We start from the raw sequence: 56843 nt of genomic DNA on the forward strand, positions 1-56843 counted from the left end.
AATAGCATTTTGATGGGAAATGTCCTTGAAATCATCTACTAATAGATCTTCAAATCTAACATATATATTTTTGAATAAATCACGTCTTTGCTGCAACACTAACTCATCTGAAAACATTATGAACATTCGATTGAAAGTCATTATGTTATTTTTATGGATAGTCTCTTCAAATAATGGCCAGAATAAAGCCAAAGCCTTGGCGAAATAATACTCAATACCCTTTTCTCGAAAAAGCGTAATATTAGATATTGTCGTAACAACTTCTTTGCCAAGACTTTCAATAAAAGAGCCTTGGTCATATAAAAGTTCAAGTATATTTGTTGAGTTTAACTCACCATGCAACTTGATTGAAAAATTGCTAGGGGATTCGCCAGTTTTAAATGTTCTCAGAAAGTTATTTACTGAGTTTAGTTTGTCATTGCTATTTATAAATATAGAAATTCTATTATTGTATCCAGCAACTATTTTGTTTTTTATAGATATTGCAGTACTTAAAAGTACTTTTTTCTTGGGATCGGTTTCATGAGGATCAAAAGAGTCATTTCCATCAAATAATTTCTTACTCCCAATATTACCTGATAAAAAAACCGGCATTTTATTATGTTCAACATACCCATTAGCATAAAAAATATTTCCATTAACATGAAAGCACTTTACGGGACCAGCACAATTCCCTCTATAGGCCATTTCCCATCTTTAGACCATAGATCATTAATTTTTTTTGTTAGAGCAAGGTCTCTCTCTGCTGCATAATTAATTAACCAACTTCTTTGCTCTTTTTCATCGGATGAAGAGGATGATGTTATTGAAAAATCAACAAGCTTATCAATACAAATTTTGAATTCCTTGTTATTATTATATAACTCGGTGTAAACGCTTTTCAAAATGTCTATTTGCTCATTATTTTTTTTGCCTAACGATATTTCCAGGGCAGACTCATTCTCATTTTTATGTTCGCCTAAAAAATCTAAAACACTTATTCCTGGCATTGAGTTTAATGAAAACCTATATATAAGAGAGTGGAATGTGCTGACGAGTGAATTAACAGATTCTTTATCATACCCTTCATCCCAAAAAGTAAATACTTTATTTAACTTTTCACTTAACTCCTCACATGATTTTTTTGTAAATGATATTACTGTAATTTTATTTAATGGAATCTTTAAATAAAAATGCATAAACACTACGCGAAGAATTAGTGTTGTTGATTTACCTGAGCCAGCACCAGCAACAACGCAAGTCGCTGGATGATCTGAAAAAATCATTTCCCACTGAGAGGGGGAAGGTGAACTTATAATTCCAGCTTTAGTTGCAACTCTTACTTTTTCAATCATGAGTTGCTCTAATTCTCTCGTAACGCCAATATTTTCTGGTCCATAAATCGAGTTGTCAATAGCGGACATCGAGAACGTATCGATTTCGCGACGAATGTGATATTTTAACACACCATCATCATGACCTTTACGATAACCCTTATCTTTCCCCTGAGAATATCCTTTCTTGTACGAACGCTGAATTATTATTTTTATTTTTTTATAAAAGAACTTTACGAATATTCTGTCAGTTAATTTCATGTATATCCTTTATCTTAGTAAATATGTTTGAATATTTAGATAGAATAATATTTGTTGTGTGCAGTGTAAACGATTTTAAGTGTAAGAGGGCTTCAATGTTAGGCTATAATCATGGCAGGTAGAATTATTATATGTGAAAATGAAGCTCCTATCTTTATGGCAGGGGGCACTAACCCATTGCGATTTTACTAAGATCGTTTCAAAAAGTGCATACTTGATGAAAATTGACCTTGATACTTGGTTTGAACCTGGTGGATTATAGTAAACAGGTGCGCGTGATGGTATCAATGATGGTATCATACCCATTGTGGTAATTTTTAATGTCTTAAGATCATGAGGATAGTAGTGATGTGCGAGTCCGGCCTTCGCACTCATCCTCTAAACACCTCCCTCCGATGCCACTCCACAAACCTCTCATCTGGATAATTCCCTTTCACCACCGGCAGCGCAATTTGCTTCCCAGCAAAATCCCAGAACAACCGTCCAACGACCCCATTCCCATTCACCGCCTCGGACACCATCACCCGCATACTCTCATCCAGCCCAATCGATCCCTTATCAAACGCCTTATGATGAATTGCACACAGCGCCAGTCCGTTCGGGATCTCACAAGGTCCACCAAACTGCTTCCATTTGATATGCGCGGCTTCAAGTCCAACAGAGGCGTTATCGTGTCGCATGTTGAATCCACAAATAGCGCACTCGTAGTTATACGCACGCAGAACCTGCTGACGGAACAGCGGATCGCGAACCTTACGGATCTGTTGAATATCAAAACCCATCTCATCCGCGATCTCTTCCTGAATGCTTTCAGGAAAGTGCGCTTCAAGAATCTGCTGCGCCAGCGAGCCGATCAGATTTTTGTTCTTATTCAGCAGCGCAAAGTGTTCTTCATCAAACCCGCCTGCGACGTTATGTTCCACAAGTTCTTTAACAGGCGGTTGCTTACTGCCAGTGGTCGAACAGAACTCAGTATTCTTCAGATCCCAAAAACCGTCCCCTTTGAGCCGCCAGAAGGGCATATTTGGGTAATGCGCCTTCCTCTGTGGGCCAAAGCGTTCTAGCAGGCTAAGCAACTGTTCGTGGACCTCTGTACCGTAATCAAACAGTCGCGCATACCCTGCTGATAGTTCGCCAGCACGTACAGAAGCAATAAAGGCTTATGCGGCGCACGCTGTTCGCCTTTGCGCCAGATAGTGATGTCGGCAATTGCCTGTTCGAGAGTTTTGCTGGAAGCCATCGCGTTACGGAAGAAGGTAAATAATTGCGATGATGCTCGCAAAACCCAGACCAATCAACCCACAATCAACAAAAACATGACCTTACCGCACACAGCCCTATTTCCTGAATCCCCCTCGCAAATTCCAAATTTCCCCCACACCAAACCGCTGTATTTATATTCAGCCCTGTATAATAAGCACCAGAAATTACGCCGAACGGCGAAGGAAGTATCAAAGAATATTTAACGAGGAATTCGCGATATGAAGGTGCTGCAACACCCCCATACCGCTAACCACAACCAACTTGATAGGAGTTGTATATGGCTGCGACGAATTTTAAGCCAGAGTTTACTGTTTGCAAAACAGAATCAGACTCTTTCACCGGCATGATTGAAAACCGCGAGCTGGTACGCAAAAACAGCGCCCGCCGACTTCACGGCAACCAGCTCAACGCGGCGCCCGTCCATCCCCGCGCCGAAACGCCGCAGGACAGTGCAGCCTGCTGCGAACTCTATTCCCGCATAGATATGAAATACCTTCTTCTGGGCGGCGAGTGGTTAACCCGTGCGGGCTTTATCGACGGCATGCCGGTGAAAATCCGCGCCATGAAAGACTGCATTGTGATTACGCCACAACATACAAGAGAATTATGGGGATGCCTGGAAGGGATGAGCGTGGTGAATATAAATAAGCAGAAAGTCGCGCAGTGGCTGAAGACGTTTCCGGGAGCGCTAAATGATACCGGGGATATGCCCGTTGTGAAGCGGGGAATCGGGCAAGCGATGCCTGAGTAGTTCTGGCTTCCTGCCTTATATTCCTGGAGCAATAAAACGATACGGGCATGTCATCCCATGCCCGTTTTAAGTAAAAATCACTCGTGCTTTACCTGTTCTTTCACAGCCTTAACCAGCACAGCGTGAAGTTCGCCAACGGTTAAATCGCGTATCACAGGTTCGGGTATGCCACGCACCCAGCGCATAAACCTACAGATGCCAAAAAAATCTATACCCTCACCCGTAAACAGATACTCGTTCTCAGCAAGAGAGAACATTTTCATATAGCCATCTTCTTCCGTGGCAAGCTGAACGCCAAAAGCTTCTTCGCAGTCTTCCAGTAGGTCTTCGCCATCCATACCGCAAATATGCAAATCGGCCTCAATCCGGGTGTTGCTATCAATAGGTTTACGATGTATCCCAGATGACTCACGTACGACCTCAATAACTTGTGCGAGAGTAGGTTCCATTTACAAAATATTCCGTATTCGTTAGTTTCAATTGGCTTTCCGGAACTTAACAGTCACCCGCTATTCGATAAGGTGCGAAGTAGAGTACTGGTCCAGAAAGCATGATTATCTTTGCTATGGTTTGAAACCGGATTTACCATTTTCCCTACGCCACTCCTTTACTTCCTGAACTACACCTTCGGGGCTGTCTTCTCTATCTTCTCGTGGATAGTAAATAAGATCGGAACCATCAGGGTGCTCAGTCAATCGTTTGAATTCGAGGATATTTTTTATATCTTCAGCTTCAGTGGTGGCAGTGACATCAAACAATTTTCTTACGAAATTAAGGAACTCGTATTCTGTATAATCACTTATCGTTTTCAATTTATGCCCCTCGATGAATTTCAATATGACGTTTAGGGGTCACTATCCCCATATTATCAATGTTGTATACATCACCACCCTCAACTATAGGTTTTATGTGGTGAATCTCATATTTCACTTTACCGCCTACCTGCTCATTTTCTCGTGGTGACGGTGCTTTCCCTACCTTGATATTACCAATATTCCCTCGGTTGAATTGCTCAAGCAGTCCCGGATCCCTCGACACCTCCAGCCAAAACGCCTTACGAAACTGGTTAAAGTCCGTAAATGTCTGCCCACGTAACCGATCCGCTATCTGGCTCGGAATGGGAGACCCATTACCCGCATTCGCATCAAATAACCAAATGCCGCTAATTTTCTGCCCCTTGCCTGTGACTTGTCCGGGATTGTGGCGGATATAGACATAAATCGGCGGCACCCCGCCCACCGGCAGAATCAGAATATAATCCGCAAACGTCTTCTCTTCCGGTGTCGGGCTAGTCGTCACACCAATCGCCGTATCCTCCGGCAGCGGATCAACCACAACCGGGTTCGGTATCCGTACCGGGTTCTGATTGCCCGTATCCCACGGCTTATTCTCTCCGGTGCGGTCCGGTGTCCAGATAATGGTGATACCGGGGTCTTCTTCGGTGGTAAAGGTGTAAGCCTGGCGTCGGCTATCCCACTCCATCCTGCGAACGCGCACGCTGTCTTTGCCCGGCGGCGTATGCCAGCCGCGCGGTGTCGGGTTACCGCTGGCGTCGTTCTCCCAGGTGAAGCGAACGCGGGTAGGGGCTTCCCGCATCTGCTCGGCGCGCATCCTGTCGATAAAATCCTGCTCGCCGTCGTTCAGCTTGCCGGGATACATCCCTATCAGCAGCCCTGCGACAGGTGCACCAAGGCCTCCCGTGGCTATCTCGCCAAGTGTAGCGCCGCGCACGGCCCATGTGCCGGAAATGACAGTACGCCCGCTAACCAGTGCGAGTTCGCTGGCATCGGCTATCGCGTTCCGCGCGGTCCAAGCCTTTTCATCGGCTGCAACGGCAGCCTGATAGTCCATCTCCTCGTGATGCCCATTCCACCAGAGATAAAGCGCGCTGCGTTGCTTTGGTTTTGGGAGCGCCTTACGCTTTGCCGCCTGGGCGTGCTGCGGGGTGTCGGTGGGCATGGCCTGGTAAAATGCCATTTCAGCGAAGTTGGTGTGCGGCTCACTTCCGGTGCCTGCATCGTTACAGCCTTCACCGCGCAGGCAGGATTTCGCAAAGACCCGGTTGCGATCGCGTTCTTCTGCTTGTCGCTGCGCTTCGGCCTCTTGCTCTTTTCGGCGTGCTGCGAGCATGGCCTGATGCTTTTCCTGTGCGATCTGTTCAGGAGAGGGACCGGAGCCGAGCCACTCTCCCGATGTGGCGATCACGCGGTTGGTTCCGTGCGGGCAGCCACAAATGACGACAGAACCATCGACGGCTGAGGTTTGTCCCATCCAGTTAACGCGAGGTTCGCCGTCTGCAACAACGCCCTGTTTGCCGCATTTAGGGCATGCCGTAGTTTTATCGCCAACGCGGATAACGCCGCGCCCGTGCTCGGTGCAGTTGGGCAGGGTGCTACAGCATATTGCGCCGGTGGTCGTTCTATCGCCGTGCAGCGCCTGACCGCGGCCGTAGTTCGTGGATCGGTAGCCCATGGCCTATTCTCCGGGCCAGGTTAAGAAATCCTCTTGAGGTGGAATACCTTCGCGGGTGACCAGATAAGTACTGCCGAGCGGTGTGCTGATAATCTCGTCATCGTTATCAAGCAGGCTACCTACCAGGGCAACGCCGTGTCCTTTCCACGTAAATGCGGTTCCTGATGAGGTCATAATCGTGGCGAGCGTTCCATCCGGATAGGCCACACAGTCTCCTTCGACAATCGGGCTGGTGTAACTCCCATCGTCCATGAGCATTGTGGCTTCACGATCGACGGGAAGTACCATGCCGCCCATTCGGGTCTGGCTGCCAGCCGTGGCAATCTGCCAGATGGCGGTGACGGGATGTTGTCGATGAAAGGCTTCCTGTTCGGCAATAATGGCGCGCGCGTCCTCAGGCATGGCGGCCAGTTCTTCATCGGAAAAAGGCGAACGATCTATTTCCGCTTTCAACTCAGCGGTAAATTCATTGGTATAAAGCTGCATGACAATTCCTTGTAGGGGCAGAAGAGTAAATGCAGCAATGCTAGGTTTTAGACTGTATGGCGAATATACATAAAGTGGTTAATAAGTCGGGATAAAATCCGAAATAAATATCCATATTGATATTGGTCATCTTTTAAAGAAGGGATAGTAATGGTTCCTGTTAATTATAAATGTAATATTCGCTGAATTGCCGATAAATAATATTATGCAGCGCATGTAATATTTGAATACATACGCTGCATGACGTTATTTTAAAACACCGGCACCCCCAGCCCCACCTTCACCTCCCTCAACGTCGCCTGCGTCACCCCCTGCGCCCGTTCCGTTCCGCGCTTCAGCATCGCCATCAATTCCCCCTTGTCCTGCATATACATCGCCCTCCGCTCCCGCATCGGCGCAATCAGTTCCTGCAAACACGCCTCCAGCTCGTTCTTACATACCCGGTCACCCAGCCCGCCTGCCTGATAGTGCGCCTTCATCGCCGCCACTTTCTCCTTGTCCGGATGAAACGCGTCGAGGTACGTAAACACCACATTCCCCTCAATCTGCCCCGGGTCGCTCACCTTCAGGTGGTTCGGGTCGGTGTACATGGCGCTGACCGCACGGTGAATCGTCTCTTCGCTGGCCGAAAGGTGCAGCGTGTTGCCCAGCGATTTTGACATCTTGGCGCCGCCGTCGATGCCGGGCAGGCGGCTGGTGTCGCTCAGCATCGCCTTGCAGTGGCGCAGCACCGGGGCGGGCAGCAGGCTATTCATCTTGTGCACAATCTCGTTGGTCTGCTCAATCATCGGCAGCTGGTCGTCGCCGACGGGCACGCACTCGGCCTTGAACGCGGTGATGTCCGCCGCCTGGCTGATGGGGTAGGCCATAAACCCGACCGGCAGCGAGCGGGCGAAGCCTTTCTGCACAATCTCGTTTTTCACCGTCGGGTTACGCTCCACGCGGGCGACGGTGACGATGTTCATATACAGCATCGTCAGCTCGGCAAGGGCGGGCAGGGCGGATTGCAGGCAGATTGTGGTCAGGTTCGGGTCGATGCCCGCGGCGAGGTAGTCGGCCAGCACTTCGGGGATGTTGTCGCGAATTTTTTGCGGGTTGCTGCCGTTGTCGGTCAGCCCCTGAAGGTCAGCAATCAGCACAAACTGGTTGTGGGTGTGCTGGAGCGCCACGCGCTGGCGCAGCGATCCGACGAAATGACCGAGGTGCAGCGGGCCGGTTGGGCGATCGCCGGTGAGGATGGTGGGTGCGTTCATAAAGACTCCTTAATGTGCAGTAGCCGAAAGGGGTCTTAGAAATGTGAAAGCCGCCTTTCGGCGGCTATCTGAAAATGAGGAAAACTACTCCGTGCCGCCTTTAAGAAGGCAGCCACCAGCGGTTTACGGTGAGCACGGCGTGGTTTATGTTCATAGAACTACAGTATCATAATTATTGAACAATTCAATTGCATCCTGCTCTACTTTAAAATGGTTACGATAAGGTTTGCCAAACCCAAGCCTACAGCCACGATTATAACTAACCTTAACTGCTCTATCTTTTTACGCTGTGATATGGCTTCTACTTGCAATATTTTTATATAGTTTAATGCTGTATCAACATTTCCATTTTGAGTATTTGGTGTGACGTCGACCGTCTTAATATTCTCTGCATGGTTGGCGAGTACACCTCCTCCGGCTCCGGCACAAACAAAAAAAGCCATTTGAGTAAATATAGCAAGGTTCTCGTTGAAATCAGGCGTCATTAAGTCTTTATAGTTTTTTTGGAATAGTTCGGGAATTCCTAATCCCATGAATATCCCAAAGAAAATGAGCGAAACCCCTTTTTCAACGCGCGAAAGACGCTTGCTTTCCAGAAGTGATATAAATGCTAAAAAAAGCCCACCCAACAAAAAAAGCCATGCGGTTTCAAGGCTGGTATACCGCGTTATACTACAACCGATAATTATTAAGAAAAAAGAAATTATGAATGTCTGAAGATTACTTAAACGGTATTTTATGATTTTTTTCATTTGGTTATATGTCCGAGGTATATGATAGCGAGTATCATATAACAAGATCCTCTGCATCTACTGCTGTCAATTATGGGGGGGGCTAAATATGGAGTTCACTTAATGCAAATTACTCCGAAATGCTTTTGAAAAGGCTCTGTAGAGGTAAGATCAATTAACTAAATTTCAGTCATGCGGGGCACGTCATGCTGCAATCACTCAACCACCTGACCCTCGCGGTCAGCGACCTGCAAAAAAGCGTCACCTTCTGGCACGAGCTGCTGGGGCTTGCGCTGCACGCCCGCTGGAATACCGGGGCCTATCTCACCTGCGGCGACCTGTGGGTCTGTCTGTCGTACGACGAGGCGCGCCGGTACGTGCCGCCGCAGGAGAGCGACTATACCCACTACGCGTTTACCGTGGCGGAAGCGGATTTTGAACCGTTCTCGCAAAGGCTTGAGCAGGCGGGCGTCACCGTCTGGAAGCAGAACAAAAGCGAGGGGGCATCGTTTTACTTTCTCGACCCGGACGGGCACAAGCTGGAGCTGCACGTGGGTAGCCTCGCCGCGCGGCTGGCGGCGTGTCGCGAGAAGCCCTATACGGGCATGGTGTTTACCTCAGACAAGGCTTGAGGCGCGCACCTTCAGCCTGCCCGCCAGCATCACGTGCGTGGCGGCATCTTCCTGATTGCACAGGTACTCCACCGCCAGCCGTCCCAGCTCGCTGTAAGGCAACTGGATGCTGGTCAGCGGCGGGGTGAGCTGCTCGGAAATCTTCTGGTCGTCGTAGCCCGCCAGCAGCATGTCCTGCGGGATGCGCACGCCGTTCACCGCCAGCGCCTGATAGCAGCCAATCGCCAGCCAGTCGCTGGCGCAGAAGATAGCGTCCGGGCGCTCGGCCAGTTCCAGCAGAGACGTGGTGGCGGTAAAGGACTCGCTGAACTGCCAGTTGGTCTGGCGCACCAGGCCGTCGTCGCACGCCAGTCCGGCCTGCTGTAATGCCGCCTGGTAGCCCGCCAGACGCTGGCGCGAGGCCTCCATCCAGCTCTCGCCGGTGATGTGGGCGATGCGCGTGGCGCCGCAGGCGATGAGGTGTCTGGTAACCTGGAAAGCGTTGGCGTAGTCGTCCGGAATAAACGACGGCAGCAGCGGCGAGCCGGGGTCGCGCTGGTTGAGCAGCACCAGCGGGATGCGGGTGCAGTCCTGGAATGCCGTCATATCGACGACGTTCGTGACCGGAGAGGCAAGGATAATCCCGATGCAGTTGCGCTTGTCCAGCTGGCGGATGATGTTCAGGGCCAGCTCCACGTCGTCGCCGTAGTCGAAGACGGTGAGCAGGGTCTCGTTGCGCCACGCCGCTTCCCGCGCCTGGCTGATGGCGTCGATAAACGGGTCGAAGCTCTGCATGGAGCTGACCAGCAGGGCGATCTCCTCCTGGTTGCGCGGAGCGTGAACGGCGGGGAGGCGGTCATAGCCGAGTTCGGTGGCGACGTTGATCACCCGCTGACGGGTGTCGTCGCTGAGCTTGATGTTGCGGGACTGGTTAAGCACCAGCGATACCGTCGCCTGCGACACCCCTGCCGCCCGCGCAATATCGTTCATCGTCACTTTTGTTTTTCGCTTCATCCGTCCTCTCCCTTTCGCGATTTCGCATCATACCCTAACCGCGCGCTTCCGCGCCGTCGATCACGTTTCTCATCCATCGAAGCGTGAACTTTGTGAGAGGCGTCGCTTTTCTGAGCGCCACGATTTGCGCATTTATTCTGCAACTAATATTTATTAGCTAAATATTATCAGTAAGAGGATGCGTAATGAAAGAGCAATGGAGCAGGGAGCAGGCACAGGCGTGGTATCAGCAGAAAGGCTGGCTGTGCGGGTTTAACTATCTGCCGTCGACGGCGGTGAACTGGACCGATATCTGGCAGGAAGAGACCTTCGATGCCGACACCATCGACCGCGAGCTGGGCTGGGCGGCGGACGCGGGCTATAACACCCTGCGCATCAACCTGCCGTTCATCGTCTGGGAGCACGACCGCGACGGGCTGATGGCGCGCATCGACCGCTTTTTGACGATTGCCGACGGTCATGGGTTCAGCACCATGCTGACCCTGATGGACGACTGCGGGTTCTCCGGCGACGAGCCGTACCTCGGCCCGCAAAAGCCGCCCGTACCGGGCAAGCACAACAGCCAGGCGGCAGCGAGCCCGGGACGCGATAAGGTGTGCGATCGCGACTGCTGGCCACAGATTGAGCGCTATATCCGCGACGTTGTGCGCCAGTTCCGCGAGGATAAGCGCGTATTGCTCTGGGATCTGTATAACGAGCCGGGCAACCGCGGCATTTTCGCGACCGGCACGGAGGAGGTGTTGTACGACGAGAAGCTGGAAACCTGCGCGCACGAGTTGATGAAGCAGGCGTTCCGCTGGGTGCGTGAGGAAGACCCGACCCAGCCGCTCACCATCTGCGCGTGGCGTCTGCCGGCGGAAGAAGAGGGCGAGACGTTTTACCAGCACCCGCTGGACCAGACCGCGCTGGCGCTGTCGGATGTGGTGAGCTACCACGCCTATACCAATACCGGGCGCATGACGGCGATTATCCAGCAGCTTCAGGCGCTGGGCCGCCCAATCTTCTGCACCGAATGGCTGGCGCGTCACGTGGGCGGCACCATCGAAGAGCAGCTCCCGCTGATGTACATGGCGAAGGTCGCGCCGTATCAGTGGGGGCTGGTGCGCGGTAAAACCCAGACCTGGCTGCCGTGGCCGGTAGTGATGAAGGAGTCCACGGACTACTGCCGCCTGTGGTTCCACGACGTGTTCGAGGAGAACGGCATCCCGTTCTCACGCGCTGAAATCGCGCTGATGAAGAAGCTGCGCAAAATCGCCCCGAATCCGCAGGGCTAATAATAATGACCCGGCGCGCTGTCGCCGGGCAACCAGGTACGCACTATGGCAATGACAATGAAAATACCGTCTCGCGAGTTGTGGTCTTACTTTGGCTATGGTTTAGGTCAGTGTTTTAGCTTTGGTTTAGTGGGTTCGTTTATTAACTATTTTTACACCGACGTGCTGGGGATCTCGGCGCTGGCGGCAAGCACCATCTTCCTGATTGCCCGCGCGTGGGACGCGGTTCACGATCCGCTGTTTGCCAGCATTATGGACACCATTAACAGCCGGTTCGGCAAGTTTCGCCACTTTTTACTGATCGCCCCGCTGCTGATCACCGGGGTCACCCTGCTGGCGTTCTATAAAATCGAAGCGGACATGACCACCAAAATCCTCTACGCCGGGGTGACGTATATCCTGTGGGGGACGCTGTACGCCATCTCCGATATCCCGTTCTGGTCGATGTCATCGGTGATGACCAACGACTCCGGCCAGCGCACCCGCGCGGTGACGGCGGCGATGCTTGGAGTGAACGCCGGGATCGCCTGCGCCAACATCTTCTTCCCGAAGCTGGCGGCGTTCTTTGCCCAGTACAGCAACGATAAAGGCTACTTTATGGCGGCGCTGGTGATGATGCTGGTGGGCCTGCCGCTGATGCTCAACGGCTTTATGCAGATCAAAGAGCGCGTGCCGCCGAGCCCGGAAAAGGTGACGATGCGCGACACCTTCCACAACCTGCGCCAGAACAAGCCGCTGTTTATCGTCCTGCTGTCGTTTTTTTTCTGCGTGTTCCATAACGTGGCGGGCGGTCTCTATATCTACTTCTTTATCAACAATATGGGCGACGGCAGCCTGCAAATGGCAATTGGCGTGATGGGGATAGTGGCGGCGGTGCTGTGCCTGGTCGCCCCGCTGCTGACGCGCCGGATGCAGAAGCGGAAGCTGTTTATGATCCTCTGCGGGCTGGACGTGGCGGTGCGCGTGGTGATGTGGTTCACGGGCTATCAGCACACGGCGTTGCTGTTTATCCTGCTCGGCCTGAGCACGCTGTTCGTGATGATGACCAACATCCTCACCTCGTCGATGATTGCCGACACCATCGAGTATGCGGAGTATCACACCCACAAGCGCTGCGCGGCGATCACCTTCTCCGGGCAGACCTTTACCGGCAAGATGTCGGTGGCGGTGGGCGGCGGGCTCATCGGCGTGTTTCTGACGATGATCGACTATGTGCCGCAGGCGCAGTCACAGAGCGACAGCGTGCTGGCGGGGCTGTTCTTCGGCATTTGTTTGTTACCGGCGATAGGCTCGCTGATCCGAATGGGCTTTATGTCGCGCTTTAACTTTACCGAGGAGAAGCATGCGGAGATTTGTCGGCTGCTGGCGGAGCGGAATGCGTCTGCGAAAGCGCCGGGTGGCGGCTGCGCCTTACCCGGCCTACAGGACCAGCCCTTGTAGGCCTGATAAGCGAAGCGCCATCAGGCTTCGCGTAATGACTTACAGCGACTTCACAAACGCCAGCAGATCTTCGTTGAGCTGGTCCTGGTGGGTCAGCGCGAAGCCGTGCGGCGCGTTGTCGTACACTTTCAGCGTGGCGTTTTTGATCATCTCTGCCGCCAGCTTGCCGGTCGTTTCAAACGGCACGATCTGGTCGTTGCTGCCGTGGATCACCAGCGTCGGCACGTCGATTTTCGCCATATCCGGGCGGAAGTCGGTTTCGGCGAAGGCGGTTACGCAGTCGATGGTGCCCTTCAGGGACGCCAGCAGGGCGATGTTCAGCGTCTGCGTCAGGGCACCGGCAGAAACGGTCTGCCCGGCGTTGGTGCCGTAGAATGGGGTGGCGAAATCGCTGATGAACTGAGCGCGATCTTTACGCAGTCCGTCGCGAATCCCGCTGAACACGCTCTGATCGACCCCTTCCGGGTAGCTTTCGGATTTGCCGAAAATGGGCGTTACCGCGCCCAGCAGGGCAAGACCGGTCACGCGTTCGCTGCCGTAGTTGTTGATGTAGCGCGTCACGTCGCCGCCGCCCATGGAGAAGCCCACCAGCGTCACGTCGCGCAGATCCAGCGTGGTGATCAGGTCGTTAATGTCGGACGCAAAGGTATCGTAGTCATAGCCGTTCCACGGCTGATCCGAACGCCCAAACCCGCGACGGTCAAAGGCGATGGTGCGGTAGCCGCGCTCGGCCAGGAAGTTCAGCTGGCTGTCCCACATGTCCCCGTCCAGCGGCCAGCCGTGGCTGAAAAGAACCGGTTTGCCCGCGCCGCAGTCTTTGTAATAAATCTGCGTACCATCTTTTGCCTTAAACGTTGCCATAGTGTGTTCCTCTACAGGTGATTGTTATGTTCAGACCGGCGCGACCAGATAACGAATTGCCGGTGATGTTGTGCCCTGATGAAAAGCCAGAACGCGGCTCTGCAACAGGAGGTCATTCATGGTGTGGCGCTCCTGCTGGCGCAGATGCTCGATCCAGGAACCCATCAGGAAGGTTTCGATAAACAGACCCGGACGTTCAATATCTTCGTACACCGCCCAGCTCATCGCCCCGGCGCGGCGGCGCACCCGGCGTAGCTCGTGCACGGCCTGCAAAAACGCTTTCGCGTTCTGCGGGTCGATGATGTACTCATGCGAGACCAGCACCGGGCCACGCTCGTTCGGGAGTTCAATCTCCACCCCGTCCAGCGGCTGCCCGCTCAGGTCGAGATTTAAATCCGGATCTTTCTCCAGCTTCCAGCGGAACACCGTCATGCTCGCCAGCACCATCCCCAGCGTGGCGACAACCAGCGAAGCCGGAGTGCCGAACTGCGAGGCGATCTGGCCCCAGACGGCGCTGCCTGCGGTCATCGAACCGAAAAAGACCGTCAGATACACCGCCAGCGCCCGGGCTTTTACCCAGCGTGCGGCGCTGCGCTGCGCGCCAAGGTTGAGGGTGGAGAGCACCGCAATCCACGCGAAGCCGGTAAAGAACTCAAACAAGTTTAGCAGCCAAAAGTGACGTACAAATGCCAGCGCCAGCATGGTGATCGCAAATGTCAGGCTGGCGGCCACCATCAGCAGATCGGCGTTCAGCCGCTGGCGCAGACGCGGCAGCAGGATGGCCCCGGCAATGGCGCCAAGGCCGATACACGCCAGCATCACGCCGTAGCCCGCCGGGCCTAAGCCCAGCTCGCGGCGCGCCACCAGCGGCAGCAATGCCCAGCCCGCGCTGCCGAAAACAAAAAAGGCCACGGTGCGCACCAGCACGTTGCGCAGCACCGGCGCGGCGTGCACGTAGCGAATCCCGGAGCGCACCGCAGAGAAGAAGTGCTCCGGTGGCAAACGCTGCACGGACGGTGCCGGACGCCAGCGCCACAGCACCCACGCCACGCCCATCACGGACAGCGCGTTCAGGGCAAACACCATCCACGGCCCGGCAAGCGACAGTAGAAAACCGCCCAGCGCAGGGCCAATTGCCCGGCTGATATTGACCCCGAGCGAGTTAAGCGCCACGGCGGAACCCAGCTCGGGCTTGCTCACCAGGTCAGGCACAATCGCCTGAAACGGCGGCGAACTCATGGCCGCACCCACGCTCAGCAGAAACGTCGCCGCCAGCAGAACGGTGGGGGTGACGTGTCCGGTAAAAGAGAGCAGCGTCAGCCCGGCGGCGGCAATGAACACCCACAGCTGGGAGAAGAGCAGGTATTTACGTCGATCAACGATGTCCGCCATCACCCCGGACGGCAGGGCGAAAAGGAACATCGGCAGGCTGCTCGCCGCCTGCACCAGCGCGATATCTAAAGGATCGGCGCTGAGCGTCAGCATGCTCCAGTTGATACCGACGTCGCTCATCCATGAGCCGACGTTAGAGACCACCGTGGCGATCCACAGCATGCGGAACACCGGTTGGCTCAGCGGCTGCCAGGGTGAAACCGCGGGCGTCGTCTCGACGTGTGCGTCGCGAACGTCGTTTACCTGGGTCATGCGAACCTCTCCGTTGTTTTACGCTGCATTCGCCACTGGCCCGGCCCGGTAAGGGCGAGGGTGGTGAAGATAATCAGCAGCAGCCAGCCAAACTGCCCCTCGGCAATCGACCAGTTCGGGTGGACCGCCAGCATCGCCACCAGCAGCACGGCGATAATCGGCAGGCACGCCAGGCGGGTGTAAACCCCCGCAATGATAAACAGCGGGCAGATCACCTCGGCGACGATCGCCGGGATCAGACTGGCATACGGCCCAAAACCAAACGGATCTTCGATACGCGTCAGCTCTTCGCTGAAATGCAGCACCTTCGGCAGGCCGTGCACGTAAAGCAGCAGCAGACTGCCGGTCAGGCGCAGAAAGAACAGCCCCGGATCGATCCGGGGCGAAGCGTCATTTTGTTTCATCAGAATGCAAAGCAGCTGCAACCCAGCGCCCCCCAGAAAGCGTTATCGTCGGATACCGGCATCTCTGACGTGCGGGCAAAGTCATGCTGGTGGTTGTGAACCCCGCACGGGCCGCTACAGTGGTGAGCCACACTCATACCCACGCGTGCGGCCTGCGGCGGCGCGCTGCGGTAGTGGCCCGGCACCTTCACCACCGGGGACCACTCGGGCAGGACCGGAATGGCGGGCGGCGCGAGTGGGCCAAAAGCGCCTGCGGCATAGACGATATCGCCGTTCACCACGGTGAGGACGGACTCGATGCCCTTGATCTCCTCCTCCGGCACGCGGAAGTAATCTTTGCTGAGCACCGCCAGATCCGCGAGCTGGCCCGCTTTGATCTGCCCCTTCTGATTCTGCTCGCTGGAGAACCACGCGCTGCCCTGGGTCCAGAGCATCAGGGCGGTATCGCGATCCAGACGGGCGCTGTGATCGTACATCTGCATCCCGCCAACGGTGCGCCCGGAGACCAGCCAGTAGAGCGCGGTCCATGGGTTATAGCTCGCCACGCGGGTGGCGTCCGTTCCCAGGCCCACCGGCACGCCGGTCTCGAGCATTTTCGCCACCGGCGGCGTGTGGCGGGTGGCTTCGATGCCGTAGCGCTCGGCAAAGTACTCGCCCTGGAAGGCCATGCGGTGCTGGACGGCAATGCCGCCGCCGAGTGCTTTGATGCGGTCAATGTTGGCCTGCGACACGGTTTCGGCGTGGTCGAAGAACCAGTGCAGCCCGTTGAACGGAATGTCACGGTTCACCTTCTCGAACACGTCCAGCATGCGGCTGATGGATTCGTTGTAAGTGGCGTGCAGGCGGAACGGCCAGCGGTGCTCCACCAGATGGCGCACTACGCGCTCCAGCTCGTCCTCCATGCCCGGTGCGAGATCCGGGCGCGGCTCGAGGAAGTCTTCAAAATCGGCGGCGGAGAAGACCAGCATCTCGCCTGCGCCGTTGTGGCGGAAGAAATCGCTGCCCTGGCCCGGCGTAAGCATATCGGTCCATTTTTCAAAGTCTTCCAGCTCGTGGCCCGGACGCTGGGTAAACAGGTTGTAGGCGATGCGGATGGTCATCTGCTTTTTCTCGTGCAGCTCGGCAATCACCTCGTAATCTTCCGGGTAGTTCTGGAAGCCGCCGCCCGCGTCGATGGCGCTGGTCAGCCCCAGACGGTTCAGCTCGCGCATGAACTGGCGCGTGGAGTTGACCTGCTGCTCCAGCGGCAGCTTCGGCCCCTTCGCCAGCGTGGCGTACAAAATCATGGCGTTCGGACGGGCGATCAGCATCCCGGTCGGGTTGCCGTTGGCGTCGCGCTGGATCTCCCCGCCCGGCGGGTTCGGCGTGTCTTTGGTGTAGCCAACCACCTTCAGCGCGGCGCGGTTGAGCAGGGCGCGGTCGTAGAGGTGCAGGATAAAGACCGGGGTATCCGGCGCGGCGTCGTTAATTTCATCCAGGGTTGGCATGCGGCGTTCGGCAAACTGGAACTCGCTCCAGCCGCCCACCACGCGCACCCACTGGGGCGATGGCGTGCGCAGGGCCTGCTCTTTTAGCATCCGCAGGGCGTCGGCCAGGGACGGCACGCCTTCCCAGCGCAGCTCGAGGTTGTAGTTCAGGCCGCCGCGGATCAGGTGCAGGTGCGAGTCGTTCAGGCCGGGGATGGCGGTGTGGCCTTTTAAGTCGACCACCTTAGTGCCGTCGCAGTGGTGTTGCATCACCTCGGCGACGGTACCCACTTCCAGAAATTTTCCGTCGCGCACGGCAACGGCTTCCGCGACAGGATTCTCGCGATCGACGGTGTGAAACTGGCCGTTAACCAGAATGAGATCGGCTTTACCGAGGGTAACCATAATAGCTCCAGACTAAGAGGGGAATGGTCAGGATTATGGGAACCGGTTTCGGCAAAGATCCAGTTATACAATAGGATAGGTATACCAAAGTATAACTATACCTAAGGTTAACTATACGAAGAGATAATTACACCACAGCGCTGTGGGTCATAGGATGAACGCGATTTTATCGGCGTGCTGTTCGCGGCGATTTTAACCTTTAACCTCACTGGATAATCTTATGACCACTTCTAAGCTCGAAGTCTTAACCCCTGCCAACTGTCAGATCATCTTCATCGATCACCAGCCACAGATGGCGTTCGGCGTGCAGTCTATTGACCGCCAGGTGCTGAAAAACAACACCGTGGCGCTGGCGAAAGCGGCTAAGGTGTTCAGCATCCCAACCATCATCACCACCGTTGAGACCGAAAGCTTCTCCGGCAATACCTATCCGGAGCTGCTGGACGTGTTCCCGGGCCTGGACATTCTGGAGCGTACCTCCATGAACTCCTGGGACGACCAGAAGGTGCGCGACGTGCTGAAGACCAACGGCAAGAAGAAGGTGGTTGTCGCTGGCCTGTGGACCGAAGTGTGCAATAACAGCTTTGCCCTGTGCGCGATGCTGGAAGGCGACTACGAAATTTATATGGTGGCAGACGCCTCCGGCGGCACCTCCAAAGAAGCCCACGACTTCGCGATGCAGCGCATGATCCAGGCGGGCGTGATCCCGGTGACCTGGCAGCAGGTGATGCTGGAGTGGCAGCGTGACTGGGCGCGCAAAGAGACCTACACCGCGGTGATGGATATCGTGCGCGAGCACTCCGGTGCCTACGGAATGGGTGTGGATTACGCCTACACCATGGTGCACAAAGCGCCGTCTCGTCAGAAGAGCGAGCACCGCACCTTAGCGCCGGTTCCGGCACGCTAAGTCCCGCTGGCGGGCTGGTCCCTCATCCGGCTCGCCGCTGCCTTTTTCTCTGGAGTTCACAATGAGTACAGGGTTGATATCCCTCGCGGCAGGCGTGTTGATTGGCCTGATGTATGCCGTGCTGAAGGTGCGTTCCCCCGCGCCGCCCGCGCTGGCGCTGATTGGCCTGCTGGGGATGCTGGCGGGGGAACAGGCGATGCGTCATCTTTTATCCCGCGATAATCCCGCGGGCGTGCAGGTGACGGTTCCCCACGTTCAGCACCTGACCGGAGCGTCATCATGAAGGCCTGGATTATTTCGCTGGTGTGCGGGGTCGCGGCTGGGGTACTTTACGCCCTGCTCGACGTGCATTCCCCGGCGCCGCCGGTCGTCGCGCTGCTTGGCCTGTTCGGCATGCTGGTGGGTGAACAGCTAATCCCCATCGGACGGCGTCTGGTGAGCCGCGAACCGTTGACCCTGGCCTGGTTTCGTCATGAATGCGTACCGAAGATCAGCGGTACCGCGCCCCCAGCGCCCGCGAAGGAAAGCCGCGACGCGTAACGATTTGTTTGAGGAAAGACAGCATGACGCTGCCGTGGCGCATTGCCATCATTGATGACGAACGCTCTGTTCGCAGCGGGCTCAGTAACCTGCTGCAATCGGAAGGGTATGCTACCGATACCTTCGATTCGGCAGAGGTGTTTTTGAGCCACCCTCTCGCCCTGTCCGGCGCGTCGCTGGTGATCACCGACATCAAGCTACGCGGCATGAACGGCATCGAGCTGTTTGAGAAGCTGCGGTTGCTGGCCACGCCGCCACCGCCAATACTGTTTATCTCCGGTCATGCTGATGAAAATATGCAGCGGTATGCACTCAGTCTGGGCGCCGCTGCATTTTTGCGTAAGCCGATTAACATCGATATTCTGCTGGATCATATTCAGCGGGAGCTGGCCCGCCGACAATAAGGATCGCGGATGAACGAACATACGTCGCCTGCATTTTGGCCCGCCCGGGGAAGTCTCCATGAAGGGCGGGCTTTTGTTCTGAAAGAGGATGTCATTTTTACCGTGCTGGCGCAGGAGGGCGGCATCTCCTGGATGAACGGGCGACATCCCCAGTCCGGCGGTTCGTTTATTATTGCCACCGCGGTCAGCGATGAAGAAGAGGAGCGGGCAACGCGGCTGCTGAAAAACGAGTTTGCCCTGCGCGACCGGCTTCATGACGGCTGGGCTATCCGGCCCGTCGCTTCAACCCAGTACCGCGGACGTTTTGCGCTGGTCTACGCGCCGTTCTGCTTTGAACTGCTGGCGTGCCGGGCAGGTAAGGCGATTTCCGGGATCGCCCGCTTTATCGAAATGGCGATCCGCATCTGCGGTCCCCTGCGCCAGATGCATCTGCACAACCTGATCCACGGCGATATCAAACCCGGGGCGTTCTTCGTTCATCACGACGCCACCTGCCGTCTTTGCAGCTTCGGTCTTTCCTGCGGCACCTCCGACGCGTTCTCCCAGTCCCGGCTTGCCGCGTCTGGCGGCACGCCCGCCTACATGTCACCGGAACACACCACGCGTACCCGGCGCGCCGTCGACAGCCGGAGCGATCTCTACAGTCTGGGTATCGTGCTTTATGAACTTCTGACCGGGCGATTGCCGTTTGAACTGAGCGCTGATGACCAGACCAACTGGGCGCATTACCACATTGCCTCTGAGCCGCTTGCGCCGGGGCGGGTGCGCCCGGACGTACCCGGCATGCTGTCGACCATTATCCTTAAGCTGCTGGAGAAGAATCCGGAGAATCGCTATCAGACCGTCGACGGGCTGATTGCCGACCTCAGGCGTTGCCAGGCGACGCTGACCGCCGAAGGTGAGATCGTCGACTTTATTCCCGGCAAGATGGATCGCTCTCCGGCGATCCATCTTGCCGATTCGCTTTTCTCTGCACATCCGCAGGCCAGCGACGTCATCGCCGCGTTTGAGCGGGTCAGCCAGAGCGGTGCGCCGGAACTGGTGACGATTGGGGGGCCTTCGGGGATCGGCAAATCTTCCGTGATCGCCACCACGCTGAAATCGCTGCAACAGCGCAAGGTGCTGCTGGCGGTGGGCAAGGTCGATCAATATTCTCCCACGCTGCCCTACGGCGTGCTGAGTTCGGCGTTTCGGACGCTCACGCTGCACCTGCTCGGGCTGCCAGCCGGGGAGGTAGCGACGTGGAAAATCCGCCTGTCGCGGGCGCTGGAAGGCTTCGAGGAGCTGGCCGTTAGCCTGGTGCCGGAGCTGAATTTACTCCTTGAGAACAAACCGCGTTTCTCTGCGGATACCTTTTCCATCGACGCGCGGGCGCGCTTCAGCCATATGGTGCTGGCGCTGGTGAAAACCTTCGCCACCCAGGGCGCGCCGCTGGTGCTGCTGCTGGATAATGTGCAGTGGATCGACGCCGCCAGCCTGCAAACGCTCGATCACCTGCTGCGCGCCTGCGGCGCCATCCCGCTGCTGGTGGTGGTGGCGCACCGCGATCTCAGTTCGCTTTCTGAGCCCACCTTGCAGACCGCGCTGGCGAGCCTGCCGGAGGCGGCGCAACACGCCACGACGATCGTGCCGCAGCCGCTGTCGGTGAAGGCCGTGGCGCGCTGGCTCGGGGGGATTTTTCATGCCCGCAGTACCGGTACCGCCGATCTTGCCACGCTGATCCATGAAAAAACCGGCGGCAACCCGCTGTTCGTGCAGGAATTTTTCCGCCGCATCGTCGATGACGGACTGGTGGTGCACAACAAATATCAGGGGAAATGGCATTACGATCTCCAGGCCATCCGCGCCCGGCACTACACCGAGAACGTGGTGACGCTGGTGCTTGAACAGCTCAAGGAGATGCCCGACGAGACGCGCCGCCTGCTGGGCAGCATCGCCTGCCTCGGCTGCACGGGCGAGCTGGAGATGCTGTGCCGCGTGGTGGGGCGGTCGGCGGCGGAAATCCGCTACGCGCTTCATCCGGCGGTGACCGCTCAGCTGATTGTGCTGACGGAGAAAGAGTACGCTTTTACCCACGATCGGGTGCAGGAAGCCGCCTTTGCCCTGCTGGATGAGGGCGAGAAAAGCCATCTGCACCTGACCACCGCCAGCCTGCTGGCGGATGCCGCGCGGCAGACGGCGGGCAACGAACTGCTGTTCCGCGCGGTTCACCACGTCAGCGCCGCGCTGGACTGCATCCAGCCTGCACCCCAGCGGCAGCGATTCCGGGAGCTGAGCCTTCAGGCCGCGCGGCGTGCGAAGCGTACCGGCGATTACCTTTCCGCCTTAAGCTATATCCAGACCGCCAGAGCGCTGGGGAATGCGGGCCCGGTCTCGGACTTTATGCTGGATATCGAAGAGGCGGGCTGTGAGTTTGCGCTCGGACACCTGGAGCGCACGCGTGCGCTGTGCGATGCGATCCTCGGTTCACCGGGCGGGCTGACGGAGAAAGCGCTGGCCGCCAACCTGCTGGCGGAAGTTTATATGCGCCAGTCGGAGATCCGCCTGGCGCTGGAGGCGTCGTTATGCTGGCTGGGCGTGTTCGGGATCCAGATCAGCCGCTACCCGGAAAATGCCGAATGTGACGAGGCCTGGCAGCAGTTCTGTCAACGCACCGCCGACGCGCCGCAGAACCCGTTTTCTCAGCTTAAGCTGATGGAGAACGCAGAGACCGAAGCGGTGATGAACCTGCTTTACAGCGCCAGTATTTTCGCCAGCTTTACCTGCCCGCGCCTGCACTTTTTACTCCTGTGCCGGATGATGCACCTCACGCTCGATCACGGCATAACCGGTGCTTCCACCACGGCGATGGCCTGGTTTGGCGTGCTGATTGGCCACCGCTACGCCGAATACCGTCTCGGGTTTGAGTACGGCACGCTGGCTCGTGAGCTGGTGAACCGCCACGGCTATGATGCCTATGAAGCCAAAACTCTGCTGCCGCTCGACCAGCTCAGCGTCTGGACCCAGCCGCTGTCGTACACTATCGAGTGCGCCAAGGCCTGCTTTACCTCAGCGGTGACCCACGGCGACATGACGATGGCCTGCTTCGCGGCCTGTCATCAGATCATTAACTTCCTCTCCCGGGGCGACCATCTGGATGGCGTGCTGACCAGCATCGATCGCGGTCTGGCCTTTGTGCGCAAAACGGATTACCAGGACATTGAAACCGTTCTGCACATTCAGCGCCGCTACGTGGAGTTTTTACGCACGCCGGTGACGGGCCCATGGAGCGCCGCCCAGGCGCTGCCTGACGATCTGCTGCCCGCGCCGCCGGAGCAGGCGCCCGAGCAGACCTCGACCATGCTCTTCTGGTACTGGCTCTATCGCGGGATGGCGCACTTTTCCTGCGGCGAATACGCCGACGCACAGGCGGATTTAGAAATGGCGGGCTGGTATGCGTGGTCCGCGCCGGGTCATATTCATCTGCTGGATTACCATTTTTACAGCGCGCTGGCGCTCTCCCGCCAGCTCACGCCGGAAACCTTTTCGGCGGATTATCGCCGCAGTATTCATCACCATTACGACAAAATAGCCCTCTGGGCGCGGATCAATCCGGGCACGTTTGCCGATAAAGAGGCGCTGATTTATGCCGAAATCGTCCGTCTGGACGGCATGAACAGCATCGCGCTGGAGCAGTATGAAAAAGCGGTGCGACTCTCGCGGGAGGGCGGGTTTAACCCGATCAATGCCCTGTCGCACGAGCTGGCCGGGCGTTTCTCGCTGGCCTGCGGCTACCCGACCGCCTCCGACGCCCATTTCCGCGGCGCGATTGCCGCCTGGGGGCGCGTCGGGGCGCAGGCCAAGGTGCGCCAGCTGGAGCAGGATTTCCCCCATCTGCTGGCCTCCGGGCAGAGCCGCGCGTATGACACGGCGGCGTTTGCCCAGAACGAGGTGATCCGCGATTTACAGAGCGTCATCAAAGCCTCACGCGCCTTATCCGAAGAGATCAACCTTGAACGTTTAATCGAAAACCTGATGACGCTGCTGCTTGAACGGGCCGGGGCGCAGCGTGGCCTGCTGCTGCGTGTCAGCGATAATCACATCCCGGAGATTGAAGCCAGCGCCTGGACCAGTACCGACGGCGTGCGGGTGCGCATCCTGAAAGCGTCACCGATGGCGACGGACATGCCGCTGTCGGTGCTGGCCGCGGTGATCCGCACCGGGCAGGAGATCCGCACCGGCAAACCGGAGGAGTTCCACCCGTTCAGCCAGGATCCGTATCTGGTGACGTCCGGCGCCGCCGTGATGTGCGTGCCGATGTTCAAACAGGCGCGGCTGGTGGGGATTCTGTATCTGGAAAACCGCCTGATGCCGGAGGTGTTTACCGCCGAACATTCGCGCGTGGTCAGCCTGCTGGGCGCGCAGGCGGCGGTTTCGCTGGAGACGGCGCGGCTCTACGCCGAGCTGCTGGCGGAAAACATCCAGCGCCGACGGGTGGAGAAAGAGCTGCGCGCCAGCCAGACCTCACTGATGCTGGGCGAGCAGATCAGCCATACCGGCAGCTGGCGCTGGGAACTGGTGCAGGATCTGATGTTTATGTCCGAAGAGTACGCCCGTATCCTTGGCCTGCCGGAACAGCAAAAGATGATCTCAATGGCGGAGTTTTTGACCTTCGTGCATGAGGATGATTATGGCCGGATCAGCACCCTCGTTAATCAGAGCGTGCGTGACGGGCTGTCGATGCGCGCGGAGTTTCGCATCATCCGCACCGACGGCTCCGTTCGTTACATCCTCGGGATTGGCGATCCGGTGGGGGTGGGCAGCGAGGTGAATGAGTATTACGGCATCATTACCGACATCACCAGCCAGCGGGCGGCGGAGGATGCGATGCGGGTGGCGCAGGCGGATCTGGCGCGGGTCTCACGAGCCACTACCGTCGGGCAACTGACCTCCTCGATCGCGCACGAGATCAACCAGCCGCTGATGTCGATTGTCTCGAACGCCGGCGCAAGCCTGCGCTGGCTCAACCGCGATCCGGCGCGGCTGGAAAAAGTGCGCGAGGGGCTGGAGGAGATCGCCGCCGAGGGCGAGCGGGCAGGGGAGATCATCCGCAGCATTCAGTCTCTGACGCGCAAACAGGACCCCACGTTTACGCGAATCGATCTGCACTTCCTGATCCACCACATCATTATGCTTTCCCGCAGCGAACTTGAGCTGCGACACATAAGCGTTGATTATCTTCTGAACGCTGACGACAGCTTTATCATCGGCGACAGCGTGCAGATCCAGCAGGTGTTGCTTAACCTGGTGATGAATGCGATGGAAGCGATGGCGGAAGTGACGGATCGCCCGTGCAGCATCACGATCGCCACCGCGAACTGCGCTGAGGGGAAGGTGATTTTCGAGATCGCCGATACCGGCAGCGGCATTGAGCCGGAGCTCACCGAGCGGATCTTTGACTCGTTCTATTCGACCAAAGCGCAGGGAATGGGCATGGGGCTGACCATCAGCGCCAGCATCATTGAACGGCACCGGGGGAAACTGAGCGCGCGCCGCAGAGAGCCGTACGGCACGGTGTTTACCTTCGCGTTGCCGCTTGCCGGACAGGAGATGTAACGGTTATTCCGCTGGCTGATGTTTGGTCAGGCGCTCGACGGCCCTGACCAGTTCAGCCACGGAGCGGACCTGCATTTTCTCCATCACCCGGCGGCGGTGCACTTTCACCGTAATCTCACTGACGCCCAGCTCGGCGGCGATCTGCTTGTTGAGCTTGCCGCTGACGGCCAGCTCAAGCACCTCATGCTCGCGCGGCGTGAGGGACAGATGGCGCTGTTTCAGGGCGTAGTGCTCTTTGACGCGGGCGGCGTTGTGCTGTGCCAGCCTGAGCGCGGATTCGATGGAGCCGATGAGCGCGCTGGATTCAACGGGCTTAGTGAGAAATTCGTAGGCCCCGCCTTTGATCGCCCGGACGGACATAGGGATGGTGCCGTGGCCGGTGAGAAAGATGATCGGTATTTCCCGCCCGCTGTCTTTCAGCGCATCTGCGACATCAAACCCGGTTATCGTGGGCATTTGCATATCGAGGATCACGCAGGAGGGCAGATCCTCAAAGGGATGGCTGAGAAAGGCCTCTGCTGAGGAAAAGCCAAGGGCATGTATATCCGCAGATTCCAGCAGCCTGACAACGGACTGCCTGACTGTGTCATCGTCATCAACCACATAAACAATGTGTTCCATTCACCGCCCCGGTGTTGATTTAAATGTCGAGGATGTAAACAGTCACTATGGCTACGTAAGAGACTGTTTATGCTGACTTTCATCTTAACACATTAAATATCATTATCATTTAGCAATATGATAACCATATGAAGTATAGCGAGCTTGAGCGGAGGCGATGAAGGAACGAAACGCTGTTTTTATGCACCGACAAGCTCAATACGGTTGCCGTCCGGGTCCGCAATCACCGCTTCATAGAAACCGTCCCCGGTCATACGCGGGGCGCTGAGCAGGGAGCCGCTTGCCTGCGCCTGCGCTGCCATACTGTCCACCTGCGCTTTGCTGCCGACGTTGATGGCGATATGCGCCCAGCCGACAAATTCCGGGTGCGAAGGTGCACTGGGCAGGCCCGGCAGCGTCATCAGCTCGATGGTCGGCCCGTCATCCAGGGTAATAAAGTGAGATTTAAACCCCGGACGATTTTTGCTGACGTAGCGGTCATTACTGCGGCCGCCAAACACCGTTTCCCAGAACTGAACCTGCGCGTCCAGGCTGCGGGTCCAGAGTGCGACATGTGCAATATTCATAAGATCCCTCGTTATTTGTCTGTGAGGACTTTCACCGGTAAAACAGGCTACACTCTGGTTTTGAGCGCGACAAGCTGAGGAAACAACAATGCACTACACACTGAAAGAAAGCGACAAGGAAAAAGCGGAAGGAACAAACGGCGCGGGCGCTCTACAGCAAAAACTGCTGGAATCCCGTTCGATTGTCATCTCCGGAGAGATTAACCAGGAGCTGGCCCAGAAGGTCATCACTCAGATGATCCTGCTGCAAAGCGTCAGCAACGATCCGATCAAGCTGTACATCAACAGTCAGGGCGGCCATGTAGAAGCGGGCGACACCATCCACGACTTCATTAAGTTTATCCGTCCGGAAGTGCATGTGATCGGCACCGGCTGGGTGGCGAGCGCCGGGATCACCATCTTCCTGGCGGCGAAAAAAGAGCACCGCTACGCTCTGCCGAATACCCGCTTTATGATCCACCAGCCGCTGGGCGGCGTGCGCGGTCAGGCAACGGATATCGAAATCGAAGCGCGCGAGATCATCCGCATGCTGGAGCGCGTGAACAAGCTGATTGCTGACGCCACCGGCCAGCCGCTGGAGAAAGTGAAGAAAGACACCGACCGTAACTTCTGGATGTCACCGGCGGAAGCGCTGGACTACGGCATCGTGGGTAAACTGATTACCCATTATGACGAGCTGAACCTGGATTAAGTTTAAGCCCGCGTGTGCGTCGGGTGACGGCTTCGCCTTACCCGACCTACGCGCGCTCGATTGACCCATGACAAGTTCCCCCCTCGCTGTCTCTTCTATAATCGCGCCTGTCTCCCCTCTCACTGGTGCTACCCATGGCGTATCAACTGAACCTGAACTGGCCGGAATTTCTTGAAAAATACTGGCAAAAACAACCCGTTGTGCTGAAAAATGCCTTCCCGAATTTTGTCGACCCCATTACCCCTGATGAACTGGCGGGTCTGGCGATGGAGCCGGAAGTTGATAGCCGCCTGGTAAGCCATGCTAACGGCAAGTGGCAGGCGAGCAATGGCCCGTTTGAGCATTTCGATAACCTCGGTGAAACCGGCTGGTCCCTGCTGGCGCAGGCGGTGAACCACTGGCATATGCCCGCAGCAGAGCTGGTGCGTCCGTTCCGCGTCCTGCCGGACTGGCGTCTCGATGACCTGATGATCTCCTTCTCCGTCCCGGGTGGCGGCGTTGGGCCGCATATCGATCAGTACGATGTGTTTATTATCCAGGGGATGGGCAGCCGCCGCTGGCGCGTGGGGGACAAGCTGCCGATGCGTCAGTTCTGTCCGCATCCGGCCCTGCTGCACGTCGATCCGTTTGAGCCGATCATCGACGAAGATCTGGCCCCGGGCGATATCCTCTACATTCCGCCTGGATTCCCGCATGACGGCTTCACCCATGAAACCGCGCTCAACTACTCTGTCGGTTTCCGCGGGCCGAACGGTCGCGATCTGATCAGCAGCTTTGCCGACTACGCGCTGGAGAACGATCTGGGCGGCGAACATTACAGCGATCCGGATCTGACCTGCCGCGAACACCCTGGCCGCGTGGAGCAGTACGAGCTCGATCGCATTCGCCAGATGATGATCGACATGATTAGCAAGCCAGATGATTTTACGAAATGGTTTGGCAGCTTCGTCTCCACGCCGCGTCACGAGCTGGATATTGCCGCCGCCGAGCCGCCGTATTCCGCAGAAGAGGTGCTCGACGCGCTGCAAGGGGGCGAAACGCTCTCCCGCCTGAGCGGGCTGCGCGTGCTGAACATCAACGGCAGCGTCTTTATCAACAGCGAACAGCTGGAAACGGCGGATGTGAACGGGGCGGACGCGCTGTGCCGCTTCACCGAGCTCGGCCAGGCTGAGCTGGGCGATGCGCTGAATAATCCGGCGTTTGTGGAAGAGCTGACCGGTTTGATTAACCAGGGCTACTGGTTCTTCGACGAGTAACAGCAGGCGGCGTTTAGTCAGGCTAAACGCCGCCAGGTTCAGACCAGCATATTACAGGCCTTCCAGTAGTTAAGAAGCCGCTCATCGTCGCGCTCTTTCTCCGCTTTGATTTTCATCGCCCGGGCAAGATTTTCTCGCGATACTTCATGGCCTTTTTGCACGATGTCTAAAACCGCTTCACCAAGAGCCAGTGAAATTTCTGCCCGATTATTGCGAATCGTCATAAATACCTCCTCGTTGGTTGCGATAATTTAATTATGAACGGGAAATAATCAGTCGGTAATAATTCATCTCATTCTTATTTTTTCATTTCGGCGTTAAGTAGACTTAATATTCGGTTCTGTCAATGATGTTTCAAAATGCTAATAAGACGTTTAAGCCTGAATTTATGCGCTACAGTTAATTTCGTGCAACAGGCAAATAACCGAAACAGGAGAATAATTATGGTAGATAAAAGCGCAATTAAGGATCACACTCAGGTTGTCGCCAGCTGCGGAACGCACGTCGGGGTTGTGGACCATCTTGATGGTGAGCGTATCAAGCTTGCGAAGAGCGATCCGGAATCGGGCGGCAAGCACCACTTTATTCCTCTCGGCTGGGTTGATAAGGTCGAAGATAATAAAGTTGTCCTGACCAAAAACCATAAAGAGGTTTTTGCTGAGTGGCAGGAAGCATAAATATATTTCTCGCAAGGAAATATATGCCTTCGCTCCGGCTTCGTCCGGAGCGTAATAGTGTCTGCGCCCGGTGATTGCTGCCATTACAAATGGATGGTACTGTTTTGCCTGTCCTTTCCCCGATGCAGGCCCCAAATGATGCTCCAGAGTGAAAATAGATCAGCGAAACGCATATTTTTTGTTGAAGATTTTCAGGTATTCGGCGAGCGCTACGGCATCGACTACCGTTTCCCCCAGTTAAAAGAGGCGCAGGTCAGCGGCAGCCCCGTGTTGCAGGGGAATGTTGAAGAGATGATGCTCTCGTCCGGCATTTCGCTGACCCACTCCGACGTACGTGTATTACAGCCCTATGAAACCACCTCTCGCCACAGCAGCCCGCTCTATATGCTGGTGGTGCTGGAAGGGTGCGTGACGCTCACGCTCAATGGTATCAATTATCCCGTCCGCCCGGGCATGGCGTTCAGCTCACGTCTGAGTGAAGATCAGGTGATGAGCGCGCGTCACGATGCCGACAGCACGCTGAAAACGCTCTCGTTTGGCGTCTACCCGCACGATGCCGGACGTGAAGCCCTGCTTGAGTCATTGCTTCTGGAATGGCAAAGCCTGAATGCACCCGCGTTTGTCTGGCAGGTTCCCGAGTTTGTGATGTCAGGTATTCTGCATGCGCAGCGGCAGGGGGGAAGCGTGCTCTCACGCAAGCTGTTGCTGGAGGGGCTGATGTATCAGCTGCTCGGCCATGGCCTCAACCAGCGCCAGCAGCCTTGCCCGCGCCGGCCTGAGCATGCGCGTCTTGAACGCGTGCGGAGCCTGCTGGAACAGTCTCCTGAACGGGATCATACTCTCGCGCAGCTGGCAGCCCTTGCCGCAATGAGCCCAAGCAGCCTGCGCAGCAAGTTCCGTCAGCGCTACGGCTGCACGCTCTTCGATTACCTTCGCGACTGTCGCCTTGCGCTGGCGCGCCGCTATCTGCTGGAAGGCCACAGCGTGCAGCAGGCGGCTTGGATGTGCGGGTATCAGCATGCCACCAACTTTGCCACCGCGTTTCGTCGTCATTACGGGATTTCACCGGGGGACGTGCGCAAACTCCGCTAACGTAATTTCTCCTGTCGCGCGAATGCATTTCGTGTGGTTTAGCATCGCGCATACGTAACCTGGCGGCACGCATAGCCGTTTGCACTCTCAAAAAGGTAATAATTCTTATTAACAATAAGAAATATCTCTGGAGAGGGATATGTTTGCTAAATCGCGTCTGGCACTGCTGGTGGGATGGGTTACCGGTAGCGTTGCTTTTCCTTTACTGGCGCAGGATGCCCAAAAAACTGACACCGTGGTGGTGACCTCGCAGATGCAGTCTGCGGCCACCAAGCTTGAAACACCAGATATTGAAACCCCGCAGTCGGTCTCTATCGTCACTCGCGAGCAGTTCGAAGAGCAGGGCGCAACCAGCGTGCGTCAGGCCGTGAGCTACACGCCGGGGGTCTACAGCAACCAGATCGGGGCGTCAAACCGCTTTGACTACATGGTGCTGCGCGGCTTCTCGGACGGCAGCCTGGACAACGTCTACCTCGACGGCCTGAAGATGATGGGCGACACCAACTCCCACAGCTCGCTGGTGGTTGACCCGTGGTTCCTGGACAGTATCGAAGTCGTGCGCGGTCCGGCCTCCGTGCTCTATGGCCGCTCATCGCCGGGCGGGATTGTGGCGCTCACCTCCCGTAAGCCATCGTTCGATCCTGGCGGGGAGATCAAGCTCTTCGCCGGTAACAATAACCAGCGTGGGGCGATGTTCGACGTCACTGGCCCGGTTGATGATAACGACCGCGTGGCGGTGCGCCTCAGCGGGATGACCCGCTATGCCGATTCCCAGTTCGATCCGCTGAAGGAAGAGCGTTACGCCCTGATGCCGAGCCTGACCTGGCGTATCACCGACAACACCCGTCTGGATCTGATGGCCTACCTGCACCGCGATCCGGAAGGCGGCAGCCACTCCGGCCTGCCATATGAGGGCACCGTTGTACCGCACAGCGGTAAGAAAATCTCCAACACCTTCTTCGAGGGCGAGGACGATTACGACAAGTACGATCGTCGGGAAAACATGGTCGGCTATAACATTGAGCACCTGTTTGACAGCGGCTGGTCCGTGCGCCAGAAGCTGCGCTACCTGCACACCAAAGTCGAGCTGAACCAGGTGTATGCCGCAGGCTGGCTGAATGACACCGAGCTGAACCGCGGCTATTCCGGCTCCGACGAGAAGATGAACGCCATCACCCTGGATAACCAGGTCGACGGCAGCTTCGATACCGGGGCGGTAAACCACCGCGTGCTGATCGGCATGGACTACCAGGACCGCACCAACAACGTCACTGGCTACTACGGCGGCTTCCCGCCGATTGACGCTTTCCATCCTGTTTACGGCGCGAAGCCGGACTACATCACCCAGTACAGCAGGGAAAAACACAAGCTGCGCCAGACCGGCTACTACCTACAGGATCAGATGTCCATTGACCGCTGGCGCCTCACGCTGGGCGGGCGTTACGACCAGGTGAGCGTGTCGAACGTCGACAACTTCAACCACACCCGCAGCGATCTGGATAAAAATAACTTCAGCAGCCGCGCGGCGCTGCTGTATCTGTTTGATAACGGCGTCGCGCCGTACGTCAGCTACTCTACCGCCTTTACGCCGACCAGCTTTGCCGACGAGCAGGGCAACATTTTGGATCCGATGAAGGGCAAGCAGTGGGAAGCGGGTGTGAAGTATGAGCCGGAGGGGATGAACAGCCAGTTCAGCGCCTCGGTGTTCCGCATTAACCAGAAGAACATTGCCACTAAAGAGGAGCCGACCGATCCGTACCGTTCCATCGGTGAAATCGAATCCGAAGGCGTTGAACTGGAGGCGATTGGTCAGCTGACCGACAGCCTGCGTATGCAGGCCGCGTACACCTACACGGATATTCGCTACAAGAAGAGCAGCCCGGAAGAGGAGGGCAAGCGCGCCGTTTATGCCCCGCGTAACATGGCCAGCGCCTGGCTGAGTTACGACGTCAAAACCGGCCCTCTGGATGGCCTGACCGTCGGCTCCGGCGTGCGCTATGTCAACGGGATCGCCAGCGATCGCCAGAACACCCATACGCTTCCGTCGTACACGCTGGTGGATATGACCGTGGGGTATGACCTGTCGAAAGTGGGGCTCACGGGCGTGAGCGCGCAGTTGAACGTCAATAACCTGACAGACAGAAGCTACGTCGCGGCGTGTAACTCGCTCTCTTACTGCTACTTCGGTGCAGAACGCAGCATTGTGGGCAGCGTTTCGTGGAAGTTCTGAGTCGTTGACCATTGCCCGGTGGCGGTTTCCACCCTCTCCCTTTGGGAGAGGGTTGGGGTGAGGGCAACAGGCCGCACTACTCCTCCATCGCAATCACAATTGCCTCGCCCATCTTCCTCAGCGCTTCGCGGTTCTTCTCCGTCGGCGGCAACGCCACGTTGATCCGCAGGCAGTTGCGGTACTTCCCGGAGGCAGAAAACAGCGACCCGGCCGCAGCCTGGATCTTCAGACGGCACAGCTGCTTGCTGACGCACACCATATCGACCGTCTCCGGCAGCTCAACCCACAGCAGGAAGCTTCCTTGCGGGCGGGTGACGCATATCTCTGCCGGAAAATACTGCCGCACCCAGCAGGTATAGGTTTCCATATTCTGCTGATAAATCTGACGCATACGGCGCACGTGGCGATGGTAATGGCCGTCGCGAATAAACGCCGCCACCGCCATCTGCGTGCCCGGCACGTTAAACCCGCCCGCGGCGTACTTCATGTGCATCACCCGGTCGTAATAGCGCCCCGGCACGATCCAGCCGACGCGCAGGCCCGGCGCCACGGTTTTGGTAAACGAGCTGCATAAGAGCACGCGGCCATCTATGTCCATAGAATGAATGGTGCGCGGACGCGGGTACTCCGCCGCCAGCTCGCCGTAAATGTCATCCTCAACAATCACGATATCGTGCCGCTGTGCCAGGGCTAAGACCTGCTTCTTGCGAGACTCCGGCATGATAAACCCGAGCGGGTTATTGCAGTTCGGCACCAGGATCACCGCCTTGATCGGCCATTGCTCCAGCGCCAGCTCTAACGCCTCGATGCTGATCCCGGTCTCGGGATCGGTGGGAATTTCAATGGCCTTGATGTTAAAGCCGCGCAGCATCTGCATGGTGCCGTGAAACGATGGTGACTCGACTGCCACGATGTCACCCGGCTTGCACACCGAGAGCAGAGCGATCGACAGCGCGCCGTGGCAGCCGTTGGTGATGACAATCTCGTTTGCCGCCACGGTGGAGCCGCCATCCAGCATCAGACGGGCGATTTGCTCGCGTAGCTCCAGGCGCCCGTCGAGCACGTCATAGCTCAGCATTTCGCCCGGATTATGCTGCGCAATGCGGCTCATCTCACGCCACAGCGGCTTCAGGCTCGGTTGGTTAATGTCCGGTGAGCCGCCGCCAAAGGAGATCATCTCTTTGTCGGCGCGGGCGTCCAGCAGCATCATCACTTCGTCCCACTGGGTGACGTCCACGGGGCGCTGCACCGGGCGCGTCATCGCCGGGACGGGCGGCTGGGCTTTGCGTTTCGAGACAAAATAGCCGGAGCGCGGCTGAGGCGTAATCAGCTGGCGGTTTTCGAGGATCTGGTAGGCCTGCTGTATGGTGCTGATGCTCACGCCGTGCTCCTGGCTCAGCGTGCGTACCGACGGCAGACGTTCACCGCTGCGATACAGCCCTTGTTCGATACGTTCCGCCAGGAGGTTGGCCAGATGTTGATAGCGCGTCATGCTGTATCCTTTTTTTTCACCATACAGAGCATTAAACCAGTACAGATTGATGGGTAAACCACCATGCAGATACCGTTTTAGCGGATCTGTATGGTAAACAAAAGCAGTTTTTGAATCTGTATTGTACTGGCCGTTTTCCATGATGATAACTCCACTGGCACAGCGAGGAGAGCATCATGGAATTCTACGAGAATCGTTCAAAACGTCCGTTTATCGCGTTTGTCTGGGTAGCGAAAACGCTGCGTAACTGGTATCGCATCAACCGTACCCGCCGTATTCTGAGCCAGATGAGCGACGAGCAGCTCAAGGACGTCGGGTTATCGAGATATGATGTGTGAGCATAGGGTTGCCCGGTGGCGCTACGCTTACCGGGCCTACAGGAGACCGTAGGCCGGGTAAGGCGCAGCCGCCACCCGGCGGTTTTCAGCTCAACAGCGCAAGCGTCTGCCGTTTCGGCCTTTCCAGCAGCTCAACCGCCTCCTGATATGACCGCACGTTGTTATAGCCCATCACCAGCCCGTAGCGTTTGCCCGACCCGCGATACCACGCCGAAAGCGCATTAACCTGCAATTGCTGTTCCTGCCAGCAGCGGGCGATCTCCCGGTCAGCGCTTCCCTTTGCGAGGAACGCGACAATATGCATTCCACCGTCGTTTTGCTCGGTGAAGAACAGATCACCATAGACCTCACGCAGGGCGGCAATCATCCAGTCGCGGCGGGTTTGATAGAGCGCGCGCATCTTTTTCAGATGACGGAAAAAATGCCCCTCGTTGAGAAAGGCTGTGAGGATCTTTTGCGTCAGGACCGGCTGGCCGCTGGTGAGGATGTCCGCGCTGTCGGTAAACGCGCCGACGGTGCTGGCGGGCATCACCACGTAGCCCATGCGCAGTGAAGGCATGATGGTTTTGCTGAAGGTGCCCATAAAGATCACCCTGTCATGCTGGTCGAGGCTTTTCAACGACGGCAGCACTTTGCGGGTGTAGTGAAATTCGCCGTCATAGTCATCTTCGATAATCCACGCCTCGTTTTGTGACGCCCAGTCGAGCAGCTGCTGCTTGCGCGGCAGGGAGAGCGTCACCGCCAGCGGGCTCTGGTGCGACGGGGTAACGATGGCGAAGCGGGCATCGTGGTGATTACGCAGCAGGTAGTCCGTATCCATCCCTGCGCGATCGACCGGCACGGTGTGCAGGCGGGGCACAATGCGCTTGAGCAACTGCTGGCCCATAAAGTAGCCCGGATCCTCAAATACCACCTTATCGCTGCGGCTGGCGAGCGTGTCGAGGATCAGGCGCAGGCTGCCGCTGTAGCCGCTGGTGATCAGCACCTGTTCTGCGGTGCAGGACAACCCGCGCGAGATATTGAGATAGCGGGCAATTGCCTCGCGCAGCGGATACCAGCCCAGCACCGGCGGGTTGAGCATTTCATCCTGACGCATGGCGCGCGTCGCCTGGCCTGCCAGCAGCAGCCATTTTTTATAGGGGAAGCTGTCGAGCGCGGGAATGCCGGGGCGCAGAAAACCGGCCCGTTCGCGCTGGCTAATCAACGACGCCGGCAGCGTGCCGGTCGCTTGTTCTGCCGGAGCGTTTTGCGCGGGCAGCAGAAGATCCGGATTCACCCGCGTGCCGCGCGCGCCCTGGCTTACCAGATATCCTTCCCCCGTCAGAATGGCATAGGCTGTTTCAACGGTTTTTCGCGCGACCTTAAGCTCTTCAGCCAGCACGCGGATGGCAGGCACTTTGTCGCCGGGCTTCAGTACGCCGCGCGTGATGTTATCGCGATAGCGGGTATAAATGTCGTGATAGCCCGGCTTCATGTCCTACCTCATTTCAGGTTTTTTGTGTCTTTTTACTATGTCATTAACGACGTAGATTTGCCTCATCGCATGATAAAAACCGCACAAAAAAGAGGAAAGACAATGAGCACCCGCGTAAACCACCACAAAGCCACACCTGCACTCGCCAACGCGCTTTCCGCCCTGAGCATGGAAGTGGCGAAAACCTCCATTGATCCGGCGCTGAAGCACCTGATCGACATTCGCGTCTCGCAGCTGAACGGCTGTACCTTCTGCCTGGATATGCATTCGAAAGAGGCCAAAATTGCCGGCGAGCGCGAGCTGCGCCTGTACCATCTGGCGGCGTGGCGGGAGTCGCCGCTGTTCAGCGCCCGCGAGAAAGCCGCGCTGGCCTTCACCGAAGCGCTGACCCAGATTGGCGTTCACGGCGTGAGCGACGCGCTGTACCGCAGCGTGGCGGAGCATTTCTCGGACGTGGAAATTTCAGAGCTGAACTTCGCCATCGTAGCGATCAACGCCTGGAACCGCCTGGGCATTACCTCCCGCATGGAGCCGGGCTCGCTGGATGCGGCATATGGGCTGAACAAGGCTAACCTGGAGTAATCCCGCGCTCGCGGATTATCGCCACCAGCGCCCGTAAGCCTGGCGGGACGTGACGATGGCGAGTGGGGGATTCGGGCGTTTATGGAGCCAAGGTCGATTGTGGGCTAAAACCAGCCCGGTGGCGCTGCGCTTACCGGGCCTACAAAACACCGTAGGCCGGATAAGCGCAGCGCCATCCGGCAAACACTTCGCTCCATACCGAAGCATTGTATCTCTTCATTCTGCATTCTCTCCCCAACATCACAACGGAGAGAAAACCATGATCGCAGTCCTTTTCGAAGCCAAAGCCGAACCCGCTTATCAGGCGCGCTATCTGCAACTGGCCGCAGAGCTTAAGCCTTTACTGGCCGACATCGACGGCTTTATTGATATCGAACGGTTCCAGAGCCTGACGACCGACGGCAAAATCCTGTCCCTTTCCTGGTGGCGGGATGAAGAGGCCGTCCGCCGCTGGAAGCAGAATGTCTTCCATCAGGCCGCGCAGGCCGAAGGCCGGGCGTCGATTTTTTCTTTCTACCGTATTCGCGTGGCGCAACTGGTGCGGGAATACAGTTCCGAAACCGGAGGGCACGCGGATGTATGACGTTCATGTGATTTTTAGCGACAGGCCCGGCGAGCTGGCGAGCTTTGGACAACTGTTAGGCCGCAACGGCGTGGGGCTGGAGGGGGGCGGCGTTTTCGGTACGGATGCCCATTTCCTGGTGGAGGACGGGGAAAAAGCCCGCCGTGTGCTGCTCGACGCCGGGTTTACCGTGCAGGCGCTGCGAAAGCCGGTGATCAGAAAGCTTAAGCAGGAGCGTCCTGGCGAGCTGGGTGAAATTGCGGCGGCGCTGGCGGCACGCGGCGTGTCTATCCTGACTCAGTACAGCGACCATGCGAATCACCTTATTCTGCTGACGGATGATGATAAGCTGGCCGCAGAGATCACCGAATCCTGGGCGACGAATGTTAAAGACGAGCTTACCCTCTGATAACAGCGCGATGCTGGAACAGGCCATTGCCGCTGTAGCGGCTGCAATGGCCGATCCGTCGCGCGTGAAGATGCTCTGTGCTCTGATGGACGGGCGGGCGTGGACGGCTACAGAGCTGAGCGTGGCGGCAGACGTTGCGCCGTCGACCGCCAGTGGGCATCTCGCGCGGCTGGTGGAGGGAAAGTTGATTACCTGCCTGTCTCAGGGGCGGCATCGCTACTATCGCCTGGCGGGACACGACGTGGCGGCGCTTGTCGAGCAGATGATGGGGCTCTCCTGGAGCCGCATCACGCCGCCGGAAACCTCCGCGCCAAAAGCCCTGCGCGAAGCACGAACCTGCTACGACCATCTTGCCGGAACGGTGGCGGTACATATCTATGAATTCATGCAGGCGGAAGGCTGGCTTGAGGCAGACGGTTTAGCGCTCACGCTACATGGCCGCGAGCAGTTTCTGAAGCTTGGTATTCCGTTAAATCCCAATACCCGTCGCAAGGCGTGCTGCGCCTGCCTGGACTGGAGCGAGCGGCGGTTTCATCTGGGGGGAGAGGCCGGCGCGGCGCTGCTCATCCACATGGAAAGCAAAGGCTGGATCCAGCGGGTGGCGGGGTACAGGGAGGTGGTGGTGACGGCTTCGGGGAAAAGTGCCGTCAGGAAGCATTTTAGCCGCTAAACGCCGTTGCGGGCTGATGCCCTCACCCCGACCCTCTCCCACAGGGAGAGGGAGAACATCGTTTCGCAATTCCTGCTCTTTCACCTCGCGTTTCTTGATACTTACCCTGATAACTATTATCGTAATGGCGTACTACGAGAGGATTCCCCATGAGTGAAGAAGATCTGTTTAACCGCAGGCCGATGGGCATGCGGATGGCGATGATCGTGCGTCAGTGGCGCGCAGTCATCGACGACGCCATTCTCGACACCGGGTTAACCCAGTCGAGCTGGACGGTGATGATGCAGCTTCATCAACTCGGGGATAACGTCTCGGTCAGCGAGCTGGCGGAAGTGCAGGGGATTGAACTGCCTCCGCTAATGCGTACGCTGACACAGCTGGAAAAGCAGGGCTACCTGCTGCGCACCGTCTCGCCGTATGACAAGCGTATCCGGCTGCTGACGCTGACGCCTGAGGGAAAAGCCATTCTTGAAAGGCTCTCTCAGGTGATTGAGACGTATCAGGCGCGCGTATCGCAAAACATCGCGCCGGAACATCTCGATATTTTCAGCGCCACACTCAATCAAATCGCCTGCAATTTGCGGACAATCCGCGAAGAAGATAATAAGACCGAAAAATAATGACTCCTGAACAAAAGTTTGCCCGCTGGGTAAGGGTGAGTATTGCCTCTTTCCTGCTGATGTTTGTCTACTTTATCGTCGCGGATATCTGGATCCCGCTGACGCCGGACTCCACCGTGATGCGCGTGGTGACCCCGGTGTCTGCCCGCGTCTCCGGGTATGTGGCGGCGGTACATGTCCACAACAATAGCCAGGTTAAGAGAGGCGATCTGCTGTTTGAGCTCGACGCCACGCCGTTTCGCAATAAGGTCGAAGCGGCGCAGATTGCGCTGGAACAGGCGCGTCTGTCTAACGATCAGCTGGACGCGCAGATTGCCGCGGCGCAGGCCAGCCTGAAAACCGCGGTGCTGACGGCGCGTAATGACAAAGTTACCTTCGACCGCTACCAGAAACTGAGTACCTTGCAGAGCGTGTCGCAGGCGGATCTGGATAAGGTCCGTACCACCTGGCAGAGCAGCGAGCAGTCCGTCAGCTCGATTCAGGCGAATATTCATAACCTGCGCATTCAGCGCGGCGAGCGGGACGAGCACCACAACGTGACGCTGCAAAAATACCGTAACGCGCTGGATGAAGCGGAGCTGAATCTTGGCTGGACGAAGGTCTACGCCGAGGCGGACGGCACGGTCAGTAACCTGCAATTAAGCCCCGGTTTTTACGCCTCGTCCGGTTCGGCTGCGCTGGCGCTGGTGAACACCCGGATCGATATCGTGGCGGATTTCCGCGAGAAGAGCCTGCGGCATACCCACCAGGGGACCGACGCCGCCGTGGTGTTTGACGCCTTCCCGGGGCAAGTTTTCCGTGCCCACGTCACCAGCAGCGACGCGGGGATCCTCGCCGGACAGGAGGCCGTAAACGGTCAACTTTCTGAACCGGAAACCTCCAACCGCTGGGTGCGTGATGCCCAGCGTATGCGCATTCACGTGGCGCTGGACGAAGCCTTACCGAAGTCGCTGCCGACCGGCGCGCGCGCCACCGTGCAGCTCTACAATAGCGAAGGGCCGTTTGCGCGATTCTTCTCCGGGATGCAAATCCATCTGGTTAGCCTGCTTCACTATGTCTATTAGCACCCTGGCGCGGGTATTTACCCCGCACGGCAACATCGTCTATACGGCAAACGACTTTCGCCAGACCCTGCGTATCGTCTTTGCCGGGATGATTGCGCTCAGTATTTCGAGTTTCTACAACACCAGCTACGGCGTGTTTTTTGTGGTCTATCCGATCATGCTGCTCTCGCTGGTGCCGGTGTTTAACCGCCACGTGGCGAAGCAGTTTATCTTCAGCGCCTCGCTGAACTGCATCGAAATGGTGTTTATCATCGGCTATCTGTCCCAGTGGCCGGTCATTATGACGCTGGTGGTGTTTGCCCTGTACGTGATGCGTTTTCGCTTTATGAGTAAGGGGCCGCTGTTCCTGTTCGGCTCGATGGGCGTGGTTTGCCAGAGCGTGATGCTCAACTTTATGAGCTACCCCACCACCAACTGGCACACGCTTTTATTCTCTAACATCGAAGCGAGCGTAATGGCGGTGTGCCTGAGCGCGCTGATGAACTACCTGCTGCCGGACGTGGAGCCGCGTAAGCCGCCGCCGCTGATCGAGAAAGATGACGCCCGCGTGCGCCACGAGTCTCTGCTCTCGGGCACCGTGGCGACGCTGATTTTCGTGGTGTTCCAGATGAGCGACTTAAGCGATTCGCTTTCGGCGCTGATGGCGGGCATTCTGATCCTGTTCCCGATGCACTATCGCGGCTCGGTTATCAGCTCCATCTGGCGCGTAGTCGGCGTGGTGCTGGGGTGTCTCTATATCCTTGTCGTCCAGCTTATCCTCTACGATCACAGCAGCCATATGCTGCTGATGATGCCGCTGATTGGCCTTGGGCTGGCGTTTGGCGCGCGTCTGCACGTAATGGAGAAGGTCGGCGCCGGGGTAGGCTTCGCCAGTATCACCACCATCGGCATTATGTTCGGGCAGAACATGCACCCGGACAGCGACCTGGTGTTCAGCGATCTGTACCGCATCACCTCCGTCACCTTCGCGCTGGTGGTCACGCTGACGATGGTCTTTCTGGTGCACCTGATCCTGAACCGCTTCGAGGCGACGCGCTACGTTATCGCGCCGCCAAAAGCGGATTAATGCCCCAGCACGGCGGGCAGTTGCGAGAGCAGAAACAGGATCAGGCCAATTGTTCCGCCCACAAGGGTACCGTTAACGCGAATGAACTGAAGATCTTTACCGATATTGAGTTCTATCTGGCGTGACATGTCTTTGGCATCCCAGCTTTTCACCGTGTCGCTGATATGGCGCGTCAGGAACGCGGCGAAATCCGGCGCCACGCGGTGCGCGGCCTGCTCCAGATGCTCATTCAGCGACGCCCGCAGGCTGGCGTCGTTGGTCAGCGTTTCGCCAAACCACAGCCCGGCGTTGGCGATACGCTGCTTCACGCGGGAATCATCGCTCTGCATGTCATTTTTCAGCCACTGGCGCAGGTCAGCCCACATTTCCCCCAGATAGCGGTTAAAGGCTTCGTCATTCTTCAGGTAGTGTTTGATATTCTCGGCTTTCGCCGTCATCTCTGGATCGTTTTTCAGATTGTCGATGAACTTGATCGTGGCGCGGTCAAACGCCTGACGGATCTGGTGCGTGCGGTCGTGGCTGATATCGTCCAGCAGCGTGTTCACCGCGTTCGACACCATCTCCGCGCTTTGATCACCCAGCCACTCGGTGGGCAGCACCATCGCCTTGCGCGGATGCTCGGTCTTAAGCCAGTGGACGATCTGGTCGGCAATAAATTCCCGCGTGCTTTCCCGCTGAATCAGGGTAATCAGGCGGTTGATGATGGCGTCCAGCAGCACCTGGTGACGGTTGTTTTTGGTCATGCTTTCCAGCATGACGGCGCTGGTCTCGGTTAGATCGACCTTGTCGATAGCCTTGTGGACGGCGCGTTTGAGCAGGCGCTGAATGCGCCCATCGTCGGTAAGTTCCAGAAAACCGCTCATCACCTGCACCAGATGCTGCCCCACGCGCCGGGCGTTATCGGGCTGGCTGAACCAGGTCCCAATCATCTGTGCGGGCTCGTAGCGACGGATAAGATCGACAAGGGATTGCGTATCGAGAAACTTTTCCTGCACGAACTGGCCGAGATTGTCGCCGATGCGGTCTTTATTGCGCGGGATAATCGCCGTATGGCGCGAGATAAAGGGAATTGGCACCCGGCGGAACAGCGCGACAACGGCAAACCAGTCCGCCAGCGCGCCGACCATCGCCGCTTCGGCAATGGCCTTTACGCCGCGCACCCAGAAGGTTTGCGGCAGGAACAGAGTGGTGATAAACGCTGCGACGGCAATCAGCAGCAGCGACAGCGCGAGAAGCTTGGCGCGTTTGAGTTCGGTATGTTTTTCCATGGGTTAAGGATAGAGGGATACGGGGGAAAAGTGCAAAAACCGCCACAGCACCCACCCACCAAACCCCATCAACACCACCCCCGCCGTGCGCTCTATCAGCCAGAGCGAACGGCTGAGCTTTCGCTGAACCGCCGGTAACCCCATCAGCGATACCAGCGCCAGATCCCATACCAGCACCACCATCACCATCCAGACGCCGCAGGTCGCCTGCTGAAGCAGCGTGACGTCCGGCCCGAGTAACGCTGTCATTAGCGCCAGGTAGAATAACGCGTTTTTGGGATTTAACAGCGCCGAACCCAGCCCCAGCAGGATTTGCTTCCGCAGAGAAGGGCAGCGCTGGCGGGTTTCTTCCAGCGCCAGCGGCTGCGGGCGGCTGCGCACAAGATGCGAGCCAATCCACAGCAGGTACAGCGCGCCGGACAGTTCGATAAGCGTAAACAGCCACCCAAACTGGCGCAGCGCGCTCCAGCCGATAATCACCAGTAAGATATACAACCCGTTACCTGCTGCGATGCCGAGACACAATCCGGCGCTGCCGCGCAGCCGGTAGCGGGCGGCGTAGCCTACCAGCAGGAAGAAATCCGGGCCCGGGCTTAACAGGGCAACAAAATGCGCCAGCGCCAGGGCAAGAAAGGCGGAGGGAAATAACAGTTCCATAGCGACCTCAGTAACAAATCTGAGGTCACCTTACGACGTTACGTATCCTGATTATTGTCTGATATTGATCGGCCCGTGGCGTATTGGCGCGGCGTGGCAGCGGTATAATTCACGAAGGTCTTATGAAAATGACTCTGGTCGGCAAACCCGCTCTGGTAGCCCACGTCGGCGATATCATCCCCCGCGCGCAGCCGCGCTTTGGCGTACTCCACGCGCGAAATGTTGAGGAAACTGCCCGGCGTCAGGCCGGTATCCTGCCTGAAAGTGCGGATCAGCGTCTCCTTGCGCAGTGAGAATCGTTGGGCGAGTTCGTCAAGGGAAGGCGGTGCGGCAAGGTCGGAGAGTAACGCCTGCTGAACCTGCTGACTGGTTGAGCGAGGTGCATTCATCTCACCCGCGCAACGGGGAAGGGCAGAAAGCAGGGTCTCCACGGATGCGGAGGACATCGTCCCGACAACGGCAAGAAAGTGCTTAAAGAGCGTGGGATCGCGAATAACCTGTAGCGCCAGGGGAAGATCGGTGTCGATATAGAGCATATGGTAACTGCGCGGCTTCCCGACAACGGGGTTGCAGCTGTGCGGGGCATAAGCCGGGATCACGATAAGATCACCGGGATCAAGAACGTACGCATTGCCATGACTTACGCAGCAGGTCTGGCCTTCCACAATCGCGCCGATGGAGAGCTGTGGATGGCAATGACGTTTATATGCCCGGGTGCTTTGCCACGTACTGCGCAGCTCAAGGCCTGCTGCGCGGTTAAAGGTCTGGCGGATGTGGCGGGTATCGGTCATAGGAACTCCATTGATGAGCATTTTTTATACCATGTCTGCGCATCGCCTGGCAGCGTCTTGTTAAGAACCCTCCGTATATACCCAACTTTACCTTCAAAGCCAGTCAGATTGACTACCCTTAATACCCTAAGCGGTAAAACAAGGAGATTCGATATGGCTTACCAGACAGTAAATCCTGCCACGAACCAGCTCATCAAAGAATATCCCTCTCACACTGACGCAGACGTTGAAGCGGCGCTGAAGGCAGCCGATGCGCTCTATCATTCCGACTGGGCGAAAGGCGACATAAGCCAGCGCCTGCCGGTGCTGCATAAGCTGGCGGACCTGATCGACGAACGCGTGGAAGATCTGGCGAAAATCGCCAGTCAGGAGATGGGTAAGCTCATCGAACAAAGCCGCGGCGAAGTGAAGCTGTGCGCGCAAATCGCCCGCTACTATGCGGACAACGCTAAGCAGTTCCTGGCCCCGGTGAAGTATGACTCTGAACTCGGGGAAGCATGGGTTGAACATCACCCCATCGGCGTGCTGATGGCCGTCGAACCATGGAACTTCCCGTACTATCAGCTGATGCGCGTTCTGGCGCCAAACCTGGCAGCGGGCAACCCGGTGATCGCCAAGCACGCCAGCATCGTGCCGCACTGTGCAGAGACCTTTGCACAGCTGGTACGTGAAGCGGGCGCGCCGGAAGGGGCGTGGACCAACCTGTTTATCTCGTCCGAACAGGTGGCGAACATCATCGCCGACGATCGCGTACAGGGGGCGGCGCTGACCGGTTCAGAAAAAGCGGGTAGCGTGGTTGCGGCACAGGCTGCGAAGCACCTCAAAAAATCGACCCTGGAACTGGGCGGGAACGATGTCTTCGTGGTGCTGGACGATGCGGATCTGGATAAAGCCGTGAAGATCGGCGTCAACGCGCGGCTGAACAATGCCGGGCAGGTCTGTACCGCGGCGAAGCGCTTTATCCTGCATGAAAAGATTGCAGACGCCTTCCTGAGCAAATTCACCGAGGCGTTTAAGCAGGTGAAAATTGGCGATCCGCTGGACGAAAGCACCACGCTGGGGCCTTTGTCATCCAAAGACGCGCTGGAGACGCTAACTAAACAGGTTAACGAGGCGGTGAAAAATGGCGCGAAGCTGCACCATGGCGGCAAGCCGGTTCAGCGTGACGGAAGCTTCTTTGAGCCGACCATCCTGACGCATATCTCGCGTGATAACCCGGCGTACTTCGAGGAGTTCTTCGGTCCGGTAGCGCAGGTTTACGTGGTGAAAAGCGACGACGAAGCGGTCGCACTGGCTAACGATTCCCACTACGGTCTGGGCGGCGCGGTGTTCAGCCAGAACATCGAGCGCGCGAAGAAAATGGCGTCGCGCATTGAGACCGGGATGGTATACATCAACTGGCTCACCGACACTGCGGCAGAGCTGCCGTTCGGCGGCGTAAAACGTTCGGGTTACGGACGCGAGCTGTCGGACCTGGGGATCAAAGAGTTTGTGAACCAGAAGCTGGTGGTCGTTCGCAAGTAATGCGGTAATAAAAAAAAACTGCCATCCGGCAGGTTTTTTATTAACGGTCGCATCGCCTTTCTTGCCGGGTGGCGCTGCGCTTACCCGGCCTACAATGTGCAATAATTTTAATACATTGCACCCTTCATTGTAGGCCCGTGCAAGCGTAGCGCCGCCGGGCGAAACGCGCAAACAGGCTTAGAAGGACACTCCACCGCCTACATATGCACCATCGATCAGCGTGTGGTTTGGACGACCGTCTTTACCGTCTACGCTCACGTGGCGATAGCCCACTTTCAGCGTGACAGGTTTGACTGGCGTCCAGCTTACGCCGCCGTTAGCTTCAACATAGTTCTTCACGCTGTTGTTCAGGCCGTCTGGCGCCACATAACCTTCACCAAACACGTGAATGCTGTCCGTAAGCGCAACGTTAACGCCGCCGCCAATCGGGAATGCCACGCCGTTATCGCCTTTTTTCGGGCCGATGTAGATGGCTTTCGCGCCAGCGTTCAGCATCACCGGACCCACTTCAAGGTTGTAGCCTGCCCCAACGCCGCCGGTCTGGGTACCGTCATCGGTGTTTTTCAGCCAGTTGCTCTCCGCATACAGGCCGGATGAGGATTTCCCCATTTCCAGATTGAGGTTAGTAAAGTTTTTACCCTGCTCAATGCTGCCACCCATGGCCAGTGCGGAGCCCGATACGGCGGTCAGAGCAGAAAGGATCAGGATGTTAAGTTTTTTCATGAGTGTTTCCTCGTCATTAAATTAATCTGAGGGCACCTTAACAAGCGATGTTTATGACTGCAAATGTGATAGGTCTCGCATTTATATGCTGTTTGTGTTGGGTTTTTGAATGGTAAATGTTGATGAATTGTTTATATGGCAAATCGTCAATGTCCAATACATTCGCGTTTAGGGACAGTTTACATTCCTGGCTAAACGTAAAATGAACGAGGCGAAAATAGTCCTTCGCCATGAATTAATTGGGTTTCTAATAATTTCCAAAAGTATTTCAGCTGACACAGATAAAGACAGAGGTTTACATTTCTGGTGATTGATATACGTCCGTACGCGCCGCTTCGTTGCCATTACATGTCATTTTTCTGACACGTTTCTTCATTACGTTGTTGGCTTCACTTACTGGATGCTAACAATATGAAAAGAAAAATTATTCCTGTGCTAATCGGTTGTGCGCTCTCTTTCTCTGGCCTGGCGGCACAGCCAACCGCGGAGCGCTACGTCGTCAGCTTTCCCGAAGGCGCGCATGTCAAATACAGCGGTGCGTTTGCCAGCGCATTCCCGAACGGGCTCCCGGTGGGGATGGGTTCGGGTTTGTTATTCACGGGCAAGCAGGGCGATGCGCTGACGTTTGCGACCGTGACCGATCGCGGTCCTAACGCGGATTCGCCAAAAATGGGGAAAAACGATGCCAAAATCTTTGTTACCCCGGATTTCGCCCCGCTGCTGATGACGATCCGTGTGCTAAACGGCAAAGCGGAGGCCGTGGACGCGCGACCGCTGCATGATGATAAAGGCGAGATCAACGGCCTGCCGCTGCAAAGTGGCGTGATTGGATCTACCAATGAAGTCGCGCTAAGCGACACCTTAAAAGTGCTGAAAGGCGATAACCGCGGGCTGGATACGGAAGGCATCACGCCGGACGGGAAGGGCGGTTACTGGCTGTGCGATGAGTATGGCCCGTTCCTGATTAATGTCGACAGTAAAGGGAAAATCCTCGCGATCCACGGTCCGCAGGCGACGGAAGGGGAGAAATCCATCGCGGACGGTCTGCCAAACGTTATCAAATGGCGTCAGGCAAACCGGGGCTTTGAAGGGCTGACCCGCATGCCGGACGGACGCATTATCGCCGCCGTGCAAAGCACGCTGGATATCGACGGGAAGAGCAAAAAACAGGCGCTGTTTACGCGTCTGGTGAGCTTCGATCCGGCGACCGGGAAAACCGGGATGTACGGCTACCCTGTCGACAGCGCGGCCTACAGCAAAAACAGCGACGCCAAAATCGGCGACATAGTGGCGCTGGATAACCACACCATCCTGCTGATTGAACAGGGCGAGGATAAAAATGACGCAATGCGTAACCTCATCTACAGGGTTGATCTGAGCAAGGCGAGCGATCTGGCGGCCTTCGACAAGCCGGGCGAATACCCGGAGTTTGATGATGAGAAAACGCTGGCGCAGCGCGGCATCACGCTTGCGGAAAAAACGCAGGTGGTCGATCTGCGTGCGCTGGGCTGGCAGCAGGAAAAGGCCGAAGGGCTGGCGCTGATTGACAGCAAAACGCTGGCAGTGGCGAACGATAATGACTTTGGCGTGAAGGTGGCGATGCAGAAGCCAGTCGAAGGCAAGAAGCTCAAGGATTATCGGGTGAACGCGCAGGGGGCGCTGACGCTGGATGACAAACCGGTTGAAACCACCCTCAGCGTGAAGCCGTTGAAGAAACCGGAGTCCGACAGCGAGCTGTGGATTGTGACGCTGCCGGAGGCGTTGAAATGAGAGCGGTTGGTTAATCGACCATTTCTAAAGTAACGCAGCACTATACCCATGCGTCTATGGGTATAGTGCTTTTTTATATGTTATTCAAAAGGTTAACCTGTCATTTTTCCAAGGTTATCATGTTTTGTATGATTGCTAAACAAATTAGAGAAAGTACTGGGGAAGGCAGCTATTATTTGTTATCTTATGTATTATAAGTATTTTTGAGCTCGATAAATAATGATGAACCCAACCATTCTTAATTTAAACGAAAATATATTGGGCGTGCAAGTAACGAATTTTAATCTCGATGTTGAAGTTCAATATTCAGCAGTTGTTTATGGTGTCGATGAAAATTTTCTAAAGCATTGTGGGATCTCGATGTTATCAATTGTGGAAAAAACTTCGGAAGTTCCATTGCGTTTTTTCATTATTACAGATAAAAGCAATGAAGTTGAGTTTTCCAGATTGCAGTCTATTATCAAGAATACTCAACATGCACTGACAATTATTATTGTATCTGCTGACGCTCTGGATGTTTTTCCTAAGAATTCAATTTTCCCGGTCTCAATATATTTCCGTCTCCTGGCTCCGTATTTAATTAAAGAATATCGTTATTTTTTATATGTTGATGCCGATATTATAGCGCTGGATAGTATTTATGATCTATTAGAAAACCATAAGCCGATAAATAATATTTGTTGTGCTGTCAGGGAGCCGGAGCATCAGACTGCTCTTTCAGAATCTATTAATATGTCTGGTTGCGATTATTTTAATTCTGGCGTTCTTTATGTTGATGCCAGAACGTGGAATGAAAATAAAATATCGCAAAAAGTTTTTGAATGCTTACTGGAGCGCGGGGCTGACTTTAAGTATTTTGATCAAGATGCTCTTAATGTTGTCCTGAACGAAAAAATAATGTTTATAGATGGCAAGTATAATTGCCAAATAAAGGCAGGACACAAAAAGGTAGATTTCATGCGTGAACCACCCAATGAAACAGTTTTGTTACATTATGTTGGTAGCGATAAACCATGGCAGTTATGGAATCAACAGCAAATAAGCACCTACTATCGTAAATATAAAAAAATGTCACCCTGGTGTGATGTTGAAGATGTTAGTCCACGTTGTGCGAAAGAACTAAAGAAATGCTATAAAACGCTTAATAATAAGAAACAGTTTATTGAAGCTTTCTGTATGTTTGTTCGTTATCATTTGGCTCGTTTCTTGGAAAAAAGGCAAACTAAACATGTTAAGTCGTGAATACATTAAAAGGTTAAATGTTAACATTATTTTCATTCTTGTTGTGTTTACAGTTGGAAGCGATCTTTTTATAGAGGCTTATCCAAGAAAGCTATTTTACATGGGTTGTTATCTTTCTATTTTTGGCCTTCTTTTTTTGGAAAGTTGGAAGGGTTTTCGTCAATGGCTATTGAGTAATAAAATCGCAATAGCATTTTTGTTGAGCATTGTGCTTCTCGGTGCCAGTAAGCTAATTTGGTCGATGATATTTCCATCGACACATTTACAGGATATTAAAGATAATTATTATGCTGGCGGAAAGTTGCTCATCCTGTCAGGAGTAATGGCATTTTATTTGCTTAAATCCGTAAATGTAATTTCAATCCAAAGCTGGAAATTCGCTGCTTGCACTAGCGTTGTTCTAGGTTTACTCACCGTTTGGTTTGGTTACCAGGAGCAAGCGACTGGTATAACCAGAATTAAATTACTAGCCGATGCTGCTACGACTACTGCTTATATAATGGTTGTTCAGTCAGTTCTGTGTTTTTCTCTTATTAAAAAAGCAGTTTCAAATCAGCTTTACCGTACTGTATTTAACATTGCTACATTTTTCATATTCTCTTATTTATTACTGATGACAGAAACCAGAGGCGCTATAGGCACTTTTTTCATTGTCTGCTTCGTCCTGGCATGTTTTGAATTGAGAAATGTAAAGCCTCGTTATTGGTTTTTAGCATTACTGGCAATATCCATCATTGGCGGAGGTATAGCTTATAAGATGCAAAAGAGAATTGTTGAGGCTTATGATAACATCCAACAATTACAAAAAAATAATGCTAACACATCTTTAGGAGCACGTTTTGTTATGCTTGACGCAGGACAGCACGTAGCGAGTTTATCACTTTTTGGTCAGGATGCAGAACAGCGTTATAATAATGCAAGAGAATATATTGAACAAAACTATAAAAGTGCGGAAGCAGTCAGGGCTATAAAATATCATTTCCATAATGATATAATTGAAAGCTTTAGCTTACAGGGGCTTTTAGGCGTCATTGCTATTATATTGTTTTATGTCACTGGTTTTTTAGCTTCCTGCGAAAAAAAGAATAAGTTTAATGTTGGGTTGCTGCTTTATATGTCAGCGCTATTTCTTATGGGATTGACAGATGTCCTCTTTATCCAACGAAATACAGCAATGGTAATTGGTGCTTGTGCTGTAATCTTACTTCTCTGCCAGAGAGATGAGAATAAAAAAATCGAAAATGTGAGACAGTAATTAAATCAGGGCCATTAAAAATTGGCCCTGATGTATCTTATTTTTTCAGCCCCGCAAACGCTGCCCGAATTTCCTCTTCCGGCAGCTGTATTCCAATAAACACCATCACGCTGTGCGGCGCTTCATCGCCCCACGGGCGATCCCAGTCGGCGCTGTACAGGCGCTGCACGCCCTGGAACAGCAGGCGGTTCGGCTCGCCGTCGATCCACAGCATCCCTTTATAGCGCAGCAGCTTGTCGGCAAATGACAGCAGCAGGTTCTCCATCACGCGGGAGACCTCGCTGATGTCCACCGGGTAGTCCAGCTCCACCACAATCGACGTCACGTCGTTTTGCTTGTCGGACATAAAGTGGAAGCGCGGTTTCGCGGTGACGTTCTCTTCCAGCATAAAGCCGTTGGTGTTGAACAGCTGAGCGAGATCGATATCGCCATGCGTCACCGTGTAAATGGGCGCACGCGAGTTGATGCGCGTCAGGCGCTCGCGCAGTTTTTCACTTTCACCCGCCACGTCGGTTTTGGTCAGCAGGATGCGGTCGGCGTAGCCAACCTGGGACTGGGCGATGGTGAACTGGTTCATCTGCTCGTCGGCGTGTACCGCATCCACCAGAGCGATGACGCCGTCCAGCAGATAGCGCTGGCAAATGATCTCATGGGAGAAAAAGGTCTGAATAATCGGGCCGGGGTCGGCCATGCCGGTGCACTCGATCACCAGTCGGTCGAAGTCGATGTCACCGCGATCGCGGCTGTCGAGCAGGTCCAGCAGGGCGTCTTCTAATTCGTTAGAGCGGGTGCAGCAGATGCAGCCGTTGGTCAGGGTTTTGATCTGGGTGGCACGGTCGCCAATCAGCTGATCGTCAACGGAGACTTCGCCAAATTCGTTTTCGATGACGGCGATTTTGAAGCCGTGCTGCTCGTTCAGAATGTGGCGCAGCAGGGTGGTTTTACCGGCGCCGAGGAAACCGGTCAGCAGGGTAACGGCAATCGGGGTCATGGTTTCTCCTTTAGCAGCAGCGGACGCCGCCTTCTCCACTTCCGCCGTAGCGCGCTTCCTGACGCTCGCGGAAGAATTCAGTGTAGGTCATGTACGGCTTATCCGGATGGTTGGTCTTCATATGTTCAACGTAGTTGTCATAGTCCGGAATGCCAATCAGCATTTTCGCCGCCTGACCGAGGTATTTTTTTGCTTCGCCTAAGTTACCAAACATTGAGGGTTCCATATAGAAGAAGCCCGGTGGCGCTACGCTTACCGGGCCTACAGTAACATGCTTAATTAATGGTGTGAGGAGGTCTTCACGCCGCCTTCCGGCACCGGTACGTACGGGGTCTCTTTGTCCGTACGGCCCTCAACGTTACGCACTTTCATCCAGGTTTTGATGCCGTAGAAGATAATGCTGTACACCACCACCAGGAACAGAATGCTCAGACCCGCGTTGGTGTAGTTGTTCACCACGATATGGTTCATGTTGGCAATCTGCTGCGCGGTCAGATCCGCGCCGCCTGCGGCAATCTTCTCTTTGTACTGGTTAGCCATGAAGAAGAAGCCTTCCAGCTGCGGGTTGGTGCTGAACAGTTTCAGACCCAGCGCCCAGGTAGTGCAGAGCAGCAGCCACAGCGCAGGCACCACGGTGACCCAGATGTATTTGGTGCGTTTCATCTTCACGAGGACAACGGTACCCAGCACCAGGGCCACAGCCGCCAGCATCTGGTTAGAGATACCGAACAGCGGCCACAGGCTCTTCACGCCGCCCAGCGGGTCAACAACGCCCTGATACAGCAGATAACCCCACAGGCCTACGCAGCCCGCAGTGCCCAGAACGCCGGCCACCAGCGAGTCGGTTTTCTTCAGGAATGGCACGAAGTTACCCAGCAGATCCTGCAACATGAAGCGGCCTGCACGCGTACCGGCATCCAGCGCGGTGAGGATGAACAGCGCTTCAAACAGAATACCGAAGTGGTACCAGAAGCCCATGTCCGCCCACGGCAGCACTTTGTGGAACACGTGTGCGATACCCACCGCCAGCGTTGGCGCACCACCTGCGCGGTTCAGCACGGACGGTTCGCCGATGTCTTTCGCGGTCTGCATGATCTGCTCGGGCGAAATCACGAAGCCCCAGGAGCTGACGGTCGCCGCCGCGTGCGCGCTGGCGTCTTTCAGCTGTGCCAGGATCAGCGCGGTATTTTCGCCGCCCATCTCATGCAGGTTTGGCATGGTAATGCCGAGACCCGCCGGCGGGGTGTTCATCGCAAAGTACAGGCCAGGCTCGATAATCGACGCCGCAACCAGCGCCATGATCGCCACGAAGGATTCCATCAGCATCGCGCCGTAACCGATGAAGCGCGCGTCGGTTTCGTTGGCCATCAGCTTCGGCGTGGTGCCGGAGGCGATCAGCGCGTGGAAGCCAGACACGGCACCGCAGGCAATGGTGATAAACAGGAACGGGAACAGGGCGCCTTTCCACAGCGGACCGGTACCGTCAATGTACTGCGTCACCGCCGGCATTTTCAGCTCCGGGTTGATGATCACAATACCAATGGCCAGCCCGACGATAACGCCGATTTTCAGGAAGGTTGCCAGGTAGTCACGCGGAGCCAGAATCAGCCACACCGGCAGCAGCGCTGAGATGAATGCGTAACCGATCAGCGCGAAGGTGATGGTGGTGTCTTTAAAGGTCAGCGCCGGACCCCAGTACGGGTCGTGCGCAATCACGCCGCCGAAGTAGATGGAGGCGACCAGCAGCACGATACCGATGACCGACACCTCGCCAACGCGGCCAGGGCGCAGGAAGCGCATGTAGATGCCCATGAACAGCGCAATCGGTACGGTAGAGCAGACGGTGAAGACGCCCCACGGACTTTCGGCCAGCGCTTTCACCACGATCAGGGCCAGCACCGCCAGGATGATGATCATGATCAGGAAGCAGCCGAACAGGGCGATCGTGCCTGGCACGCGGCCCATCTCCTCTTTGATCATCTCGCCCAGCGACGAACCGTTACGGCGCGAGGAGATAAACAGCACCATAAAGTCCTGCACCGCCCCCGCCAGCACCACGCCCGCCAGCAGCCAGAGCGTACCCGGCAGGTAGCCCATCTGCGCGGCCAGCACCGGGCCGACCAGCGGGCCTGCACCGGCGATAGCGGCAAAGTGGTGACCAAACAGCACGTAACGGTTGGTTGGCACGTAGTTCAGACCGTCGTTGTTAATAACCGCCGGGGTGGCGCGCGTCGGGTCGAGCTTCATAACCTTCTGCGCGATGTACAAGCTGTAGTAGCGATAAGCCACAAGGTAGACGGAAACCGACGCGACCACGATCCACAGGGCGCTGACGTGCTCGCCCCGGCGTAATGCGACAACCGCCAGACAGAAAGCACCGATGATCCCGAGGATGGCCCAGGGCACGTGCTTAAGTAGTTTTTTAGTATCCATAATAAGACCTGGTTTTTTATGTAAAGAAAAAAGGGTCAGGGTTCGTTGTGAGGAGGTATTGATTAATGCTGGAGCGATCGTGCCAGATCCTCGCGCGTGTAAAGCACGGTAAATGGGTGAGTGGTTGAAAGCGATGCGTGAGCGGTCAAAAGCGAGGGTGAGTGGTTAAGGCTCACCCCCGGTGGGAGAAAATATGTGATTGAGATCACTGAGAATAATTTAGCCCTGTGGGCTTTTGTCGTTCGCTTCAGGGCAGTGCACGCAGCGGCAGGGCTGATACGCGGGCAGCAGCTGATAGCGCCCTTTGCCGTCGTGTTCAATAATCGGGGAAAGCGCCTGTAAATCGCGGTACACCGTGCGTTCGGTAATGCCAAATTTTTGCATCAGATCGCGGCGATTAACGCTTCCGTTGCGATGCAGGGCAATAATGATTTCAACCAGACGTTCAGCCGAGCGGCTTCGGGGTGAAGGGGCCATAAGACTTTCCAGCGTTAAGGGGGCGGCTGACGACGTTGCCAGCCGCCCCGGAAAATTTATCTTATGGATAGTTAACGGCGCACCTTTGCGGAAACCTTAGCGTTTTTTTGTGCAACGGGATCAAATCGCGGCTTCCATCTCCATCATCACCGGGTGGAAACGGCGTTTGAAGTAGATCAGGCCGTGCCCCTCGCTGCTGAGGATGATGTTCTTAATCTCCACAAGGTAGACCAGATGGGTGCCGATGGTTTGCACCTGGGTTATCTCACCTTCCAGGCTTGCCAGAGCGCCTTTCAGCACCGGCTGCGCCAGCGGTCCTTTCTGCCAGCAGGAGAGAGCAAAGCGCTCCTCCATTGCCATGCCGGTCATCCCGGCAAAGTGGCGGGCCATGATCTCCTGCTCGTGGTTCAGCACGTTGACGCACAGTTTGCCGTTGCCCTGGAAGACCGGGTTCATGGCGCTGCTGGCGTTAATGCAGACCATGACCGAAGGCGGGGTGTCCGTGACCGAGCAGACGGCGGTGGCGGTAATGCCGCAGCGACCCGCATCGCCCTCGGTAGTGATCACATTCACCGCCGCCGACAGGCTGGCCATCGCGTCGCGAAAACGCAGGCGTTCTTCAGATTGCATTGAAACCTCCCGCTGCGTTATTTCAGCAGCTTATCCAGCATATTGATATCAGTGTTGTTGTGCAGGTGCGGTACCGTCCAGCCGTGCTGGTCGTACTCGGACATGCAGCGGTCAACCATCGCCATCATCTTGTCCATGTTGCCGGAGCTTTGCGCCTGACGCAGGCATTGCAGGCGGATCTCATCCTGGCTACCGGAGTAGTTGATTTCGTACAGCTCGTGACGTCCACCAAACTCGCTGCCGATGGCATCCCACATCAGTTTCAGAATCTTGATGCGTTCGACATGATCCATCCCGTTGGAGCCGCGCACGTACTTCGCCAGGTACTGGTCGATCTGCGGGTTGTTCAGGTCCCGCGCGCTGGACGGCAGGTAGATCAGCCCGGAGGTCACGTTACGTTCGATGATGTTCTTGATCTTCGCATAGGCCATTGGCGCCATCACGCGGTAGGTCTGTAACGCCGCGTGGTCAGGCAGATACGCGCCGTTTACCCACGGAGTGGCTTCGGAGCACATGGAGTCGCTCAGCGCCCAGAACATGTTGCGCCACGCCACCACTTCGCCGAGATCCGCCTGCACGCCGCGGAACTCGAGGGTGCCGGTACACTCCAGCGACTTCTTCAGCAGAGCGGTGATGAAGTCGAGCTTCACTGCCAGACGCACGCAGGCCTGAAGCGGGTACATGCGGGCGAAGCCACCTTCCATCGTCCAGCGACGGCAGCGGTCGAAATCACGGTAGATCAGCACGTTTTCCCACGGGATCAGCACATGATCCATTACCAGAATGGCGTCGTTCTCGTCAAAGCGGCTGGAGAGCGGGTAGTCGTACGGAGAGCCTGTCGCCCCTGCCACCATCTCGTAAGAGGCGCGGGAGATCAGCTTCACCCCTTCGGCATCCATCGGCGCGACGAACATCAGCGCGAAGTCCGGGTTTTCGCCCATCACCTGCGCAGAACCAAAACCGATCATGTTGTAGTGGGTCAATGCCGAGTTGGTGGCCACCACTTTCGCGCCGCTGACGATGATCCCGGCGTCGGTCTCTTTCTCCAGCTTGATGTAAACGTCTTTCACCTCGTCCGCCGGTTTATGGCGATCGATCGGCGGGTTGACGATGGCGTGGTTAAAGTACAGGCCGGTTTCCTGAATACGGGTGTACCAGTTGCGGGCGTTCTGCTCGAACTGACCGTAGAAGGCAGGGTTAGCGCCGAGCGCGCAGCCGAACGCGGCTTTGTAGTCCGGCGTACGCCCCATCCAGCCGTAGCTCAGGCGCGACCACTCGGCGATGGCGTCACGCTGCTGGCGCAGATCGTCGGCACTTTTCGCCACGCGGAAGAATTTATGGGTGTAGCCGCCGCTGCCGGTATCGGTACCCCAGCAGAGGGTATCCTGCATGTCTGGCTTGTGCAGGGCATCGTACATCTGGGCGATGGACGCCGCCGCATTGCGAAATGCCGGGTGGGTAGTGACGTCCTTAACGCGCTCGCCGTAGATATAAATCTCACGGCCATCTTGCAGGCTTTTTAAATACTCTTCACCGGTTAACGGACGTTTGGCATCAGCGCGGAAATCTTCAGGCTTCATAGGGACCTCGTATCGGAAGATGGTTGTTAAATTTATGTTTTGTTTTTGTTGTTTAATTGAAGCGTGAGAGGGGCGGAACGTGAAGGGACGATTGGGACAACGGCAGGTACTTTTCGGGTGAGAGGTGGATTTGTGATCTGTGCGGCTTTTCGGCGGGTGGCGCTGCGCTTACCCGCCCTACGAACCGTTATGCGTTCAGGAAACCGGTACTTTCTGCGCCCGGTATGCACTGGGTGAACACCCCGTCAGTCGGTTAAAAAAACGGGCGAAATAGGCCGGATCTTTAAACCCCAGCTGCCAGGCAATTTCGCTCACTGTGCTGTCGGAAAACAGCAGCAAACGCCTGGCTTCCCGCAGCTGGCGGTCGAAGATCAGCCGTTTCGGCGAGCGGTTGGCGAAGCGGCGACAGATATCGGTCAGGCGGGATTCGGTGAGATGCAGTTCGCTGGCGTATTCCGGCACCGTCCAGTGCTCGTGGTAATGAGCATCTGTGAGCTGGTTAAAGCGCTGAAAAAGCTTCAGCTCGCCGCGCATGCCGCCTGAGGCGTGGTCGCCGAGCTTCGCGTTGCGCAGCAGCAGGGTAAAAACGGCCTGCGCCAGCAGAACCAGCGTGTGTTCCCGCCCCGGCAGCTGTTCCGTGGATTCCCGGGCAATCAGCTGCCAGTAGTGCTTCAGCGCCGCCAGCTCGTCAGGCCTGTCGGCAAGCGACAGGCAGATCCCCGGCAGGCCGAACGCTTCACGCGTGCCGGGGTAGAGCACTTCTAACAGCGGCCAGATGAGATCCTCGCGCACCGTCAGCACGTGGCCGTCGCTGTCGGATTCGGTAATAAACGCGTGCGGCACCGACGGCGGCGTTAGCACGAACAGCGGCGCCTGCACCGAGTAACGGTGGTCGTCGAGCTGGAGCTCAATCTGCCCGGTGTCGAGAAAATGCATCTGAAAATACTGGTCGTGGCGGTGCGCCTGCATGTCGCGGCCAAAAAAGGCCGCCATGCGG

54 protein-coding genes and 2 pseudogenes (1 of these 56 running past the window's edge) are annotated in these 56843 nt (G+C 56.1%); 26 read left to right on the forward strand and 30 right to left on the reverse strand.

Annotated elements, in window-relative coordinates:
- The 3 genes and pseudogenes from INF61_RS01505 to INF61_RS01515 form a co-directional block, all read right to left on the reverse strand.
- Nucleotides 1-687 (reverse strand): hypothetical protein (locus INF61_RS01505; protein WP_193547468.1); only part of this gene is annotated, 687 nt, incomplete at its 3' end.
- Nucleotides 654-1574 (reverse strand): UvrD-helicase domain-containing protein, encoded by a 921-nt coding sequence (locus tag INF61_RS01510; protein ID WP_193547469.1) that lies wholly within the window; start codon nucleotides 1572-1574, stop codon nucleotides 654-656. The genes INF61_RS01510 and INF61_RS01505, both read right to left, overlap by 34 nt.
- Before the next feature lie 371 nt (nucleotides 1575-1945).
- Nucleotides 1946-2814, reverse strand: a pseudogene (locus INF61_RS01515) (phosphorothioated DNA-binding restriction endonuclease).
- A gap of 300 nt (nucleotides 2815-3114) precedes the next feature.
- On the opposite strand from INF61_RS01515, the gene INF61_RS01520 reads away from it, so the two are divergent.
- Nucleotides 3115-3588, forward strand: coding sequence for a SymE family type I addiction module toxin (locus INF61_RS01520; protein ID WP_193547470.1), 474 nt, complete (start codon nucleotides 3115-3117; stop codon nucleotides 3586-3588).
- Nucleotides 3589-3665: 77 nt separating this feature from the next.
- On the opposite strand, the gene INF61_RS01525 is transcribed toward INF61_RS01520, so the two are convergent.
- From INF61_RS01525 to INF61_RS01550, 6 genes are all read right to left on the reverse strand, one after another.
- Complete coding sequence (locus tag INF61_RS01525) at nucleotides 3666-4037, reverse strand: DUF1493 family protein (protein ID WP_047727884.1); 372 nt, start codon at nucleotides 4035-4037, stop codon at nucleotides 3666-3668.
- A gap of 114 nt (nucleotides 4038-4151) precedes the next feature.
- On the reverse strand, nucleotides 4152-4400 hold the full coding sequence (locus INF61_RS01530; protein WP_077266469.1) for a bacteriocin immunity protein: 249 nt from the start codon (nucleotides 4398-4400) through the stop codon (nucleotides 4152-4154).
- Nucleotide 4401: 1 nt separating this feature from the next.
- Nucleotides 4402-6060, reverse strand: coding sequence for an S-type pyocin domain-containing protein (locus INF61_RS01535; protein ID WP_193547471.1), 1659 nt, complete (start codon nucleotides 6058-6060; stop codon nucleotides 4402-4404).
- 3 nt (nucleotides 6061-6063) lie between these two features.
- Nucleotides 6064-6546, reverse strand: a complete 483-nt coding sequence (locus INF61_RS01540) for a hypothetical protein (protein WP_193547472.1) — start codon at nucleotides 6544-6546, stop codon at nucleotides 6064-6066.
- Nucleotides 6547-6797: 251 nt separating this feature from the next.
- Nucleotides 6798-7799 carry a tryptophan--tRNA ligase gene (gene trpS, locus INF61_RS01545; RefSeq protein WP_193547473.1) on the reverse strand — a complete coding sequence of 334 codons (1002 nt, stop codon included), beginning with the start codon at nucleotides 7797-7799 and terminating at the stop codon, nucleotides 6798-6800.
- A 200-nt stretch (nucleotides 7800-7999) separates the two neighbouring features.
- Complete coding sequence (locus tag INF61_RS01550; protein ID WP_126498722.1) at nucleotides 8000-8551, reverse strand: hypothetical protein; 552 nt, start codon at nucleotides 8549-8551, stop codon at nucleotides 8000-8002.
- A 185-nt stretch (nucleotides 8552-8736) separates the two neighbouring features.
- On the opposite strand from INF61_RS01550, the gene fosA reads away from it, so the two are divergent.
- Nucleotides 8737-9162, forward strand: a complete 426-nt coding sequence (fosA, locus tag INF61_RS01555; protein ID WP_047717274.1) for a FosA/FosA2 family fosfomycin resistance glutathione transferase — start codon at nucleotides 8737-8739, stop codon at nucleotides 9160-9162.
- Here fosA and INF61_RS01560 read toward each other — a convergent pair.
- Complete coding sequence (locus INF61_RS01560) at nucleotides 9148-10155, reverse strand: LacI family DNA-binding transcriptional regulator (RefSeq protein ID WP_193547474.1); 1008 nt, start codon at nucleotides 10153-10155, stop codon at nucleotides 9148-9150. The two genes, fosA and INF61_RS01560, sit on opposite strands and share 15 nt — an antisense overlap.
- 185 nt (nucleotides 10156-10340) lie before the next feature.
- Between INF61_RS01560 and INF61_RS01565 the strand changes: the two genes are divergently transcribed.
- A complete protein-coding gene (locus tag INF61_RS01565; protein WP_023295856.1) occupies nucleotides 10341-11429 on the forward strand; it encodes a cellulase family glycosylhydrolase in 1089 nt (362 codons plus the stop codon).
- Between the two features lie 45 nt (nucleotides 11430-11474).
- The gene (locus INF61_RS01570; RefSeq protein ID WP_048247858.1) at nucleotides 11475-12869 is read left to right on the forward strand and encodes an MFS transporter; all 1395 of its coding nucleotides are present in this window, start codon (nucleotides 11475-11477) and stop codon (nucleotides 12867-12869) included.
- Between the two features lie 39 nt (nucleotides 12870-12908).
- On the opposite strand, the gene INF61_RS01575 is transcribed toward INF61_RS01570, so the two are convergent.
- Genes INF61_RS01575 through INF61_RS01590 form a run of 4 tightly spaced genes read right to left on the reverse strand, consistent with a single transcriptional unit; the run spans nucleotide 12909 to nucleotide 17649 of the window.
- Nucleotides 12909-13730: an alpha/beta fold hydrolase gene (locus INF61_RS01575; protein WP_193547475.1), complete on the reverse strand. Its 822-nt coding sequence runs from the start codon at nucleotides 13728-13730 to the stop codon at nucleotides 12909-12911.
- Nucleotides 13731-13760: 30 nt separating this feature from the next.
- Nucleotides 13761-15374: an MFS transporter gene (locus tag INF61_RS01580; protein WP_193547476.1), complete on the reverse strand. Its 1614-nt coding sequence runs from the start codon at nucleotides 15372-15374 to the stop codon at nucleotides 13761-13763.
- Complete coding sequence (locus INF61_RS01585; RefSeq protein WP_047364777.1) at nucleotides 15371-15778, reverse strand: DoxX family protein; 408 nt, start codon at nucleotides 15776-15778, stop codon at nucleotides 15371-15373. Before INF61_RS01585 ends, INF61_RS01580 begins: the two co-directional genes overlap by 4 nt.
- Complete coding sequence (locus tag INF61_RS01590; RefSeq protein WP_017383876.1) at nucleotides 15778-17649, reverse strand: amidohydrolase; 1872 nt, start codon at nucleotides 17647-17649, stop codon at nucleotides 15778-15780. The genes INF61_RS01585 and INF61_RS01590 overlap by 1 nt, the downstream gene beginning before the upstream one ends.
- A 220-nt stretch (nucleotides 17650-17869) precedes the next feature.
- Between INF61_RS01590 and INF61_RS01595 the strand changes: the two genes are divergently transcribed.
- From INF61_RS01595 to INF61_RS01615, 5 genes are all read left to right on the forward strand, one after another.
- Complete coding sequence (locus INF61_RS01595; protein ID WP_048247853.1) at nucleotides 17870-18556, forward strand: hydrolase; 687 nt, start codon at nucleotides 17870-17872, stop codon at nucleotides 18554-18556.
- A gap of 61 nt (nucleotides 18557-18617) precedes the next feature.
- Nucleotides 18618-18839: a DUF1427 family protein gene (locus INF61_RS01600; RefSeq protein ID WP_022646923.1), complete on the forward strand. Its 222-nt coding sequence runs from the start codon at nucleotides 18618-18620 to the stop codon at nucleotides 18837-18839.
- Nucleotides 18836-19096, forward strand: a complete 261-nt coding sequence (locus tag INF61_RS01605; protein WP_003863056.1) for a XapX domain-containing protein — start codon at nucleotides 18836-18838, stop codon at nucleotides 19094-19096. The genes INF61_RS01600 and INF61_RS01605 overlap by 4 nt, the downstream gene beginning before the upstream one ends.
- 23 nt (nucleotides 19097-19119) lie before the next feature.
- Nucleotides 19120-19500 carry a response regulator transcription factor gene (locus INF61_RS01610; RefSeq protein WP_017383874.1) on the forward strand — a complete coding sequence of 127 codons (381 nt, stop codon included), beginning with the start codon at nucleotides 19120-19122 and terminating at the stop codon, nucleotides 19498-19500.
- A gap of 9 nt (nucleotides 19501-19509) precedes the next feature.
- Complete coding sequence (locus tag INF61_RS01615; RefSeq protein ID WP_193547477.1) at nucleotides 19510-25095, forward strand: ATP-binding sensor histidine kinase; 5586 nt, start codon at nucleotides 19510-19512, stop codon at nucleotides 25093-25095.
- A 3-nt stretch (nucleotides 25096-25098) separates the two neighbouring features.
- On the opposite strand, the gene INF61_RS01620 is transcribed toward INF61_RS01615, so the two are convergent.
- Nucleotides 25099-25716, reverse strand: coding sequence for a response regulator transcription factor (locus tag INF61_RS01620; protein ID WP_017383872.1), 618 nt, complete (start codon nucleotides 25714-25716; stop codon nucleotides 25099-25101).
- 179 nt (nucleotides 25717-25895) lie between these two features.
- Entirely contained in the window at nucleotides 25896-26282 is a 387-nt protein-coding gene (locus INF61_RS01625) for a VOC family protein (RefSeq protein WP_017383871.1), read from the reverse strand.
- Nucleotides 26283-26367: 85 nt separating this feature from the next.
- On the opposite strand from INF61_RS01625, the pseudogene INF61_RS01630 reads away from it, so the two are divergent.
- Nucleotides 26368-26973, forward strand: a pseudogene (locus tag INF61_RS01630) (ATP-dependent Clp protease proteolytic subunit); the annotation flags it as partial.
- Between the two features lie 134 nt (nucleotides 26974-27107).
- A complete protein-coding gene (locus INF61_RS01635) occupies nucleotides 27108-28229 on the forward strand; it encodes a cupin domain-containing protein (protein ID WP_015572567.1) in 1122 nt (373 codons plus the stop codon).
- 38 nt (nucleotides 28230-28267) lie between these two features.
- Here the strand turns inward: INF61_RS01635 and INF61_RS01640 are convergent, their stop codons facing one another.
- Complete coding sequence (locus tag INF61_RS01640) at nucleotides 28268-28453, reverse strand: hypothetical protein (RefSeq protein ID WP_015572568.1); 186 nt, start codon at nucleotides 28451-28453, stop codon at nucleotides 28268-28270.
- A 219-nt stretch (nucleotides 28454-28672) separates the two neighbouring features.
- Between INF61_RS01640 and INF61_RS01645 the strand changes: the two genes are divergently transcribed.
- The 3 genes from INF61_RS01645 (at nucleotide 28673) to foxA (ending at nucleotide 32228) form a co-directional block, all read left to right on the forward strand.
- Complete coding sequence (locus INF61_RS01645) at nucleotides 28673-28906, forward strand: DUF2171 domain-containing protein (protein WP_003863067.1); 234 nt, start codon at nucleotides 28673-28675, stop codon at nucleotides 28904-28906.
- A 135-nt stretch (nucleotides 28907-29041) separates the two neighbouring features.
- Nucleotides 29042-29998 (forward strand): AraC family transcriptional regulator, encoded by a 957-nt coding sequence (locus tag INF61_RS01650; RefSeq protein WP_017694577.1) that lies wholly within the window; start codon nucleotides 29042-29044, stop codon nucleotides 29996-29998.
- 139 nt (nucleotides 29999-30137) lie between these two features.
- On the forward strand, nucleotides 30138-32228 hold the full coding sequence (gene foxA, locus INF61_RS01655) for a ferrioxamine B receptor FoxA (protein WP_045339611.1): 2091 nt from the start codon (nucleotides 30138-30140) through the stop codon (nucleotides 32226-32228).
- A 76-nt stretch (nucleotides 32229-32304) separates the two neighbouring features.
- Here the strand turns inward: foxA and INF61_RS01660 are convergent, their stop codons facing one another.
- Nucleotides 32305-33720 carry a PLP-dependent aminotransferase family protein gene (locus tag INF61_RS01660; RefSeq protein WP_032668118.1) on the reverse strand — a complete coding sequence of 472 codons (1416 nt, stop codon included), beginning with the start codon at nucleotides 33718-33720 and terminating at the stop codon, nucleotides 32305-32307.
- Nucleotides 33721-33896: 176 nt separating this feature from the next.
- On the opposite strand from INF61_RS01660, the gene INF61_RS01665 reads away from it, so the two are divergent.
- Entirely contained in the window at nucleotides 33897-34058 is a 162-nt protein-coding gene (locus tag INF61_RS01665) for a DUF1127 domain-containing protein (protein WP_003863073.1), read from the forward strand.
- An 85-nt stretch (nucleotides 34059-34143) separates the two neighbouring features.
- Here the strand turns inward: INF61_RS01665 and INF61_RS01670 are convergent, their stop codons facing one another.
- Nucleotides 34144-35532 carry a PLP-dependent aminotransferase family protein gene (locus INF61_RS01670; protein ID WP_017694575.1) on the reverse strand — a complete coding sequence of 463 codons (1389 nt, stop codon included), beginning with the start codon at nucleotides 35530-35532 and terminating at the stop codon, nucleotides 34144-34146.
- 102 nt (nucleotides 35533-35634) lie between these two features.
- On the opposite strand from INF61_RS01670, the gene INF61_RS01675 reads away from it, so the two are divergent.
- From INF61_RS01675 to INF61_RS01705, 7 genes are all read left to right on the forward strand, one after another.
- Nucleotides 35635-36114, forward strand: a complete 480-nt coding sequence (locus tag INF61_RS01675; RefSeq protein WP_010427243.1) for a carboxymuconolactone decarboxylase family protein — start codon at nucleotides 35635-35637, stop codon at nucleotides 36112-36114.
- 259 nt (nucleotides 36115-36373) lie between these two features.
- The gene (locus INF61_RS01680) at nucleotides 36374-36697 is read left to right on the forward strand and encodes an antibiotic biosynthesis monooxygenase (protein WP_045333468.1); all 324 of its coding nucleotides are present in this window, start codon (nucleotides 36374-36376) and stop codon (nucleotides 36695-36697) included.
- A complete protein-coding gene (locus INF61_RS01685; RefSeq protein WP_045350116.1) occupies nucleotides 36690-37085 on the forward strand; it encodes an amino acid-binding protein in 396 nt (131 codons plus the stop codon). Before INF61_RS01680 ends, INF61_RS01685 begins: the two co-directional genes overlap by 8 nt.
- A complete protein-coding gene (locus tag INF61_RS01690; RefSeq protein WP_047727861.1) occupies nucleotides 37060-37755 on the forward strand; it encodes a helix-turn-helix transcriptional regulator in 696 nt (231 codons plus the stop codon). The genes INF61_RS01685 and INF61_RS01690 overlap by 26 nt, the downstream gene beginning before the upstream one ends.
- A 149-nt stretch (nucleotides 37756-37904) precedes the next feature.
- On the forward strand, nucleotides 37905-38375 hold the full coding sequence (locus tag INF61_RS01695) for a MarR family winged helix-turn-helix transcriptional regulator (RefSeq protein ID WP_032647140.1): 471 nt from the start codon (nucleotides 37905-37907) through the stop codon (nucleotides 38373-38375).
- The gene (locus INF61_RS01700) at nucleotides 38372-39439 is read left to right on the forward strand and encodes an HlyD family secretion protein (RefSeq protein WP_100160624.1); all 1068 of its coding nucleotides are present in this window, start codon (nucleotides 38372-38374) and stop codon (nucleotides 39437-39439) included. The genes INF61_RS01695 and INF61_RS01700 overlap by 4 nt, the downstream gene beginning before the upstream one ends.
- Complete coding sequence (locus INF61_RS01705; RefSeq protein WP_015572578.1) at nucleotides 39429-40505, forward strand: DUF2955 domain-containing protein; 1077 nt, start codon at nucleotides 39429-39431, stop codon at nucleotides 40503-40505. The genes INF61_RS01700 and INF61_RS01705 overlap by 11 nt, the downstream gene beginning before the upstream one ends.
- On the opposite strand, the gene INF61_RS01710 is transcribed toward INF61_RS01705, so the two are convergent.
- The 3 genes from INF61_RS01710 to INF61_RS01720 are packed head-to-tail and all read right to left on the reverse strand — an operon-like array spanning nucleotide 40502 to nucleotide 43221.
- Complete coding sequence (locus INF61_RS01710) at nucleotides 40502-41773, reverse strand: DUF445 domain-containing protein (protein WP_015572579.1); 1272 nt, start codon at nucleotides 41771-41773, stop codon at nucleotides 40502-40504. The genes INF61_RS01705 and INF61_RS01710 overlap by 4 nt on opposite strands.
- Nucleotides 41774-41776: 3 nt before the next feature.
- Nucleotides 41777-42430: a LysE family translocator gene (locus INF61_RS01715; RefSeq protein ID WP_023303036.1), complete on the reverse strand. Its 654-nt coding sequence runs from the start codon at nucleotides 42428-42430 to the stop codon at nucleotides 41777-41779.
- 38 nt (nucleotides 42431-42468) lie between these two features.
- The gene (locus INF61_RS01720; RefSeq protein ID WP_015572582.1) at nucleotides 42469-43221 is read right to left on the reverse strand and encodes an AraC family transcriptional regulator; all 753 of its coding nucleotides are present in this window, start codon (nucleotides 43219-43221) and stop codon (nucleotides 42469-42471) included.
- Between the two features lie 153 nt (nucleotides 43222-43374).
- Here INF61_RS01720 and INF61_RS01725 point away from each other — a divergent pair, with 153 nt between their 5' ends.
- Nucleotides 43375-44745: an NAD-dependent succinate-semialdehyde dehydrogenase gene (locus tag INF61_RS01725; RefSeq protein WP_017694568.1), complete on the forward strand. Its 1371-nt coding sequence runs from the start codon at nucleotides 43375-43377 to the stop codon at nucleotides 44743-44745.
- Between the two features lie 177 nt (nucleotides 44746-44922).
- Here INF61_RS01725 and INF61_RS01730 read toward each other — a convergent pair whose 3' ends face one another.
- Complete coding sequence (locus tag INF61_RS01730) at nucleotides 44923-45468, reverse strand: YfaZ family outer membrane protein (protein ID WP_006810254.1); 546 nt, start codon at nucleotides 45466-45468, stop codon at nucleotides 44923-44925.
- Between the two features lie 411 nt (nucleotides 45469-45879).
- Between INF61_RS01730 and INF61_RS01735 the strand changes: the two genes are divergently transcribed.
- The 3 genes from INF61_RS01735 (at nucleotide 45880) to INF61_RS01745 (ending at nucleotide 49735) form a co-directional block, all read left to right on the forward strand.
- A complete protein-coding gene (locus INF61_RS01735) occupies nucleotides 45880-47238 on the forward strand; it encodes an esterase-like activity of phytase family protein (protein WP_193547478.1) in 1359 nt (452 codons plus the stop codon).
- A gap of 219 nt (nucleotides 47239-47457) precedes the next feature.
- Nucleotides 47458-48480, forward strand: coding sequence for a glycosyltransferase (locus INF61_RS01740; RefSeq protein WP_193547479.1), 1023 nt, complete (start codon nucleotides 47458-47460; stop codon nucleotides 48478-48480).
- Nucleotides 48467-49735 carry an O-antigen ligase gene (locus INF61_RS01745; protein ID WP_049133330.1) on the forward strand — a complete coding sequence of 423 codons (1269 nt, stop codon included), beginning with the start codon at nucleotides 48467-48469 and terminating at the stop codon, nucleotides 49733-49735. Before INF61_RS01740 ends, INF61_RS01745 begins: the two co-directional genes overlap by 14 nt.
- A 37-nt stretch (nucleotides 49736-49772) precedes the next feature.
- On the opposite strand, the gene yjiA is transcribed toward INF61_RS01745, so the two are convergent.
- The 7 genes from yjiA to hpaA all read right to left on the reverse strand — a co-directional run.
- A complete protein-coding gene (gene yjiA / locus INF61_RS01750; RefSeq protein WP_023295872.1) occupies nucleotides 49773-50726 on the reverse strand; it encodes a GTPase in 954 nt (317 codons plus the stop codon).
- A gap of 10 nt (nucleotides 50727-50736) precedes the next feature.
- Nucleotides 50737-50940, reverse strand: a complete 204-nt coding sequence (locus INF61_RS01755) for a YbdD/YjiX family protein (protein ID WP_003856610.1) — start codon at nucleotides 50938-50940, stop codon at nucleotides 50737-50739.
- A 65-nt stretch (nucleotides 50941-51005) separates the two neighbouring features.
- On the reverse strand, nucleotides 51006-53159 hold the full coding sequence (locus INF61_RS01760; protein WP_003856608.1) for a carbon starvation CstA family protein: 2154 nt from the start codon (nucleotides 53157-53159) through the stop codon (nucleotides 51006-51008).
- 219 nt (nucleotides 53160-53378) lie between these two features.
- Nucleotides 53379-53636, reverse strand: coding sequence for an HTH domain-containing protein (locus INF61_RS01765; protein ID WP_017383855.1), 258 nt, complete (start codon nucleotides 53634-53636; stop codon nucleotides 53379-53381).
- Nucleotides 53637-53756: 120 nt separating this feature from the next.
- A complete protein-coding gene (locus INF61_RS01770) occupies nucleotides 53757-54266 on the reverse strand; it encodes a 4-hydroxyphenylacetate 3-monooxygenase reductase subunit (RefSeq protein WP_023303043.1) in 510 nt (169 codons plus the stop codon).
- A 17-nt stretch (nucleotides 54267-54283) separates the two neighbouring features.
- The gene (gene hpaB / locus INF61_RS01775) at nucleotides 54284-55846 is read right to left on the reverse strand and encodes a 4-hydroxyphenylacetate 3-monooxygenase, oxygenase component (protein WP_010427196.1); all 1563 of its coding nucleotides are present in this window, start codon (nucleotides 55844-55846) and stop codon (nucleotides 54284-54286) included.
- A gap of 195 nt (nucleotides 55847-56041) precedes the next feature.
- Nucleotides 56042-56843 carry the 3' portion of a 4-hydroxyphenylacetate catabolism regulatory protein HpaA gene (gene hpaA, locus INF61_RS01780; protein WP_193547480.1) on the reverse strand. 89 nt of this gene lie beyond the right edge of the window, so the window shows 802 of its 891 coding nt (coding positions 90-891); its start codon lies off the right edge, out of view; the stop codon is at nucleotides 56042-56044.

The organism is Enterobacter cloacae complex sp. P18RS (assembly GCF_014982105.1).
GTDB lineage: Bacteria > Pseudomonadota > Gammaproteobacteria > Enterobacterales > Enterobacteriaceae > Enterobacter > Enterobacter hormaechei_C.

Coding starts and splice junctions, on each gene's coding strand:
- INF61_RS01565 (WP_023295856.1), top strand. CDS start 10,341: ATGAAAGAGCAATGGAGCAGGGAGCAGGCACAGGCGTGGTATCAGCAG.
- INF61_RS01560 (WP_193547474.1), bottom strand. CDS start 10,155: ATGAAGCGAAAAACAAAAGTGACGATGAACGATATTGCGCGGGCGGCA.
- INF61_RS01660 (WP_032668118.1), bottom strand. CDS start 33,720: ATGACGCGCTATCAACATCTGGCCAACCTCCTGGCGGAACGTATCGAA.
- INF61_RS01740 (WP_193547479.1), top strand. CDS start 47,458: ATGATGAACCCAACCATTCTTAATTTAAACGAAAATATATTGGGCGTG.
- INF61_RS01705 (WP_015572578.1), top strand. CDS start 39,429: ATGTCTATTAGCACCCTGGCGCGGGTATTTACCCCGCACGGCAACATC.
- INF61_RS01610 (WP_017383874.1), top strand. CDS start 19,120: ATGACGCTGCCGTGGCGCATTGCCATCATTGATGACGAACGCTCTGTT.
- INF61_RS01540 (WP_193547472.1), bottom strand. CDS start 6,546: ATGCAGCTTTATACCAATGAATTTACCGCTGAGTTGAAAGCGGAAATA.
- INF61_RS01715 (WP_023303036.1), bottom strand. CDS start 42,430: ATGGAACTGTTATTTCCCTCCGCCTTTCTTGCCCTGGCGCTGGCGCAT.
- INF61_RS01760 (WP_003856608.1), bottom strand. CDS start 53,159: ATGGATACTAAAAAACTACTTAAGCACGTGCCCTGGGCCATCCTCGGG.
- INF61_RS01755 (WP_003856610.1), bottom strand. CDS start 50,940: ATGTTTGGTAACTTAGGCGAAGCAAAAAAATACCTCGGTCAGGCGGCG.
- INF61_RS01520 (WP_193547470.1), top strand. CDS start 3,115: ATGGCTGCGACGAATTTTAAGCCAGAGTTTACTGTTTGCAAAACAGAA.
- INF61_RS01595 (WP_048247853.1), top strand. CDS start 17,870: ATGACCACTTCTAAGCTCGAAGTCTTAACCCCTGCCAACTGTCAGATC.
- INF61_RS01535 (WP_193547471.1), bottom strand. CDS start 6,060: ATGGGCTACCGATCCACGAACTACGGCCGCGGTCAGGCGCTGCACGGC.
- INF61_RS01650 (WP_017694577.1), top strand. CDS start 29,042: ATGATGCTCCAGAGTGAAAATAGATCAGCGAAACGCATATTTTTTGTT.
- INF61_RS01725 (WP_017694568.1), top strand. CDS start 43,375: ATGGCTTACCAGACAGTAAATCCTGCCACGAACCAGCTCATCAAAGAA.
- INF61_RS01615 (WP_193547477.1), top strand. CDS start 19,510: ATGAACGAACATACGTCGCCTGCATTTTGGCCCGCCCGGGGAAGTCTC.
- INF61_RS01745 (WP_049133330.1), top strand. CDS start 48,467: ATGTTAAGTCGTGAATACATTAAAAGGTTAAATGTTAACATTATTTTC.
- INF61_RS01670 (WP_017694575.1), bottom strand. CDS start 35,532: ATGAAGCCGGGCTATCACGACATTTATACCCGCTATCGCGATAACATC.
- INF61_RS01570 (WP_048247858.1), top strand. CDS start 11,475: ATGGCAATGACAATGAAAATACCGTCTCGCGAGTTGTGGTCTTACTTT.
- INF61_RS01510 (WP_193547469.1), bottom strand. CDS start 1,574: ATGAAATTAACTGACAGAATATTCGTAAAGTTCTTTTATAAAAAAATA.
- INF61_RS01625 (WP_017383871.1), bottom strand. CDS start 26,282: ATGAATATTGCACATGTCGCACTCTGGACCCGCAGCCTGGACGCGCAG.
- INF61_RS01605 (WP_003863056.1), top strand. CDS start 18,836: ATGAAGGCCTGGATTATTTCGCTGGTGTGCGGGGTCGCGGCTGGGGTA.
- INF61_RS01735 (WP_193547478.1), top strand. CDS start 45,880: ATGAAAAGAAAAATTATTCCTGTGCTAATCGGTTGTGCGCTCTCTTTC.
- INF61_RS01575 (WP_193547475.1), bottom strand. CDS start 13,730: ATGGCAACGTTTAAGGCAAAAGATGGTACGCAGATTTATTACAAAGAC.
- INF61_RS01675 (WP_010427243.1), top strand. CDS start 35,635: ATGAGCACCCGCGTAAACCACCACAAAGCCACACCTGCACTCGCCAAC.
- INF61_RS01665 (WP_003863073.1), top strand. CDS start 33,897: ATGGAATTCTACGAGAATCGTTCAAAACGTCCGTTTATCGCGTTTGTC.
- INF61_RS01635 (WP_015572567.1), top strand. CDS start 27,108: ATGGCGTATCAACTGAACCTGAACTGGCCGGAATTTCTTGAAAAATAC.
- hpaB (WP_010427196.1), bottom strand. CDS start 55,846: ATGAAGCCTGAAGATTTCCGCGCTGATGCCAAACGTCCGTTAACCGGT.
- trpS (WP_193547473.1), bottom strand. CDS start 7,799: ATGAACGCACCCACCATCCTCACCGGCGATCGCCCAACCGGCCCGCTG.
- INF61_RS01550 (WP_126498722.1), bottom strand. CDS start 8,551: ATGAAAAAAATCATAAAATACCGTTTAAGTAATCTTCAGACATTCATA.
- yjiA (WP_023295872.1), bottom strand. CDS start 50,726: ATGACCCCGATTGCCGTTACCCTGCTGACCGGTTTCCTCGGCGCCGGT.
- INF61_RS01695 (WP_032647140.1), top strand. CDS start 37,905: ATGAGTGAAGAAGATCTGTTTAACCGCAGGCCGATGGGCATGCGGATG.
- INF61_RS01525 (WP_047727884.1), bottom strand. CDS start 4,037: ATGGAACCTACTCTCGCACAAGTTATTGAGGTCGTACGTGAGTCATCT.
- INF61_RS01690 (WP_047727861.1), top strand. CDS start 37,060: ATGTTAAAGACGAGCTTACCCTCTGATAACAGCGCGATGCTGGAACAG.
- INF61_RS01770 (WP_023303043.1), bottom strand. CDS start 54,266: ATGCAATCTGAAGAACGCCTGCGTTTTCGCGACGCGATGGCCAGCCTG.
- INF61_RS01620 (WP_017383872.1), bottom strand. CDS start 25,716: ATGGAACACATTGTTTATGTGGTTGATGACGATGACACAGTCAGGCAG.
- INF61_RS01600 (WP_022646923.1), top strand. CDS start 18,618: ATGAGTACAGGGTTGATATCCCTCGCGGCAGGCGTGTTGATTGGCCTG.
- INF61_RS01645 (WP_003863067.1), top strand. CDS start 28,673: ATGGTAGATAAAAGCGCAATTAAGGATCACACTCAGGTTGTCGCCAGC.
- fosA (WP_047717274.1), top strand. CDS start 8,737: ATGCTGCAATCACTCAACCACCTGACCCTCGCGGTCAGCGACCTGCAA.
- INF61_RS01720 (WP_015572582.1), bottom strand. CDS start 43,221: ATGACCGATACCCGCCACATCCGCCAGACCTTTAACCGCGCAGCAGGC.
- foxA (WP_045339611.1), top strand. CDS start 30,138: ATGTTTGCTAAATCGCGTCTGGCACTGCTGGTGGGATGGGTTACCGGT.
- INF61_RS01680 (WP_045333468.1), top strand. CDS start 36,374: ATGATCGCAGTCCTTTTCGAAGCCAAAGCCGAACCCGCTTATCAGGCG.
- INF61_RS01640 (WP_015572568.1), bottom strand. CDS start 28,453: ATGACGATTCGCAATAATCGGGCAGAAATTTCACTGGCTCTTGGTGAA.
- INF61_RS01730 (WP_006810254.1), bottom strand. CDS start 45,468: ATGAAAAAACTTAACATCCTGATCCTTTCTGCTCTGACCGCCGTATCG.
- INF61_RS01580 (WP_193547476.1), bottom strand. CDS start 15,374: ATGACCCAGGTAAACGACGTTCGCGACGCACACGTCGAGACGACGCCC.
- INF61_RS01585 (WP_047364777.1), bottom strand. CDS start 15,778: ATGAAACAAAATGACGCTTCGCCCCGGATCGATCCGGGGCTGTTCTTT.
- INF61_RS01685 (WP_045350116.1), top strand. CDS start 36,690: ATGTATGACGTTCATGTGATTTTTAGCGACAGGCCCGGCGAGCTGGCG.
- INF61_RS01710 (WP_015572579.1), bottom strand. CDS start 41,773: ATGGAAAAACATACCGAACTCAAACGCGCCAAGCTTCTCGCGCTGTCG.
- INF61_RS01765 (WP_017383855.1), bottom strand. CDS start 53,636: ATGGCCCCTTCACCCCGAAGCCGCTCGGCTGAACGTCTGGTTGAAATC.
- INF61_RS01590 (WP_017383876.1), bottom strand. CDS start 17,649: ATGGTTACCCTCGGTAAAGCCGATCTCATTCTGGTTAACGGCCAGTTT.